The organism is Serratia sp. 22264, from assembly GCF_052045345.1.
GTDB lineage: Bacteria > Pseudomonadota > Gammaproteobacteria > Enterobacterales > Enterobacteriaceae > Serratia > Serratia plymuthica.
In genome coordinates, this window is the sequence record NZ_JBQEOY010000001.1 from 110,876 (window position 1) to 165,772 (window position 54,897).

The window sequence follows — 54,897 nt, forward strand, 5'->3', positions numbered from 1 at the left end:
CCGATCGGGTTGCAGGCGTGGGGTTGCTGCGGGTTGATAATCACCACGTCGCCGGCGCTGACCTGCCACTGCCTGCTACCGTTAATATAAATGCTGGTGCCGTCGGTGATGGTGCCGATGGAAAAGATTTCATGGCTGTGCAGGGCATAACAGACCTTGCGGCCATCCGCGATGGCGCGGGCCTCCACAAAGGGTAACTGCGGGTTGCGCCAGAACTGCGGTGCATTAGCGGTCATTGGTTTTCCTTTTGGGTGCGAGGAGGCTAGCTTGTTATAGCGTAAAACGCGTGAAGGAGGGAATGCGGATGATGATTTTTAATGTGTTTGGCCGCCTGATGGGCGTTAAAAGGGTGGGGGAAGAGTGGCTACTGTTCCGCGTGACGCTGCCGGAGCGCAAATATGTGCGCAGTTACGATATCGTACTGCCGGAGGCGTTGACCGAGGCCGATATTGCCGGCTATCTGGGGGATATTTATCATGAAGCGGCGACCGAAAGGTACCCCGACGTTTTCAAAATAGAATAAGGCCCCGGCAGAATGACCGGGGCGCAGATTAATCTTCTTCGTTGCGGGCCATCAGCTGGCGCTGGTGTTCTTCGCTGGCTGCCTGAATCTCTTCCAGTACTGAACCGACATCGGCGCGCTTGCTGCTTTCCACGAACTTCCCGGTCAGCACGCTTTCCGGCGTCAGATTGCCTTCCTTATACAGCGCCCAGATCTCTTTGGCATATTTACTGTTGAGCAGTTCCGGCGCGTATTGACCGTAAAAATTCGACATATTGTTGATATCGCGCTCGAACATGCTTTTTGCGTGATTGTTGGCGGCGGCGTCCACCACCTGCGGCAGATCGATAATCACCGGCCCATTTTTGTCCATCAGCACGTTGAACTCCGACAGATCGCCATGCACCAGCCCAGCGCACAGCATACGCACCGCGTAGTTCATCATCACCGCGTGATCGGCCAACGCTTGTTCCTGCGTCAGGCTCACATCGCTCAGGCGCGGCGCAACCAGGCCTTCTTCGTCGGTAATCAGCTCCATCAACAGCACGCCATCCAGGCAAATATCCGGCTGAGGCACGCGCACGCCCGCTTTGGCGAGCAGGTACAGTGCATCGACCTCGGTATTCTGCCAGGCTTCTTCCTGCTGCTGGCGGCCGAATTTGGAACCTTTGCTCATGGCGCGGGCATCGCGGCTGTTACGCACTTTACGGCCTTCCTGATAATTGACGGCCTGCTTGAAGTTACGTTTGTCTGCTTCTTTGTAGACTTTGGCGCAGCGGATCTCTTCGCCGCAACGCACGATAAAGACGTCGGCTTCTTTGCCACTCTTTAAACGGCGGATGACGTCGTCGATTAAACCATCATCTACCAATGGCTGGAGTCGTTTTGGAATTTTCATGCAGCCTTGTACCCTATTTAGGCTCCTGTGTGAATGGTTTGCTTAGGTGATACCGCAATTTAGACCTGAAAGGCAAAAATTAGTTTTGCCGCCGGGGTGACTCATCGCCGCGACGGCGGTTTTGCTACAGGTTTTCGGCCAGCACCCAGACGCTGACGCTGCCACCGTTTACCGGGAAAGTGGCGTTCCCCTGATCGTCGGTGGTGACTTCATCCTGACGGTTGCCGAGCAGGTCGCGCCAGGTTTTATGCGCCAACTCCGCGCCCAGAGAAACCGCTTTGCCGTTTTCGGCGCCATTGGTGAGCACCACTACGCAGCCGGGGGTATCAGCGGTGCCGCTGCGGCTGAAGGCCACACAGTTTCTATCGTTAAAATAATCGGTTTGCACGCCGTTGGCAAAGCGTTGACGCGCCTGGATCAATTTTTCCAGCTCGGGGATCACCGGCATATCAATCTGGTATTCATTGCCGTCGCCGCCTTTGTCTTTATAACTCGCACCGTACAGGTCAGGATAAAACACGCAGGGCACACCCTGTTCGCGCAGCAGGATCAGGGCGTAGGCCAGCGGTTTAAACCAAGGCTCGACCGGGGCTTCCAGCGACTGCAGCGGCTGAGTGTCGTGGTTGGCGACCAGCGTGACCGAGTGTGCCGGATCGGCGGCAGTCAGGGTGTCGGTAAAAATCTGCGCCATGTCGAATCCGTCGCCCTGTTTCGAGGCCTGATGAAACTTCAGGTGCAACGCCACGTCGAACAGCATCACTTTGCCGTCCACCAGGTCAATATACTGCCGTAACGCCGCCAAATCGTGTGACCAGTATTCCGCGACGATAAACAGGTCGCGCTGTGCGGCGTCGCGCACATGGTCCGCCCACTCCTTAAAGAACCAGGCTGGAATGTGTTTGGCGGCATCCAGCCTGAATCCGTCGCACGGCAGGGTTTCCATCAGCCAGCGCGCCCAGAACTTCAGCTCTTCCGCCACCGCCGTGTTGCGAAACTCCACGTCGGCGCCCATCAGATAATCGTAATTGCCTTTCTCGTCGCCGACCTGATCGTTCCAGCCATCGTCGCCGTAGTCATTGTCGATTTTGAACACGCCTTTTTCATCCGGCTGTTCAATGTAATCGACCCCGCCAAAACATTTATAATCCCAAATAAATTGGGAGTGGGTACCCTGGCGGCCGGGGAAAGTAAAACGCGTATAAGCCAGCGCGTCGAAGCCCTGATCGTTGATATTATTGCGGTTGTTGACGTCCGCCCGGTACACGCGGACCTGTTCTTTCTCGTCGGCGCCGAGCTTGTGGTTGAACACCACGTCGTAAATCACCCGCACACCGTTGTCGCGCAGCGTAGCGGCGGCATGGGTCAGCGCCTCTTTATCGCCGTATTTGGTTGCACGGCTGCCTTTTTGATCGAACTCGCCCAGATCGAACAGATCATAACTGTCGTAACCTACCGAATAACCGCCGGAAGCCCCCTTATAGGCGGGCGGCAGCCACAGATCGGTGATGCCCAGTCCGGCAATGTGCGGTGCGCGTTCCGCGGCTTCCTGCCATAGCTTACCCCCATCGGGGTAATACCAATGAAAAAATTGCAGCAGCGTGGTTTTTTTCGTCATGAACCAGCATCCCGGTTAGCCAGAAAGAGGTGAGGGATTGGCCTTGTTCCCGCCATATCCTCTTTTAGCATGGGCTATTTTGGGCAAAAGGGAAAATTCAATGCAGGCAGCCGCGTGGCGGTGGCAAGCGGCGTATTCCTGGCCTTAACAGACTGCTAAGGATTCACCGAGGGCAGCACCGGCAACGATTCATTATTTTTATTTGCTGGCCGCCTTTTTGAATATTAGCGTTTTTCCCCCTGACGCAGGGCTTCTTCACCGCCAATAAAGCAGTCTTCGTCCAGCGTCAGGCTGGCGATTTTATGCACCGGTCCGCGCATGCGGACGTGAAAATCCCCGCTGAAGCTAATCTGCAACTGGCCGCCCGGCATCTGAACGCTGACGTTGTCATCGACCCGATTCAACTTGCGCATGACGCTGGCGGCCGCGCAGCTGCTGCTGCCGGAGGCCAGGGTAAAACCGGCGCCACGTTCCCAAATGCCGATGCGCAGCGTCTGGCGATCTATCACTTCCACCAGTTGCACGTTGGTTCGTTTGGGAAACAGCGGGTGATTTTCTATCTGTGGCCCCAACCGGTGGACCTGCGCCAGATCAAGCCGAGTCACCGGTACCACGCAGTGCGGGTTACCCATGGATACCAGCGATACGCTGAGGGTTTCCTCCGCCAGCGCCAGCGGATAGTTGAGCGCCTCGGGTAAGTCGATAAGCGCCGGCAGCGCTGCCGGATTGAAATTGGCACGCCCCATATCCACGCGGACCCGGTGTTTATCTTCATCGACCTGGCACTGCACGTCGCCACCGGCGGTGTGTACCAGAAACGGCAGGTGGCCGACGCGGCCGATATCAAACAGGTAACGGGCATAAATGCGCAGGCCGTTACCGCTTTTTTCGGCCTCCGAACCGTCGGGGTTAATGATGCGCAGCGTGGGATTGATATTGTCGCCGCTGTCGATCAGCAAGCCGTCTGAACCTATGCCGTAATGGGGATGACACAGTATGCGGATTTGCTCGTTGCTCAGCCGCGCAGCGACCGAATGGTGGCACACCAGGTAATCATTACCCAGCCCGTGATATTTATGAAACAGCAGAGGAGTCATGGCGTTTGTCAGGTTAGCGGTAAGGGGAAACCACAGCTTACAACAGATTTTTGGCGGGGGAATAAAAACAAAAGGCGGCACAAGCCGCCTCTTTGCTCAACTGCTGATTCAGCAATTAATTGTAGATGATCGCAGTACCGTGCAGCTTGTTGTCGCCGGCGGTTGAGATGATCTGGAAGGATTTTGCGCCGGCTTCATCCGCTTTGGCAGCCAGTTTGTTTTCCAGGCTGGTCAGGTCGGAAGCCCCGCTGACGGTGATCACGCCGGTTTTTTGCAGGTCTGCCGGTTGAGTATTAACCAGTTCGGCGGCGAAGCTACCGAAAGAAACAGAAGCCAGTGCGATAGCGGCGAGGGTCATTTTCAGGTTTTTCATGGTCTTATTTCCTATCTCTATTCTGTGCGATGTTTGTTTAGTAAGGTCGTTAAATTAATTAACGATCGATAATTTAATGTTAGACGCCTGTTCGGCGTATTGCAAGTATTTTTTAACGCTCATTAATTAATTTGTTTTTTCATCGTTGTCCGCGAGAGAGGAAACGGCGGCCAGCGGCCCTGCGGATAACGATTAACTTATTGTTATTGATAGATTACTGCGGTGCCGTGCAATTGGTTATCGCCACCGGCGCCAATGATACGGAATGATTTCGCACCGGCTGCATCCGCTTTTTCCGCCAAACTGGCTTCCAGTGAGGTAATATCGGAAGCGCCGCTGACGGTGATCACACCGGATTTTTGCTGATCTGTCGGTTGGCTGTTAACCAGATCGGCAGCGAAGCTCCCGAAGGAAGCAGAAGCCAGAGCGAGAGCAGCAAGAGTAATTTTTAAGTTTTTCATAATATTAGTTCCTATCCGAGAAGCATGAATTGGGTTTTCAATGTCTGTCGTCAAGATTACTTAACGATCGATAACTAAATGTTAATCCCTTCTCGACGGGAGCGCAATATTTTTTTATAATGATCGTTAATTTAATTGTGAAGCCCTGCTGCGGGGCGGGATAAGAGAGGGTCTATGAGTATCAATGAAGAAGTCTGCGCCAAAAAAACGCGTGGCAGACCGAAGCAGTTTGATCGCGACCGTGCGTTGGAAAGCGCACTCGATCTGTTCTGGCGGCACGGTTATGAGTCAACGTCGCTGGCCGATCTGGTTGAGGTGACCGGTGCCAAGGCGCCAACGCTGTATGCCGAGTTCGGCAACAAGGAAGGGCTGTTCCGCGCTGCGGTGGAACGTTACCTGCAAAAATACACCACCTGCACCAACCAACTGTTGGAGCAGGACCTGCCGATTGCGGAAATCGTAGAAGCTTACGTCCGCTCTTCAGCGCAGGTGTTTACCGATCCGGACACGCCGTCCGGTTGCTTTATGGTGTGTGCGTCCGCCGCGCTGTCATCTTCTTCTGACGAAGTCGCCATGATGCTGCGTAAAAAACACCATTCGCAGGAAACCAGCCTGAAGGCCTGCTTCGACCGTAAAGTGCAGCAGGGCGAGTTGTTGGCAAAAACCGACACCGGGTTACTGGCGAAGTACATTATTTGCACCATTGAAGGCATGTCGGTGCAGGCGCGTGAAGGAGCAAGCCGCGAGGATTTGTTCCGTCTGCTTGATGCGCTGATGCTGGTTTGGCCGCGTCTCAGCCAGGTGGGGAATAAGGTCTAGGGAAGGCGTCAGGATAAGGCCGCATCGCTGCGGCCTTGATCTGAATTACTGGTTAACCGGGATCACCGCGCCTTTGTATTTTTCGCGGATAAAGTCCTGAATCTCCTTGGAGTGCAGCACTTTTACCAGCGCCACAATCTCCGGCTTGTTCACGTCGGCCTTATGCACGGTGATGATGTTGGCATACGGGTTATTTTCACCGCTTTCGATAGCGATCGGATCCTTCGTCGGGTTCAACCCGGCGTCAATGGCGTAGTTGGCGTTAATCACTACCGCGTCGCCCTCGTCATTGTTGTACATCTGCGGCAGCAGCGCGCCTTCAACGTTAGCCAGGAATTTCAGGTGTTTCGGGTTTTCCACCACGTCGGTGATGCGCGCATCCACCTTGCTCACGCCCGGCTTCAGCTTAATCACGCCTTCTTTCTCAAAGATGGACAGAATGCGGCCTTCTTCCGCCACCGCGTCACGCATGATGATTTTGCCGTTGTCCGGCAGGTCTTTCAGGCTTTTATACTTCTTGGAATAAATACCGATCGGTTCGATATGGATGGCGCCGGCGCTGACGAAGTCATAGGTCTTATCGCCGACATGATCCTTCAATACCGAATTCAGGTAGGGCACGTGCTGGAAATAGTTGGCGTCAATATCGTGGCTGGCCAGCGCCGTGTTCGGCAGAATGTAATCCTGGAAAGGCTTGATCACCAGATCGATGCCTTCCTTTGCCAGAATCGGTTTGGCCTGCTCGAGGATCTCGGCATGGGGGACGTTGGACGCGCCGACCACCAGCTTGGTTTCCGCCGCCGCACCAAAGGACGCCAACGCGGTCAGAGAGGCGAAGGCCAGCATCATTATTTGCTTTTTCATCATCATTATTCCTGAGTTATTTATCGTTTATCGAGCGTTGTTGTAATGGTGTCGCCAATGAACTGGATAACGAAAACGATCAATAAAATCGTCAGCGTCGCTACCAGCGTCACGTCACCGTGGTTGCGTTGAAACCCTTCCAGATAGGCCAGGTTACCCAGCCCGCCGGCACCTATCACCCCGGCCATCGCGGTGTAGCTCACCAGTGCGATCAGGGTGACGGTAATGCCGGAAACCAGCGCCGGAGAAGACTCCGGCAGCAGCACGCGGAAGATGATGGTGCCGGTTTTGGCGCCCATGGAGCGCGCCGCTTCGATCACGCCTTTGTCCACCTCGCGCAGGCCAATCTCTACCAACCGGGCATAGAAAGGCGCAGCGCCGACAATCAGCGCCGGCAGGGCGGCGTCGGCCCCCAAAATAGTGCCGATCAGCGCCTTGGTGAACGGGATCAGCAGCACAATCAGAATGATGAAGGGGATGGAGCGGAACACGTTGACCAGTACCGAAATCAGCGAATAGACCGCGCGGTTCTGCAACAGCTGGCCCCGGGAGGTCAGAAACAGGATCACTCCCAACAACATGCCGAGCACCAGCGTTGCCAGCCCGGCAATGCCGGTCATATACAGGGTTTCCCAGGTGGCGTTCAGCAACTGATCAATACGCAGGTGAGGGAACAGTGACTCAATCATGTTTGATGACCTCAACGGCGATATCTCGTTCTTTCAATAATTTCAGCATGTTGTCGATTTGCAGGTCGTTGCCTTCCGCATGGATATACAGCTCGCCGAACGACCCGTTCAGGGTGTGGCTGATTTTGCCGTGCAGGATGTTGATGGTCACCCGGTAGCGCTGGATCACATCGGAAATCACCGCCTGATGGGTTTGCATGCCGACAAAGGTCAGCTTGAAAATGGCCCCGGGCAGATGTTGAGCCAGCAACGGATTGAAGTTTTCTTCGGTTTCCTGATACTGCGAAACCTGTTTAACGAACTGCCGGGTAATCGGCTGCTGCGGCTGGGTAAAGACATCGATCACCGGGCCTTCCTCGACGATGCGGCCGTTTTCCATCACCGCCACGCGGTGGCAGATTTTGCGGACCACGTGCATTTCATGGGTGATCAGCACAATGGTCAGGTTCAGCTTACGGTTGATATCCAGCAGCAGATCGAGAATCGAATCGGTGGTCTGGGGATCGAGCGCCGAGGTGGCTTCATCGCACAACAGCACGCCAGGGTTATTGGCCAACGCGCGGGCAATGCCGACGCGCTGTTTCTGCCCGCCGCTGAGCTGCGAAGGATAGGCATCCTCGCGGCCCTGCAGGCCAACCAGCGCGACCAGTTCCGCCACCCGCTGCTTGATTTGCGCTTTGGGCACCCCGGCGATTTGCATGGAGAAGGCGATATTTTGGCTGACGGTGCGTGACCACAACAGGTTGAAGTGTTGAAACACCATGCTGATTTTCAACCGCGCCTGGCGCAGTTGGTTGCCTTTGGCGCGGGCGATATCGAAACCATCGACTTCAATACTGCCGCTGGTGGGGGTTTCCAACCCGTTAAGCAGGCGGATCAGGGTACTTTTGCCCGCACCGCTGTAACCGATGATGCCGTAGATTTGCCCGGCCTCCACGGCCAGGTTGACGTCATCAACCGCGACAACGCGGCCCTGCGCGCTGTCAAAAGTTTTGCAAACGTTCGAAAGAACGATCATAGAACAGCCAATCCTTATCAAAACATCACAGCATTCCGCCCGGAGCGAGTCACGCCGGAAAGGGGGCGGATTCTGGGGGTAAAAGGCAGGCGGAACCTCTGTTTCTGGTGAATACGGGGCCAATCCTACCGGGGGTTTATAGTGACAGGAAGAATGTAAAATCTATTAGTTATTCTGATTTGGTATATCAAATCATGAAAGGAAGTGATGACAAAAAATCGACCAAGGTAAACCTTGGTCGATTTGTTTTATTTAACGCTTGTCGAGCTTCATATGAAGCAGCGGGAAGGGATTGCCCTGGCCGTCGAGCGCCGAACGGCCGGTGATCTCAAAACCGTAATGGCGGTAAAATCCGCTGGCCTGCGGGTTTTGCTCATTGACGTCCAGCAACAGCTCATCGTGCAGCGTTTCGGCATGCGCCAGCAGCGCTCTGCCGACCCCTTTGCCGCGCTGTTCCGCGTCGATAAACAGCATTTCCACCTTGTTGCCGCTCAGCCCGATAAAGCCGCAAGGGTGACCGGGGCGATCTTCCGCCACCCAAACGTTGACCGTCGGCAGGTAATCGTTCAGCACCAGCGGGAACAGTTGGGTAATGTTATCTTCGGTCAGAAAGTGGTGGGTGGCGCGCACCGAACGCTGCCAAATATCTGCCAGTTGCGCGTTGTCTTCCGCCGCGCGTGCTCTAATGATAATCATCGAAGTCTCTGCTATCTAAGTTGAAGAAAAACAAAAATTAGATAGAGGTTTTGTGGGGTTAATGCCGAATTAACGTGGGTTAACGCCCTGCAAAAACGCCTCTGCAGTGAGTCGGACAGAAAATGTAATTCAGTGCGGTGTCCGTTTCAACCGCCGCATTGCGCATTTATGCGCGCCCCCACAGTCTGGCGACGGTCAGGGCGATAAAGGCTTCCAGCTTGGGCGATTGCCGCCGTTCGGGCAGATAGACCAGATGCATCGGCCGCGGCAGCGGCGAATAGTCCGGCAGCACGCGCACCAGTCGGCCGGCGGCGATATCTTCATCCAGCAGCATGGCGGCATGCAGAACAATGCCGAAACCGGCCAGCGCCGCACGGCGTACCCCTTCGCCGGAGTCCATGCGCAGCCTTGGCCTGACCGGCACGCTGATTTCCCCCTGCGCGCCTTGCAGCCGCCAAAAATGATTGCCGTCCCACTGACTAAAGCCAAAGCAACTGTGTTCGCTGAGCTGCTCCGGCCGTGTTGGGACGCCATGCTGCGTCAGATAACCGGGAGAGGCCGCCAGCGTCATGCGGTAATCGGGCAGGGCGCGTGCCACCAGGCCGTCATCCGCAACCGGCCCGATGCGAAACGCGGCTTCGTATCTTTCTTCAATCAAATCCACCTTGCGGTCCGACAGCACCACCTCCGCTTCTACGTCCGGGTGTTGTTGCAGAAACTCGGTGAGGATCGGCGTCAAAACGCGGTTACCGAAGGTGACCGGCGCGCTGATACGCAACAGCCCGCTGGGCGAGCTTAACAGCGCCCTTGCGCTGGCTTCGGCGGCGTCGGCATCGGCCAGCAGGCGGCGGCAGCGTTCATAGAAGACCCGACCGGCCTCGGTCAACCCTTGCCTGCGAGTGGTGCGGTTCAGCAACGGCGCGTTCAGCCGCTGTTCCAGATAGCGAATATGCTTGCCGACCATCGTGGGGGAAATCGCCATCTCGTCGGCGGCGGCGACAAAGCTGCCTTTTTCCACCACCCGCACAAACACCGCCATGCTGGTTAAACGATCCATTATAAACCTCGGGTGTTTTCTGAATGCCCTGTGGGCCACTTTTCGGCAGTATAGCGCTCTGGGATACTGGAGGGTAACGACCGTCAGTGCGTTATTGGCGAAAAATTCCCGGAGTAACACCATGCAGGCATTAACCTTTGAACGATTTGGCGGGCCAGATGTGCTCGAATACCTTGAGCTGCCGACGCCACCGGTACCGGCAGGCGCGGTGCAGGTACGGATGGGGGCCGCCGGGCTTAACTTCGCCGATATCTACCGCCGCAAGGGCAATTATGTGCTGCACGGCAAGCCGCCGCATATCGGCGGTTACGAAGGCGTCGGCACCATTATCGCCGTGGGCGAGGGCGTTGACGGTTGGCAGGTGGGAGAGCGGGTTGGCTTTGCCGACGTGCCTTTCTGCCATGCCACGCGCATCAACGTGCCGGTGGATCATGCGTTGCGGTTGCCGCAGGCGTTGAGCGACGTTGAGGCCGCCTCGATTTTGTTGCAGGGGCTGACGGCGCAGTACCTGATTAACGACAGCGTGCAGGTGCGTGCGGGCGATCGCGCGCTGGTGCATGCGGCGGCCGGCGGCGTCGGGCAAATATTGACCCGGATGCTGGTGGCGCGCGGCGCGCAGGTTTATGCGCTGGTGTCTTCGGCGCACAAACAGCAGATTGCACTGAAGAATGGGGCGACGGCGGCCTTTACCTACCAGCAGGACTGGGTGGAGCAAATCGCCGCGTTGACCGACGGCGGTGTCGAGTACGGTTTTGATTCGGTCGGCATCACGCTACAGCAAAGCATTGACGCGCTGCGCCCCGGCGGCCGGGTGGTGACTTTCGGTATGGCGGGGGGCGAGGCACCGGCGATCTCGGCTTATCACCTGATGATGGATTCCAAAGGCGTGGTGGGCGGCGATCTCTGGACCTACCTCAATAGCGGCGCCGCGCGCCGCGAGCGGGCAGAACGGCTGTTCGCCAGTTGGCAGAACGGCGAGTTTACGCTGCCGCATATCGAGACTTTCCCGCTGAGCGAAGGCGCGGCTGCCCACCGCCGGCTGGAGGATCGCAGCTTTGCCGGCAAGATTGTTTTGCTCAACGAGCAGGACTAAAACCGCCGCATGATACACTGGCCACCGGATAATAAAGGGGCCAGGCAGGATGGAAGCACTACGCGCAGCGATAGAAAAACAGGTGATCGGCCTGACCGGGCTGGCGCTCGGCGGCATAGATTTCGAAAACCCGGCGGGTGACCCCGGCCTGTTTGGCCCGCAGTCGGTCATTTGGCGGGTACACTGCGATTTCACCTCAATGCTGTGCGGCGGCGTCAGCGCCTTGCTGCTGCAAATGCTGCACCCGCTGGCGTTGGCCGGGGTGTGGGATCACTCCAATTTTCGCGAGGACATGCTTGGCCGCCTGCGCCGCACCAGCCAGTTTGTCTCCGTCACCACCTTTGGCCCCACCGCAGAAGCCGAACGGCTGATCGCCAAGGTGCGGGCCATTCATCTGCAAGTGACCGGCGTCAGCAACGACGGCAGGCCCTATGCCGCCAGCGACCCCGATTTGCTTACCTGGGTACACGTGGTGGAAAGCAGCTGCTTCCTGGCGAGCCACCTGCGTTACCGCAACCCGCATCTTTCTCACGAATTGCAAGATCGCTATTACCAGGAGACGGCGCGCGTTGCCGCCGCTCTGGGGGCACGCGATATTCCCACTTCCCGCGCGGCGGTGGCCGACTATCTGCAACGGATGCGGCCGCAACTGGTGTGCGATGAACGCACGCGCGAAGTGGCGCGCATTCTGCTGGCCGCCCCGGCGCCGAGCGCATTGGCACGGCCCTTGGGTTGGCTGGTGATGCAGGCGGGCATCGACCTGCTGCCCGACTGGGCGCAGCGGCAGTTTGATTTTTATCCCGGCACGCTGCGGCGGCGCCTGGTGAGAGTGGGCGTAGGCGGTGTCGGTAAGGTGCTGCGCGCCTCGATGCGCAACGGGTCCTATCAGCGCGCCGTACGGCGAATTAACAAACCGGCGTAAGCCCCGCGGCCATAAGCACTATAGTTATTACCAATAACCCAATGTTTTATCCCCGTTTATGGTCATTTTTGAGACTTTTACGGGTGATCCGGCCACGGATGCGCTTTACACTTGGGAAAAGCCGAATTCCAATTTATTAGTGCGCAGCATTATTCTGCGCCGTGACCCCATTGTTGAGGTGATATGAACGAGTCATACGTACTTGCTGAAGTCAGTAATGAGAATCAGACGCTGGTGGCGGTGGTTCAGCAAGATCACCGGGCAGCCTATTTTTACATTTACCCTGCGGAAGAAAACGGCGAGCGTTTTCAGGTGCGCGCCTGCTGGCTGCGTAATCTGGCGGCTGCGCCCTTGCAGGAAGATCGCGCCGCGCTTGAACGGGGCCAACCGCCCATGCTGGCGGCCGAGTTTTGCCGCAATCTGGAAGGGGAAGCGCCGCTGAACCCGGAAGGGCTGACGGTGGTCTGGAGCGAAAGCGACGACGGCGCGGCGCTGTGGTATTACGGCCAACTGCTGGCGGTGATCCCCGGCTGGAGCCTGTATATCGACCATTCGGTGTGCTATTCCGCCAGTTGCATCAAAGAGAGTCCGCTGGTTTATCCGCTCGGTTCGGCCTCCACCAACACCCAGTATGCGCTGGCGGAAAACACCCGCCAGTTCTGGCGCAGTTGGCAGCGCGAGGAGGGCAACCCGTGGCCCAAAATGCAGAGCGATTATCAGGCGCGTTATGAGCAGCATTTTGGCCCTTCGGTAAAATACTACGCCATCGATCAAGGCAAATGGCCGCCGATGGCGATTACCCAGCACGAACGCGACGGCATTTATTATTTTCTCACCATGGGCGTCAGCATTCGGCCGATGCCCTGGGTAGACATTCTGTTTAACGACGATGCCAGCCGTTATCGCCGCATGGAAATGGGCATCGCCATCGACGGCCAGTACATGACCGAAGAGAACGCGGTGCAGATGGCCAGCGCGCTGGCCGGGTTCGCGCACGTCCCTTGGGCGAAAATCACCTGGTTTGGCGAAGGGCATACGCTGGAGTCGGAGGTGGCGCCGCTGGGTTATGAAGGCTACGTACTGTCCTCGGCGTTTTATCCCTACAACGACCATCTGAGGCTGCCGGAGCAGTATGGCGATCCGGTGAACATTTTCTGGGCCAGCCCGGTATTTGAAGCCGAGCGTCTGCTGGCGCATGCCACGCCGAACGGCGGCCACGATCTGGTGAACAAGCTGCGCGAGCAGGGCGTTGATCATATCTTCCGCCCACGCCAACCGGTATGCTGAGAGGGAATTTTTCTCAGGGGATCCATCATGAAGTCAGCGTTGTTGATTATCGATGTGCAGAAAGGGTTGTTTACGCCACCGCCGGCGGATGCCGAAGCGACGCTTGGCCGGATTAACGCACTGAGCGATCGCGCCCGCCTGGCCGGCGTGCCGGTGATTTTTATCCAGCATCGCACGGCTGACGAAGAGCTGGCGCACGGCAGCGATGCCTGGCAGATTGACCCCGCATTGCAGGTGAAAGCCGGCGATCATCGGGTAGAAAAAACCACGCCGGATTCGTTCCTGCGCACCGGGTTGGGGCCGCTGTTGATCGCCAACGGCGTAACGCACCTGGTGATTTGCGGCTATTCCACCGAGTTCTGCGTGGACACCACCACCCGCCGCGCCGCCGGGCTTGGCTACCCGGTCACGCTGGCGGCGGATGCGCACACCAGCCACGACAAACCGCATGCGACGGGCCTGCAAATTCGTACCCATCACAACGCCACGTTATCGAATATCGAGAGTTTCGGCGTATTAATCGACGCGCTGCCGGCGGCGGAGATCTTCTTCTGATCGCCAGATAAAAACAGGCCCGGAATCTGCGTTCCGGGCCGTGCATTTTCTTTCACTCCCGCTTTATATACCGCCGCACCAGGATTTTTCAGCCGACCCGCGCGCCGCCGTTAATCGAGGTGATGGTGCCGGTGATAAATGAAGCCTGTTCCGAGGCGAGCCACAAGGCGGCGGCGGCAATATCTTCTACCCGGCCAGTGCGCGCCAGCGGCGTTTCTGCCGCAATGGCATCAATGCGATCCTGCGGCAGCCCGGCACCGAAGAAGCGTGTATCCGCGATAAAACCCGGCGCAATGGCATTAACGGTAATCCCCTGCGGGCCCAGCTCGCGCGCCAGATTGAGGGTAAAACCCTGCACGCCGGCTTTGGCGGCGGAATAGCCCAGCGCACCGGGGCTGCCGCTGCCGCATTGGGCGGCAATCGAACTCAGGTTAATGATGCGTCCGCCCGGTTTGCGCAGGTGCGGCAGCATCGCCAGGGTGAACAAAAAGGTACTTTTCAGGTTACCCTCGATCACCGCATCCCATTCGCGCTCGGCCTGTGCCAGCGGCGTGTCGGCCGCAATCACTCGGGTAAAACCGGCGTTGTTGACCAGCACATCCACCGTACCGAGATCTTCCGCCAGCCGTGCGACCACCTCTTCCACCTCACCGCGGCGGCTCAAGTCCGCCGCATAGTGCCGGGTGCCGGGGCCAATTTGCCGCGCGGCTTGCTGCAAACGCTGGGGGTCACGCGCCACGATGGCGATGCGGTAATCCTGTTGCGCCAACTGCTGGGCGATGGCCAGCCCAATGCCGCTGGAGCCGCCGGTGATAATTGCTGTACGTTGCGTCATACCCGATCCTCATTCACCGCCGCCCACCCCGGAATGACGTGGCCCGGCGGTCAGGAAAAGTATTGGCTTTTGGCATCGATACATCCAATACTCTATTTGTGCTTTCAAAATATGAAAAAGGTATCACGTGATTGAGCTACGCCAACTTAGGCAGTTTATTGCCGTGGCCGAAGAGATGAGCTTTCACCGCGCCGCCGAGCGCCTGCATATGGCGCAGCCGCCGCTGACCGCCGCCATCAGAAAAATTGAGCAGGAACTGGGCGTGCCGTTGCTGGAGCGCGGCAACCGCATCACGCGCATTACCGAAGCGGGGCAGGTGTTTTTGATCGAGGCGCGGCGTACCCTGGCGCAGTTCGAACGCACTCTGGGCAATACCCGGCGGGCGGCGCGTGGCCTGACTGAATCGCTGCGGCTGACCTTTGTCGACAGCACGGTGAACGCCCTGTTGCCGGGGATCCTGCGGCAGTTTCGCCTCGAGCATCCTCTGGCGGAGTTTCACCTGCAGGAAGCGACGACCGCCGAGCAACTGATCGCCCTGCGCGACGATCGCGCCGATATCGGCATGGTGGTGTTGCCGGTGGCACCGCAGGAGGGCCTGCAGATCCAGCCTTTCTTGTTTGATCGTATGGTGCTGGCGCTGCCGGATCACCACCCGTTGGCGGCACAACGGCAAGTGACGCTGCGCGATCTGGCCGATCAGCCGTGGTTGCTGTTTCCGGCGCATTACGGGCCGGGCATGCACGCGGCAATCCTGCAAGCCTGTGCGGTGGCGGGATTCAGCCCGCGTATCGTGCAAGAGGCGCGGCAGATGCAGACTATCGGTGGGTTGGTGGCCGGTGGCGTAGGGATTGCGCTAATGCCTGCGTTGTTTGCCGTGCTCAAGTCCCCCGGCGTGGTGTTTCGCGAATTGAGCGGCGTGGGCAGCCCGGTGCCTTATACGCTGGCGCTGGCATGGCAAACGCCCTCGCCACTGACCGACGCATTTTGCCGTATCGCCGCGGAACAGGCGGCGGCCTATCGGCGTGAGGTTGTGGGCACGATTGCCGGGAAATCATAAATATGTACGGTGGTGAGCGAGTGGCGATTGCCAATGCTTATGGCATTTCACTCAAGCTCTCATGGCTGCCTGCCAGGATTGTTCGTCTCTTGCGCTTAAGCGGGTTTCGCCGCATATGTTTAGGTATGCGGCGGCAAAAGGTCCGTTACTTTATCTTGATAGGCCGGTTTGCCCCTCTTCAGGGGTTAGCATAACGAACCAAACTCCATGCTCTCTGGTTCAATTATGTCCAAAAAGGCGTCACAGACAGCCTGCCCCTGCCAGGATGCGCAAATCGTTTCTGCATGCTGTCGGTCGTCGGCAAAGGCGAGATCGACAAATACCCCATTGCCCAGACTGACCAGATGCTGGCTTTTCCATCCAGGCTGAAGCGCAAGGTGATTTTCTACCATTCGATTATAAACGTTACGCATGTCACTCTCGCGAATACCCGGTTTCAAGCGAAATCTCCCTATTTCGATGCCATGACCTGTTTTCAACGACGGCGCTTGCTTCATCTGTCCGGCATAGTGCCCCATGCTGTGCAAACTTCTGACAGAAGATCTGAAACTGGAGAATTCAGGTTGATTGCCAACGGCTTTTGCTGCCGCCAGTGCTTCTTCAGCGCTGTTCCAGACGACGAGGTCAACGCGTTCGTCAGCCATATCCCTCCCTGAAAATGCTATCCAGTCGACAAATCCAGGAAAATGTTGCAGCAGGCTCTGCGCAAGCGCTCTAGCCGACTCCGCAGCTTGTGGGTTTTTCACCTTATAGGTGACTATTTCGTAACAAGGGGTCGTCATTATTAACTCCGTTATCAGGATGATATGAAGTCTTGATCCTATGACACCCCCCTGACAGTTTTTGTCAGGGTGATGTAAGCTCTTGTGATGAAAACTATTCGGCTCTTCACTTTACTCGAGCATCTTCGCTGTCGCGTACACCCGGTATCGGCTGAAGTATTGGCTCAGGCTTTAGATGTGTCTGTAAGAACTATCTACAGGGACATGGCAACGCTGCAGGCGATCGGGGCACCCGTGCGTGGCGAGTCGGGTTTGGGTTATTTGCTTGAAAAAGATTACTTTCTCCCGCCGCTTAATTTTGATCCCGACGAATTGGACGCGATTATGCTCGGAATGCGGCTTATAGGGGCGCGGGGCGATGATGTACTTTCCGCAGCGGCAGCCCGGGTTTCAGCAAAGATCGGTTCAGTCATCGATGTCAAAAAAATAGACATTTATAAGCGACTCCCTCTCAGAGCCGTCTCTCGGCCTACGGAGGAAAGTGAGAAAGCGATGAAGCACCTCGCGTTTCTCCGCCAGGCGATTCGTAAGAAACTTCAACTGAACATCAATTATGTCGATCTGCAAGGAAGAGAGAGCGACCGGATAGTCCGTCCGCTGGGTTTGACGGTATTCGACTCTGTGTGGTTATTGACGGTCTGGTGCGAAAAACGCTCCGATTTTCGTAATCTGCGGGTAGATAACATCACTTTGGTGGTGGGAACAGGCCAACATTTCAGGCCCGAGAGCGGGAAGCTATTTGAGGACTACCTCAAAACACTTTAAACGGGAGAAAAAGCCTGTCAGAAGGCGCTTTGCAATGCCGCCGGTAGCGGCGGCATTTTCAGGACGCAGGTCAGGCCGCGCTGTCGACAATCGGGTGTTTCACCACGAAGAGATAGGATAGCGCGCCGATGACGGTGAAGCAGGCGCAAAGAATAAGCGCCAGTTTAAAGGAGTGGGTGGTATCCAGGATAAAGCCGGTGATCACCGGGGCGAACGAGGCGAAAATAAAGCTGGCGAAGTTCTGGATGCTGCCGACCGAGGCGGTCATGCGCGAGGTTACCGCCACGTGGATCAAGCCCCAGCAGGAGGTGCCGGCAAAGTGGATGCAAAACAGCGCCATGCCGATCAGCACTACGGCGCTGTAGGTGGTGGTGGCCTGCGGCACAATGGCGGTGAAAGACGCGGACAGCAACATGCCGGCCACGATGCAGATTTTGCGGCTTTTCAGCGGCGCCATGCCACGGCGAACCAGGAAGTCGGTGACAAAGCCGTTCGACAGCATGCCGGCAGCGCCGAACAGGAACGGAATGGCGCTCATCAACCCGGTGCTTTTCAGATCCAGATGGTAGGTGGTTTGCAGGTAGCCCGGCAGCCAGGCCAGATACAGCCACGCGGTGTAGTTGATGCCGCTAAAGCCGATCATCATGCCCCACATGGTGCGATTTTTGAATAACGAGCGCCACTCGCGGAAGTTCATCGGTTCGCGCCGCGCGCTGACGCTGCCGGCATTCAGATAGGCCTGTTCCTGGGCGCTCAGGTCGATGTCCTGGCGGTTGCGATACAGCATATACCACCCGATCGACAGCGCGATCCCCAGCATGCCGATGGTGATGAACATCCCGCGCCAGCCGAAGGCCAGCATCATGGCGGTGAGGATCGGCGGGCTGATCGCCAGGCCAATGGTGGACGCCGAGTTGAAAACCCCCATCGGCATACCGCGATGTTTGATGTTGAACCAGTCGTTGATCACCTTCACGCCGCACGGGTTCATCGGCGCTTCGCCGATCCCCAACCCGATGCGTACCCAGATAAACTGGGTGAAATTGTGGATCATGCCGGACAGCGTCTGGAACACCGACCAGACGAACATTCCCACCCCCAGCATAATGCGCGGGCCTTTACGATCCAGCAGCAAGCCGCAGGGCAGTTGGGCGATGCCGTAAGCCAATGAAAACGCCGAAAGCAGCAGGCCGATTTCGGTACCGCTCAGGCCCATTTCCTCCCGGATGGTGGAATTCGCGACCGACAGCGAACTGCGGTCAAGGAAGTTGATGATGGCGGCGAAAAACAGCAACAGCATGGCGGTGGTCTGGATTTTTTTAATTCTCGCCGAACGTACCAGCATGCCGTTTGGCGGCATCGGAATGATGTGATCTGAATAAGGGTCAATCTGTTCTTTTCCGCTGTCAACGGTGGTGGTTCTTTCCATCTTTGCCTCCAGAATTTCGCATTAATAATATTTATTATTCCGGGTATTCCCCTGGGTGGTGCATGAGCAGGCGATCGGCAGTAAGCCTAGATGGGGGGATATTTTAGCGATGCGTTTTTGTCGCGGTTCCGTGCGGCAGTTACTATTTTGCTGCTCTTTATCGGTTTTAAATGCCGCTTTGGGCGTTTTTTATCGATAAAAAGCGATCAGGCGACGTCCTGATTGATGGAGCGGATCATCGATTGCTTGGCCGTGTCCAAGTGGCGATGCAGCGCGTTGATCGCTTCCTGGTCATTGCGGCAGATCAACGCGCTGAGGATGATCATATGTTCTTCGATGGCAATGATATTGCGCTGTTTCAGGTCGGTTTCATCCCACTGGTAGTGGAAGTGGAAAATCACCGAAATGATCTCCAGCGACTGATTGAAAAAAGGGTTGTTGGCGGCGGAGAGGATAAGCCCGTGGAAGTCGCGATCCAATTGGGAGAACAGGCGGTAGCTGTCGCTGATGCTTTCCCGCAGCTGGCGGTGGCGGCTCAACAGCTCCCTGGCCTGCAACCAGCGTTCGTCGTCGGCGGGCAAGTTGATAAAGCGTGACAGGGCGTGAGTTTCCAGCATCTGGCGCAGTTCAAACAGCTGCTCGGCATAGTTTTGATCAAACTTTTTCATGCGCCACTGGCCGCGCTTGACGGTTTCGATCAGGTTATAACGGCTAAAGTGCAACAGGAATTCCCGCACCACCAGCGGGCTGACGTTGGCGATGCGCGACAGTTGCAGCTCGCTGAAACTGTCTCCGGCGCGCAGCTGCTTCTGGTTAATCATCTGATAGAAGCTTTTCTTGAACTGCTTGTCCTGGTCTTCCAGCGAAGGGTTCACGCACTCGAAGCCGTCCTCCGCCTGCGGCGGCCGAACAATCACATAGTCATCACCGACCTTTTCCAATACTCCGCGCTGGTCGAGGTGGGCCAGCGTGTGGCGCACCGTGGTGCGGCTGATGTTATACATTTCGGCCAGCGCCGCCTGAGACGGCAGCGGCGAACGAAGATGGCCGCCGTGAATACCCTCAATCATCTGGTTAACCACGTTGTGCCGCAGGTTCTGGGTTCTGCTCATGGGTTGTCTCTGGTGTTTTTTATGCATTTAAAACCAATTTAAATCGGTTTATTTAGTGCTGCCTCACAGATCTGCTCGATGGCATAACCGGTCGCCGCGTTTTTATTGAATAACCTTCTCACCTGACTGGAGGAAAGACGATGACGACAATGAAAACATTAGTGTGCGAGCAGCCGACGAAATTGGTTTATCAACAGCGCCCGGTGCCTTTGCCCGCCGACCAGGAGGCGGTGATCAAAATAATCACCGTCGGCATTTGCGGAACGGATATTCACGCCTGGTCCGGTCATCAGCCTTTCTTTAGTTATCCCCGCGTATTGGGCCATGAAATATGCGGCGAGATTGTCAGCATCGGCAATAATGTCAGCGGCTGGCGGGTGGGCCAGCGCGTGACGGTAATGCCGTATCTTTCTTGCCGGCGCTGCGGTGCCTGCCAGAGCGGCAAAACCAACTGCTGCGAGAATATTTCGGTGATTGGCGTTCATCAGGATGGCGGTTTCTGCGAGTTCCTGAGCGTGCCGGTCGGCAACCTGCTGGCTGTGGACGGCCTGCCGCCGGAAACGGCGGCGCTGATTGAACCCTTCGCCATCAGCGCCCACGCGGTGCGCCGGGCGGCAATAGCACCGGACGATCACCTGCTGGTGGTGGGGGCCGGGCCGATCGGGTTGGGCGTGGCGGCGATAGCCTGCGCCGACGGCGCGCAGGTGGTGGTCGCCGATACCAGCGCCGAACGGCGGGCACATGTTGAAAAAGCCTTGGGGCTGCCGACGCTCAACCCGGCGGATGAGCAATTTGACGCGGCGCTGCGCGATCGGTTCAGCGGCATGCTGGCGGCCAAGGTGATTGACGCCACCGGCAACCCGCACGCGATGAATAATAGTCTGAACCTGATCCGCCACGGCGGCAGCATCGTCTTCGTCGGGTTGTTCAAGGGCGACATTCAGTTCTCCGATCCGGAGTTCCATAAAAAAGAAACCACCCTGATGGGCAGCCGCAATGCGACTCAGGAGGATTTCGCCAAGGTGGGCCGTTTGATGGCGGCAGGGAAAATTACCGCGCAGATGATGCTCTCGCACCATTTTGATTTCGACACCCTGGCGGAACATTACGAACAGCAGGTGATTAATAATAAGCAGCTGATCAAAGGCGTAATCCATTTCAATTAGCCCGACGCCGCTCCTCAATGCGTCATGTTGAGCGGGCGGCACACGTCACTTCCCAGCCATAAAACCATCATCCCGCTGTCATAAATTTATTCGTTAATAGGTGCCCATAATGATTAGCCACTGAAACCAGAGAAATCATATGGCTCAGGCACTGTTAAAACTTGCACCAACCGATTTTCCAGGGCAGCAACCGATCTCCTCACGTAAGGTGCTGTCGGTGAAAGGATTGGTCAAAGCCTATAAATCCCAGCAGCGCGTGTTGGACGACATCAACTTCGATCTGCACGCCGGCGAGTTCGTGGCGGTGATTGGGCGCTCGGGCGCAGGCAAATCCACCTTGCTGCATACCCTGAACGGCACCATTCCTTCGAGCTGCGGCGAGATGCTGCATTTTGAAGATGACGGCGTGGCGCAGGACATCGCCCAACTTTCCGCCCGCCAGATGCGCCAGTGGCGTTCCCGCTGCGGCATGATCTTCCAGGACTTCTGCCTGGTGCCGCGCCTGGACGTCATGACCAACGTACTGTTGGGCCGCCTGAGCCACACCTCTACCCTGAAGTCCTTCTTCAAACTGTTTGACGATGCCGACCGCGGGCGCGCCATCGAGCTGCTGCAATGGCTCAATATGCTGCCGCACGCCCTGCAGCGCGCCGAAAACCTGTCGGGTGGCCAAATGCAGCGAGTGGCGATCTGCCGTGCGCTGATGCAAAACCCTAAAATTCTGCTGGCCGACGAGCCGGTAGCGTCCCTCGATCCGAAAAACACCCGCCGCATTATGGATGCGCTGCAAAAAGTCAGCGAAAACGACATCGCGGTAATGGTGAACCTGCACTCGGTTGAACTGGTGAAAGAATATTGCACCCGGGTCATCGGCATCGCCCAGGGCAAAATCGTGTTTGACGGGCACCCGTCGCAACTGAACGAACGGATACTGCACCAGCTGTATGGCGAAGAAGCCAATCAAATCCATTGATTCACTTTTACCTTTACACACACAAGGCACCCGTAATGAAAAAAGTATTGAGTCTGACCACAGTGATGGCCGGCGCGATGATGGTATTTAATGCTGCCGCAGCGGACGCACCTAAAGAACTGAACCTGGGCATTCTCGGCGGCCAAAACGCCACCCAGCAGATCGGCGATAACCAGTGCGTGAAGCAGTTCCTGGACAAAGAGCTGAACGTGGACACCAAGCTGCGTAACTCTTCCGACTATTCCGGGGTAATCCAGGGCCTGCTGGGCGGCAAAATCGATCTGGTGCTGAGCATGTCGCCATCGTCGTTCGCCTCGGTGTACATCAAGGATCCGAAAGCGGTGGACATCGTCGGTATTGCGGTTGATGACGTTGACCAATCTCGCGGTTACCACTCTGTGGTGGTGGTCAAAGCCGGTAGCCCGTATAAAAAGCTGGAAGATCTTAAGGGCAAAGCTATCGGTTTCGCCGATCCTGATTCCACCTCCGGCTTCCTGATCCCGAACCAGGCGTTCAAAAAACTGTTCGGCGGCACGGTGGACAACAAATACAACAACGCCTTCTCCAGCGTCACCTTCTCCGGCGGCCATGAGCAGGACATTCTCGGCGTGCTGAACGGCCAGTTCGAAGGCGCGGTAACCTGGGCTTCGATGATCGGCGACTACAACACCGGCTACACCAGCGGTGCGTTCACCCGCATGATCCGCATGGATCACCCGGACCTGATGAAACAGATCCGCATTATCTGGCAGTCGCCGCTGATCCCGAATGGCCCAATCCTGGTGAGCAACTCGCTGCCGGGCGATTTCAAAGCCAAAGTCGTGACCGCCATCAAAAAGCTGGATAAGGACGATCACCAGTGCTTTATCAAGGCGATGGGCGGTAAACAGCACATCGGCGACACCACTCTGGCTGAATACCAGAACATCATCGATATGAAGCGTGAGCTGACCAAAGGCGACCGTTAATGCTGCCGGGGCTTGGCCAGGCTGAGCCCCGCTGATTTCCACTCGTCGGAAACCTATTTTGAATACAGATTTTGCGCACTACTACCAACAGATCCGCAGCAAGCAAAAGCGCGAGACGCTGTTCTGGTCGCTCGGTCTGGTGGCGCTCTACCTGGGCGCCGGCAACATCGCCGAGTTCAACCTGCATACCGTGTGGGTGTCCATTCCCCACTTCTTCGATTACCTGGCGGAAACCGTCCCGACGCTGCACTGGAAGCTGCTGTTCGCCGATGGCCATACCGAAGGTTCATTGGCCTACTGGGGTTATCGGCTCAACATTCAGCTGCCGCTGATCTGGGAAACGCTGCAACTGGCGCTGGCGGCGACCCTTCTTTCGGTGCTGGTGGCGGGGGGGCTGGCGTTTCTGGCGGCTAACAACACCCACAGCCCGGCGTCGCTGCGCCTGGCGATCCGCACGTTGGTGGCATTTTTGCGCACCATGCCCGAGCTGGCGTGGGCGGTGATGTTCGTGATGGCATTCGGCATTGGCGCCATCCCCGGCTTTTTGGCGCTGGCGCTGCACACCATCGGCAGCCTGACAAAACTGTTTTATGAGTCGATCGAAACCGCGTCCAACAAGCCGGTGCGCGGGCTGGCAGCCTGCGGCGCGACGCCGTTGCAACGCATGCGTTTCGGCCTGTGGCCCCAGGTGAAGCCGGTGTTTTTGTCGTACAGCTTTATGCGGCTGGAAATCAACTTCCGTCAGTCGACCATTCTTGGGCTGGTGGGGGCGGGCGGCATCGGCCAGGAGCTGATGACCAATATCAAGCTCGATCGCTACGATCAGGTCAGCATGACGCTGTTGCTGATTATCCTGGTGGTCTCGCTGCTGGATTACACCTCCGGCGAGCTGCGCAAACGGGTCGTGGAGGGGAAAAAATGATCACCGCACCAACGCTCTCGGCACAAGAGCTGCAAACGCTCAAACAGCAGCACCCGGAAATATTCTCGCAGCAGCGCCGCTATCTGCGCACCCTCGGTATTATCGCCGTGGCGATCGCGCTGTATTACCTGTTCTTCTTCCAGTTCTTCGGCATCTCCTGGCCGCAGTTCGTTAACGGTTGCCAGCAACTGGGCCGTTACTTTGTGCGCATGTTCGTCTGGCACGATTTCGTCAACTGGCCGTTTATGTATTACTTCCAGCAGATCTTCATCACCATCGGCATAGTGTTTGCCGGCACCATCACCGCTTCGCTTATCGCCTTGCCGCTGTCGTTCTTCGCCGCGCGCAACGTGATGTCGACGCCGCTGCTGCGGCCGATCTCGGTGGCAGTGCGGCGGTTGCTGGATATTTTACGCGGCATCGATATGGCGATCTGGGGGCTGATCTTCGTGCGCGCCGTCGGCATGGGGCCGTTGGCCGGGGTGCTGGCGATTGTGATGCAGGACGTCGGGCTGCTCGGCAAGCTGTATGCCGAAGGGCACGAAGCGGTGGATAAATCCCCCAGCCGCGGCTTGACGGCGGTGGGTGCCAACGGTTTGCAGAAGCACCGTTACGGTATTTTCACCCAGTCGTTTCCCACCTTCCTGGCGCTAAGCCTGTACCAGATTGAATCCAACACCCGCTCTGCGGCGGTGCTGGGCTTCGTCGGCGCCGGCGGCATCGGCCTGGTGTATGCGGAGAACATGCGGCTGTGGAACTGGGACGTGGTGATGTTCATCACCCTGATCCTGGTGGTGGTAGTGATGGCGATGGATAAGGTGTCGTCCCTCCTGCGCAACAAATACATTATTGGCGAAGACATCCCGCTGTATCGGCAAAAAAGCCAAATCGATTGAGAAACCCTTCACCGATCCCTATACTGCCGCACATATTCAAGGTGTGCGGCCATACCCGTCGTCTTTCAAGCCGCAGCGTTGTTACCCGCACTCGCGCACCCCGGTGACTTACCTGAGTAAGCGCCTGGGATGAGCGAGCCGGGTGCCTGGCTGCAACTTGAAAGCCAGGGGGTATATATCAAATGCGCACCTCCCCGGTTTACAAGCTAAAGGCAATTTAACTCCATGATCAACAACGATGTGCTGCGCAGCGTGCGCTACATGCTGAGTATTAACGACGCTAAAATGACCGAGATTATCAAGCTGGATAATTTCGACGTTGAGGTCTCTGCGATGCGCGCTTACGTCATCAAAGAAGGCGAGCCGGGTTTCGAAAACTGCCCGGACGAAGTGATGGCGCACTTCCTGAACGGCCTGGTGTTCCTCAAGCGCGGCAAGGACGACAAGTTCCCGGCACCGGAAGTGGAACTGCCGATCACCAACAATCTGGTGTTGAAAAAGCTGCGCGTGGCGTTCGAACTGAAAGACACCGACATGCACCAGATCTTCACCGCCGTGGAGTTCCGCATCTCCAAGCCGGAGCTGAGCGCGCTGTTCCGCAAAGAAGGCACCAAAAACTTCCGCCCGTGCGGCGATCAGATGCTGCGTTATTTCCTCAAAGGGTTGGCGCAACGTATTCGCGGTGAGTAATTAAGGTGTTCACGTAACTAGAGGCGTAATCGCAAGATTGCGCCTTTTTTCTTTCTGTCCCCGCAGCATACTGTTGTATGGGCCGCCAGCCATCCGCATCAGATGGTGGTCGTGTCAGTACACCCGTTTTAGTTCCACACACATTTTGAGATTTCCGGGGGCAGCCATCAGCCGATAACGGTATTTTCTCAGGTCGACGAGTCGGTTCTGCAGTTTTTGACGAGAATCGGCACCGCGTCGTGAAAACGAAGCATAGTTCTTGAAACACTGACTGAATGATACGGGTAATAAGTAATCCTGGTGATTACCCATGTTTCGCCCTAGTGGCGCGCTAAATTTATCCTTCAGAATGAAATGCCAGGCACTGAAATCGGTGGCGGCAATGATCTGATCATGCGACCAGGCAGGGGGGCCAGGATTTCGGATGCCCTTCAGACGTTGTTCCTGTTGCCAGTCCGAGTTCAGCTTGTCGATGTCCTGTGTTATTTTGTTGTAGAAATTTGTGCCTTGTTTACGGTTCCAGCAGTGTAAGGCCGGATTGTCTCACCACTTCTGCCCAAACCGGCGCGTGGCTTCCTAGTCTATACTGTTGCATAACGTGATAAAAGCCCAATCAGGCAACAGGATGAAGTGGAGTGAAGCACAGATAATGTGATGTGCGATAAACGATAATAGCCCTCACACCATGACTGGACACTGATTCACAGATAGCCAATAATGAATTCATAGGAAACAATCAGGGACTTATCATGAGTAACGACTTGTATGCATGGAAGAAATTCATCAAGATTGGCTTAATCGGCATATTACCATTAATACTAATATTTGTTTTTTTCAAGGCTGTGCCAGAGAGTCCAGCTTTGTATTATTTCCTGGAACTGACTAAAAACATCAGTACCAATATCTCATCAACCAATCTGGCACTTACAAAACCATTGGGTATGTATTGCAAACTGGCACCCTTGTTCTCGATCTATTTTGCAGTAAAGTACTTAAAATATGTCAAATCAAACCCTAAAACCGAAGACAAGGCATCATTGATATTTTATTTATTTGGGTTTTTGGCGGTTTATGCAGTGATTTTTTATATATTTGTGATAAGTGCATTCGACATAAATAACGGAAATAGGTTGTTGAAGGCGACTGCCTCCAATGATTTTTATATCTTGTTCTATTATTTTGTAGTGTTCTCTGGATTGTACGCATTGACCTTTTTACTCGCCATGTTGGTTAAATTTATCTATTTATGGCTTATTAAAGAAAAATAACATAAATAGAGCCTCAGACAGAGGCTCTTAAAATCTCTCTCATCCTAATACGACCAGGATAAAATGATGGGGTTAATTGGTTGGGCGAACAACCTCGTTATTAAACCGTTCGGCAAGAGCCGCATCAATATAAGAGGTCGCATAGGCAATCAAGGCGGCAGCAGCAATCGTTATTGCTGCTGTGAAGAGCGCAGACAATGCAAGCAGAGACAAAATCCCAGTGACCAACCCTAATGCCACAGCGCCTACGATACCGCTAAGTACCATCGCCTCAATCTCATATGCCAAGGGTGCCCAGTTACCTGTATTATATCCCTCAATAGCCTTATCACGGATCTTGTCAGCCTTGATGGCGAGGTCTGCTGCCTTGAAGAATTTTCCAAAGTGACCAAACCGACTTGCCAAATCACTAGCCTTAACGCTTTTCATCGCGCTAATAAGTGCTTGTTTGTCACCTTGCTTTACCTTCATCGAGGGGTTTGACATGATATTATTCAATGAGGCTAAGGCATCGTTATAATTTCTTATCGTCTTCCCCTGGAAATTACGAAGGTTATTCGCAATTTCTCCAGCATATCGCTTATACTGACCACTGATATGATTACTGATTTTCTCACCCGCATCAGCGATAATACCGCTGGCTTCCATGAGCACATTTTTCTCATCATTCAGATAATTCCTTACCTGCTCCCGAGCCACACTTTTTCGGTATTCTTCACCTTTTGCCCATGATGTGCGGGTATCACTCTCATTCGTCTTTGGTCTTGAGACTTGAAACGTTCCTTTTTCATTACCGTTTCGGTCAATACTCACTGAATAAACAAAATTTTCTGTGCGAGAATAGTACAGATGTTTATCCCTGTTATCACCCGTGAGTTGTCCGCCATCGACAACGTTAGGGTGTCCAGGTATGGACCTAAGAGCATTCCTGCCAGAGGCACCACTCTTCGACCCGCCATTGTTGCCCTTGCCTGAGTCACCACCGCCCCATTGAATGCCGCTGCCAGAATCAATAGCATGAACCCCCTCAAAGGTCATCGTCACACCGTTGATCGTGTCTGTTAGCGTACCACCGTGGCCGACATTAGGCCCGCCACCAAGACCAGTTGATCCCCCATTCACGCCACCGGTTGGGCCACGAGAATCTTTCCCATCTCCACCACTCATATTCTCTCTCCTTGATAAGAAATACTATATTTAACTGTGTTTATATACAGTATTTTAACTCTATCGAGCAAACATGTTGGTGTCAATAGATGATAATTATTCTCATTTTGTGTTGTGTATGGCACAACATCAATTCACTGGGTATTGTGCATTCACGAGGGCGTGAATTATTTTTTCGTGTAATGCACTATTTTATAGGTATCGTGATCTCAACCAAAGAACAGGAATTGATAGTGATTGGCGCAGCAGAGGCGCGCCGCTGGCGTAGAGCTCCCGGCGCCAGCGGTAAATTTGAGCGAGCATGATGTGACAATATTATTCTGCGTTTCCAAGCGGCGATCGCTGCTTTCTCCCATTTTTTGCACCTTTTTTGTCCGACGATTGCGCGCCGCTGGTGCAGGTTTTTTACTCTCCCGTCATAAGTTTTAATTATAATTTATTGAAATCAGTGTATTAAAAATTGGCACGCCGGTTGCTCTATTGAATCCCATCTTGTGTACTAGATGGAATTCAGACGATGACCCAGCCAGTTAAACAACGCGGTTTCACCCTCAGTGAATGGCAGCACCATTATCACACCAGGCCGGCCGGCGAGCGCATGGCCTGCGTGCGCGCCACGCTGGAGACGCTGACGTCGGGCCTGAGCCTGGACGACAACGCCTGGCTTTACCTTGCCACCGCCGCGCAGCTGGAAGTGCAGTACCGACAGCTGGCACAGCAACTGGATGCGGTCGCCGGGGATATCAGCCGCCTGCCGCTGTTCGGCGTGCCCTTTGCGGTTAAAGACAATATCGACGTCGGCGGTTGGCCGACCAGCGCCGCCTGCCCGGAATTCACCTACCAGGCCGCAGAGGATGCCAGGGTCGTCGCCAATCTGCGCGCCGCCGGCGCCATCGTTATCGGTAAAACCAACCTCGATCAGTTCGCCACCGGCCTGGTCGGCACCCGCTCACCGCACGGTGCGGTGGTCAACAGCTTTGACAGCCGCTACGTCAGCGGCGGTTCCAGTTCCGGTTCGGCCTCGGTGGTGGCGCGCGGCCTGACGCCGTTCTCGCTAGGGACCGATACCGCAGGTTCAGGGCGCGTTCCGGCGGGGTTCAACAATATCGTCGGTCTGAAACCGACCAAAGGATGGCTGTCGAATTGTGGCGTGGTGCCCGCGTGCCGCCTGAACGACAGCGTTTCGGTATTTGCCCTGACGGTGGCGGATGCCGCTCTGGTGGCCGAGATGGCCGGCGGTTATGACGCGGCCGATGCCTATTCGCGCATCAACCCGCGTACCGCTCCGGCGGATTTGCCCGCAGCGCCGCGTTTTGCGGTCCCCGCGCAGCCCGAGTTTTTCGGCGACACGCAGGCCGAGCAGGCGTTTCAACGGGCGCTGGCGCAGTTGCAAGGCTGCGGTGTCGCGCTTGAACCCATAGATTTCACCCCCTTTCACCAACTGGCCGAGCAGCTCTATTACGGCCCCTGGGTCGCGGAGCGTACCGTGGCGGTCGAGGCGATGCTGAACAGCAATCCTCAGGCCATCAACCCGGTGGTACGCGGCATCCTCAATAACGGCCTTAAGTACAGCGCCTGCGACGCCTACAAGGCGGAATACCTGCGTGCCGAGCTGGCGCGGGAAATTGGCCAACAACTGGCGCAGTACGACGCGCTGGTGGTGCCGACTTCACCGACGCTGCGCACCTTGGCGGAAATGGAGCAGGAGCCGGTGTTGTTCAATTCGCAATTCGGTACCTACACCAACTTTACCAACCTGGCCGATCTGAGTGCGCTGGCCTTGCCTGCGCCGATGCGCGACGACGGCCTGCCTGCCGGCATCACGCTGATTGCGCCGGCCTGGCACGATCGTGCGTTGGCGGCCTTCGGCCTGCGCTGGCAACAGACTCAGAACCTGCCGCTCGGCGCCACCGGCCGCACCTTGCCGCCGCCGGCGCCGCTGACGCCATCGGTGGAACATGTGCGGGTGGCGGTGGTGGGCGCTCACCTCAGCGGTATGCCGCTGAATGCCCAGCTTACCCAGCGCGACGCGGTATGGGTGGAGCAAACCGCCACCGCGCCGTGCTACCGGCTCTACGCCCTGGCCAATACTCAGCCGCCCAAACCGGGGCTGGTCAAAACCGGGCAGGGGGCCGCCATCAGCGTTGAGCTGTGGGACATCCCGCTGGCGCGTTTCGGCGAATTTGTCGCGGAGATCCCGGCACCGCTGGGCATCGGCACGCTGCTGTTGGCGGATGGCCGCCGGGTAAAAGGTTTTATCTGCGAACCCTGGGCGCTGGAAGGCGCATTGGACATCACTGAGTTTGGCGGCTGGCGCAACTATACCCGTCATCTTTCCGACCCTGGCGTTGTTGGCAGCGTTGACTCACCCCAGTCACTTACCTGAGTGATGTGCCTGCTTGCCGCCTGGCCACAGCCTGAAAGCTATTGGGTATCGTTCTATGAGGATTGCATATGTTTACCACTGTATTAATCGCTAACCGCGGCGAAATTGCCTGCCGCGCGATCCGTACCCTGAAACGCCTGGGTGTGACCAGCGTGGCGGTCTATTCCGATGCCGACCGCAATGCGCCACATGTCACCGAGGCCGATCTGGCGGTGGCGCTCGGCGGCGAAAAGGCCGCCGACAGCTACCTGTGCATTGATAAAATCCTCGCTGCCGCAGTGGAAACCGGCGCGCAGGCGATCTATCCCGGCTACGGTTTTCTCTCCGAGAGCGCCGAATTCGCCGATGCTTGCGAAGCGGCGGGCATCGCCTTTATCGGGCCGACGGCGGCGCAGATCCGTGAATTCGGCCTGAAGCACCGGGCGCGCGAATTGGCGGCGGTGGCGCAGGTGCCGATGACGCCGGGCACCGGCCTGCTGGACAGCATCGAGGACGCGGTCACTGCCGCCGCGCGGATTGGCTACCCGGTCATGTTGAAAAGTACCGCCGGCGGTGGCGGCATTGGCCTGACGCGCTGTGACGACGAAGCGGCGCTGCGCGAAGCTTACGACAGCGTAAAGCGGCTGGGCGAGCAGTTCTTCCGCGACTCCGGGGCCTTTATCGAACGCTTTGTCGATCAGGCGCGCCATGTGGAAGTGCAAATCTTTGGCGACGGCCAGGGCCGGGTGGCGGCGCTCGGCGAGCGTGATTGTTCGTTGCAGCGCCGTAACCAGAAAGTGGTGGAAGAAACCCCGGCGCCGAACCTGCCGGCGGCGACCCGTCAGGCGCTGCATCAGGCGGCGGTAGCGCTGGGTGAATCGGTGAATTACCGCAGCGCCGGCACCGTGGAATTTATCTACGACGGCACGCGCGACGAGTTCTATTTCCTCGAGGTAAACACCCGCTTGCAGGTGGAACATCCGGTGACCGAAATGGTGACCGGGCTGGATCTGATCGAATGCATGTTGCAGGTGGCGGCGGGCGATGCGCTGGACTGGGCGGCGCTGCAACGCGCACCGCAAGGGGCCTCGATCGAGGTGCGCATCTATGCCGAAGATCCGCTGAAGAATTTCCAGCCCAGCCCCGGCGTACTGACCGAGGTGCATTTCCCGGAAAACGTGCGCGTCGACGGCTGGGTGGCGACCGGCAGTGAAGTGTCGGCATTTTACGACCCGATGATCGCCAAACTGATCGTCCACGGCGAAGATCGCCAACAGGCGCTGGCGAAAATGCGCGCGGTGCTCGGCGCTACCCGTTTGCACGGCATCGCCACCAACCTCGATTACCTGCGTCAGGTGATCGCTACGGCGCAATTCCAGAGCGGTAAAGTCTGGACCCGCATGCTGGACAACTTCCGTTTCCAACCCAGCAGCATTGAAGTGCTGCAACCGGGCACCTACAGCAGCGTGCAGGATTATCCGGGCCGTCTTGGCTATTGGGATATCGGCGTGCCGCCTTCCGGGCCGATGGACGATTTCGCTTTCCGGCTGGCCAACCGCATTGTCGGCAACCACCCGAGCGCCGCCGGGCTGGAGTTTACTTTGCAGGGGCCGACCTTGCGCTTCCACTGCGATGCGATCATCGCCCTGACCGGCGCCGACTGCCCGGCGAACCTGGATGGGGAAGCGGTAGCCTACTGGCAGCCGGTTGAGGTTCGCGCCGGGCAGGTCCTGAGCTTGGGCCGCGCCGCGCACGGTTGCCGCACTTATCTGGCGGTGCGTAATGGGCTCGACGTGCCGGTGTATCTGGGCAGCCGTTCGACCTTCGCCCTCGGGCAGTTTGGCGGCCACGCCGGGCGCACCCTGCGGGTCGCCGATATGCTGGCGGTATCCCAGCCTGCGCTGGCAGCCAGCACCACCCCGGCCCCCATCGCGGCGCCGCAGGCGATGGACGACAGCCTGATCCCGCAATACGGCAGCCTGTGGAACATCGGCGTGCTCTATGGCCCGCACGGCGCGCCGGACTTCTTTACCCCGGAGTCGATCGACACCTTCTTCGCCGCCGAATGGCAGGTGCACTACAACTCCAACCGGTTGGGCGTGCGCCTGTCGGGGCCGAAACCCGGCTGGGCGCGGCAGGACGGCGGGGAGGCCGGGCTGCACCCTTCTAACGTACATGACTGCGAGTACGCCATCGGATCGATTAATTTCACCGGCGATTTCCCGGTGATCCTCACCCGCGACGGGCCGAGTCTCGGCGGTTTTGTCTGCCCGGTGACCATCGCCAAAGCCGAACTGTGGAAGGTGGGCCAGGTGAAGCCGGGCGACCGCATCCGCTTCCATCCTATCGGTTTCAAACAGGCGCAGTCGCTGGAGCAGGCACAGCTTGGCAGCATCGAAGCGCTGGCGGCGGTGAAGGCGATAACCCTGCCGACGCCGGATTTGACGCCGGGCGCCACGGCTTCTGCGGCTATCGTCGCCGCATTGCCGGCCGGGGAGGGCCGCCCCTCGGTCGTCTATCGCCAGGCCGGGGACGGTTACATTTTGCTGGAGTACGGCGACAACGTACTTGATCTGGCGTTGCGGCTGCGTATTCATCTGCTGATGCAATCGCTCAAACAGGACGCGATCCCCGGCGTTGAGGAACTGGCACCTGGCGTGCGATCGCTGCAGATCCGTTACGACAGCCGCACTATCGGCCAGGCCGATTTGCTCCAGCGCCTGCTGGCACGTGAACAGGCGCTGGGCGACGTCAGCCGCCTGAAGGTGCCGACGCGCACGGTTTATCTGCCGATGGCGTTTGAAGATTCCGCCACCCTGGGCGCGGTGGAGCGTTACAGCCAGACGGTACGCAGTTCTGCGCCCTGGCTGCCGAACAACGTCGATTTTATCCAGCGCATCAATGGCCTCAGCCACCGCGAACAGGTACGCGACATTATCTTCGACGCCAGTTATTTGATCCTCGGGCTGGGCGATGTCTATCTCGGTGCGCCCTGCGCGGTGCCGATTGATCCGCGCCACCGGTTGCTCAGCTCCAAATACAACCCGGCGCGCACCCACACCGCCGAAGGCACGGTCGGTATCGGCGGCATGTACATGTGCATTTATGGCATGGACTCGCCGGGTGGCTATCAGTTGGTCGGGCGCACGCTGCCGATCTGGAACAAATTCCTCAAAAACCCGCAGTTCAACGCCGGTGAGCCCTGGTTGCTGCACTTCTTCGATCAGGTGCGTTTCTACCCGGTCAGCGAGCAGGAGCTGGATGAGCAGCGCGAGGCGTTCCGTGAAGGGCGTGCGCAGGTCCGCATCGAAAACAGCGAATTCGACTTTGCCGAGTACACCCGTTTTCTGGCAGACAACGCCGAAGACATCGCCGCATTCCAGCAGCGCCAGCAGCAGGCATTCAACCATGAAGTGACGCTCTGGCAGGCGCAAGAGAGCGAGGCTGAGGCGCAATTGCTGCCGCCGCAGAGCGATGAGGAAGAGGTCGACGGCTATCTGGTCAGCGCGGATCTGAACGGCAACGTGTGGAAGATCCTGGTGGAACCGGGGCAGACGGTAGAAGCCGGCCAGCCGCTGGTTGTGGTTGAGGCGATGAAAATGGAACTGGCGGTCACCGCGCCGCGTGCCGGGATCATCAAACGCATCGGTTGCCAACAAGGGCGGCCGGTGGGGCCAGGCGATGCTTTGCTGTGGCTGGAACACGCCGGCTGAGCATCGTGGCTTCAACCTGATTCAGGATTTTACGCAGGGGGCGCCGTATGCTGCGCCCGGCAAGAGGAAAACTATGCAAATCACCAATAACCGCAGCAAGGCGCGGCCGGAGGGGCTGGCGGAGCGTATCTACCTCCAGCTCAAGGATGACATCTTTGATTTTCATCTGCTGCCGGGCGATCGCTTCAGCGAAAACGAAGTGGCGTTGCGCATGGACGTCAGCCGTACGCCGGTGCGTCAGGCGCTGTTCTGGCTGGAGCGCGAGGGCTACGTCGAAGTGCATTTTCGCAGCGGCTGGCAGGTGCGCCCCTTCGATTTCGACTACTTCGAGCAACTCTACGATCTGCGCATCGTGCTGGAGTGCGAAGCGGTTAAACGGCTGTGCGCGCGCCCGGCGGGAGAGGTGCCGCCGCCACTGGCGGCGCTCAACGGCTTCTGGATCGACGAGCCGCGGCTGGAGGACGGCAAAACCGTCTCGCTGCACGACGAACAGTTCCATATGACGCTGGTGGAGGCGGCGGGTAATGGGGAAATGGCGCGCATTCATCGCGACCTGACCGAGAAGATCCGCATCATTCGCCGGTTGGACTTCACCCAGGGAACCCGGGTCGAGGCCACCTACGACGAACACGCCGCCATTCTGCGGGCGATCTTGCAACACCAGACCGAGGAGGCGCAAACGCTGCTCAGTAACCACATTGCCGTCAGTAAGGCGGAAGTACGGAAAATAACCCTGCATATGTTGCACCAGGCGCGTCTTCATACCCCGGACAGTCCTGCGTGAATTTTTCTGAACCTGTTTTCCAACACACATCAGGAGTTTTAATTATGCAACGTCGTCACTTTATAAAAGCTTTTGCGTTGTCTGCCACCGTGATCGGCATGGGCATGGCCTGGAGCGCGCAGGCGGCCGATACCATTAAAGTCGGCATTCTGAGCTCGCTGTCGGGCACCATGGCCATCTCTGAAACGCCGCTGAAAGACGTGGCGCTGATGACCATCGATGACATCAACGCCAAGGGCGGCGTGCTGGGCAAAAAACTCGAGCCGGTGGTGGTGGACCCCGCTTCCAACTGGCCGCTGTTCGCCGAAAAGGCGCGCCAGTTGCTGACCCAGGACAAAGTGGCGGCGGTGTTCGGTTGCTGGACGTCGGTCTCGCGCAAATCGGTGTTGCCGGTGTTTGAGGAACTGAACGGGTTGCTGTTCTACCCGGTGCAATACGAAGGGGAAGAGATGTCGCCAAACGTGTTCTACACCGGCGCCGCCCCTAACCAGCAGGCGATCCCGGCGGTGGAATACCTGCTGAGCGAAGACGGCGGCTCGGCCAAGCGCTTCTTCCTGCTGGGTACCGACTATGTGTATCCGCGCACTACCAACAAGATCCTGCGCGCCTTCCTGCACACCAAAGGGATCCAGGACAAGGACATCGAAGAGGTCTATACGCCGTTCGGCTACAGCGATTATCAGACCATCGTCGCCAACATCAAGAAATTCTCCGCCGGCGGCAAAACCGCAGTGATCTCCACCATCAACGGCGACTCCAACGTGCCGTTCTACAAAGAGCTGGCCAATCAGGGCATCAAGGCGACCGACGTGCCGGTGATCGCCTTCTCGGTGGGTGAAGAAGAACTGCGCGGTATCGACACCAAACCGCTGGTGGGCAACCTGGCGGCCTGGAACTACTTCGAGTCGGTGGATAACCCAACCAACAAGCAGTTCGTCAGCGAATGGAAAGCCTACGCCAAGGCGCACAACCTGCCGAACTACGCCACTGCCGTAACCAACGACCCGATGGAAGCCACCTATGTCGGCATCCATATGTGGGCACAGGCGGTGGAGAAAGCCGGCACTACCGACGTCGACAAGGTACGTGCGGCGATGGCAGGGCAGACCTTTGCCGCACCGTCGGGCTTCACCCTGACCATGGACGCCACCAACCACCACCTGCACAAACCGGTGATGATCGGTGAGATTGAAGGCAACGGCCAGTTCAACGTGGTGTGGCAGACCGACGCCCCGGTGCGCGCGCAGCCGTGGAGCCCGTTCATCGCCGGCAACGACAAAAAACCGGATCACCCGGTAAAAGGCGGCAAGTAACCGTCGCATTCCCGTAGGGGCGCCGCAGGCTGCGCCCGTCGTAACGGTAGGGGCCGGGCATACCCGGCCCCTACAGAGGAGGCCGCTGATGCAATCCCCATTCTTGTTCCATTTCCGCTCCTGGTTTTGGTTGCTGTGCTGCCTGCCGATGTTCGCGCAGGCGGGGCCGGCCGATGACTTTGCCGCGGCCAACCGCACCCAGCAGGCCAAGTTGTTGCAGGCGTGGGCGACCGCGCCGGACGCTGCGCGCCTGCCGTTATTGCAGGGGCTGAAGCAGGAAAACGTGGTGATCGACGAGGCCAAACATGCCTTTATCCAGCAGGGCGAAGCTTATCGCCCGCTGGATGGCGTTGCCCCGCCGGTCGGCACACCGAAAAAAGTGTGGTTGAACAACCGGCTGCGCATTCTGATCGCCAACGCACTGTCGGCGCATCGGCTGGTTAGCGACGATCCTGCGGTGCGTTTACAGGCGGCGCAGGCCCTGCAACGCGAGGCGCAAAGCGATCAACTGCCGCTGCTGGCCCAGCGGCTGGCGCAGGAAAAAAACACCCAGGTGCATGATGCGTTGAGCATTGCGCTGGCGAATCTGCAATTGGCCGACGCCAACCCGCAGGTGCGCCTCAACGCCTTGCGGCTGCTGGGCAGCTCGGGCTCGCCTGAGACGCAGCCAAGGTTACAGGCATTGACCGACGCCGCCCACGAACCGGACGCCGCAGTGCGTGCCGAAGCCTTGAAAAGCCTGACCAGCGTGAAACATCGGCTGCTGATTGGCGATCTGATCGGCCAGGCGTTTACCGGCCTTTCGCTCGGTTCGATCCTGCTGCTGGCGGCGCTCGGGTTGGCGATTACCTATGGGCTGCTGGGGGTGATTAACATGGCGCACGGCGAAATGCTGATGCTGGGCGCCTACTCGGCCTACCTGGTTCAGGGGCTGTTTCAACAGTTTGCGCCGCAGTGGCTGGCGCTGTATCCGCTGGTGGCGCTGCCGGTGGCGTTCGCCATTACCGCCTGCATCGGCATGGCGCTGGAGCGTACGGTGATCCGTCACCTGTACGGCCGGCCGCTGGAAACCCTGCTGGCGACCTGGGGCATCAGCCTGGTGCTGATCCAGGGGGTGAGGGTGCTGTTCGGCGCACAAAACCTGGAGGTTGCCAACCCGGCCTGGCTGTCGGGCGGCATTCAACTGCTGCCTAACCTGGTGCTGCCGTGGAACCGCATCGCGGTGATCGTGTTTGTGGTGCTGGTGCTGGCGCTCACCTGGTTGCTGCTGAACAAAACCCGGCTTGGCATGAACGTGCGCGCCGTGACGCAGAACCGTGCGATGGCCGCCTGTTGCGGCGTGCCCACCGGGCGTGTTGACATGCTGGCGTTCGGTCTGGGATCCGGCATCGCCGGGCTGGGCGGGGTGGCGCTGTCGCAACTGGGCAATGTGGGGCCGGAGCTGGGCCAGGGCTATATCATCGACTCGTTCCTGGTGGTGGTGCTCGGCGGCGTGGGGCAACTGGCCGGCACCGTGGTGGCGGCCTTTGGCCTCGGCATCGTCAACAAAATTCTTGAACCGCAGATTGGCGCCGTGCTGGGTAAAATTCTGATCCTGGCGCTGATTGTTCTGTTTATTCAAAAACGTCCTCAGGGGCTGTTCGCCTTCAAGGGCAGGGTGATCGACTGATGAGCCAACCATTAACTCTCACCGGCGTGCAGAAGGCACCCCGACTGGCGCTGGGCATCGGCGGGCTGGCGTTGCTGGCGCTGTTAATCATGCCGTTTCTCGCACTGTTGCCGGCGGACCACCCGTTGGCGATCTCTACCTATACCCTGACGCTGGTGGGCAAAATCCTGTGCTACGCCGTGGTGGCGGTGGCGCTCGATTTGGTGTGGGGCTATGCCGGGTTGTTGTCGCTGGGGCACGGGCTGTTTTTCGCTCTCGGCGGCTATGCGATGGGCATGTATCTGATGCGCCAGGCGGCGGGAGACGGCCTGCCGGCGTTCATGTCATTTCTGTCGTGGAGCGAGCTGCCCTGGTTCTGGAGCGGCACCCAGTATTTCGCCTGGGCGCTGTGCCTGATGATATTGGTGCCCGGCGTGCTGGCCTTTGTCTTTGGCTACTTCGCCTTCCGTTCAAAAATCAAGGGCGTCTATTTCTCGATCATGACCCAGGCGCTGACCTACGCCGGCATGCTGCTGTTCTTCCGTAACGAAACCGGCTTTGGCGGCAATAACGGCTTCACCGGTTTCACCACGCTCCTGGGGTTCCCGATTACCGCCACCGGCACGCGGGTGGCGCTGTTTCTGGCGACGGTGCTGCTGCTGGCCGCCAGCCTGGCTATCGGCTTCGCCCTGGCGCGCAGCAAATTCGGCCGGGTGCTGACCGCCGTGCGCGATGCGGAAAACCGCCTGACGTTCTGCGGTTACGATCCCAAAGGCTTCAAACTGTTTGTCTGGACGCTGTCGGCGGTGCTGTGCGGGCTGGCCGGGGCGCTGTATGTGCCGCAGGTGGGCATTATCAACCCGGGCGAGATGTCGCCGACCAACTCGATCGAGGCCGCTATCTGGGTGGCGCTGGGCGGCCGCGGCACGCTGGTGGGCCCGCTGCTCGGCGCCGGTATCGTCAACGGCGCCAAGAGCTGGTTCACCGTGGCGATCCCGGAATACTGGCAATTCTTCCTTGGCCTGATGTTTATCATCGTCACGCTGTTCCTGCCGAAAGGGGTTATCGGCCTGTTGCGCAAGGGGAAACCGCAATGAATTCGCTGCAAATGACCGACGATCTGTTTACCCAGCCGCTGCCTGCCGACAAGCACCGCCAACAAACCGACCCGGTGCTGGTGCTCGATAACATTAACGTCAGCTTCGACGGCTTTCGCGCGCTGAGCGATCTTTCACTGCAGATCGGCGTGGGTGAGCTGCGCTGCGTGATCGGGCCCAATGGCGCGGGCAAAACCACCTTGATGGATGTGATCACCGGCAAAACCCGGCCGGACAGCGGCCGCGTGTTTTACGATCAAACCGTCGATCTGACCGCGCTGGATCCGATGCAGATAGCCCAGGCCGGCATTGGCCGCAAGTTCCAGAAACCGACGGTGTTCGAAGCGCTGACGGTGTTCGAGAACCTGGAGATCGCGCAGAAAACCCAGAAGTCGGTGTGGGCCTGCCTGCGCGCCAGGCTGAGCAGCGAACAGCGCGATCGTATCGATGAAATGTTGCAAACCCTGCGGCTGAGCCACGAACGGCACCGGTCTGCCGGGCTGCTGTCCCACGGGCAGAAGCAGTTTCTCGAGATCGGCATGCTGCTGGTGCAGGAGCCGCATTTGCTGCTGCTCGACGAGCCGGCGGCGGGCATGACCGATGCGGAAACCGAGTACACCGCCGAGCTGTTTCGCTCGCTGGCGGGCAAGCATTCTCTGATGGTGGTGGAGCACGACATGGGGTTTGTCGAAACCATCGCCGACCACGTCACCGTGCTGCATCAGGGCCAGGTGCTGGCGGAAGGTTCACTGGCGCAGGTGCAGGCCAATGAGCAGGTGATCGACGTGTATCTGGGACGCTGAGGAGTCGCTATGTTGCAAGTAAACGAACTGAATCAATACTACGGCGGCAGCCACATTCTGCGCGGCCTGTCGTTTGAGGCCAATATCGGCGAAGTGACCTGCCTGCTGGGGCGCAACGGCGTGGGCAAGACCACGCTGCTGAAATGCCTGATGGGGCTGATCCCGGCCAAGAGCGGCACCATCCATTGGCAGGGCAGCGTGATCAACGGCAAAAAACCGCATCAGCGGGTGCAGGCGGGCATGGCCTATGTGCCGCAGGGGCGGGAGATCTTTCCACGCCTGACGGTGGAGGAGAATCTGCTGATGGGATTGGCGCGCTTTTCCGGCGCCGAAGCACGCAGCGTGCCGGAGAACATCTATGAGCTGTTCCCGGTGTTGCGGCAGATGAAGGATCGGCGCGGCGGCGATCTCTCCGGCGGGCAGCAACAGCAATTGGCGATTGGCCGCGCATTGGCCTGCCGGCCGCAGCTGTTGATCCTCGATGAGCCGACGGAGGGGATCCAGCCTTCGGTGATCAAAGAGATTGGCGCGGTGATCAAACAGCTGGCGGCGCGCGGCGATATGGCGATCCTGCTGGTGGAGCAATTCTACGACTTCGCCGCCGAGCTGGCGGACAGCTATCTGGTGATGTCGCGCGGCAGCATCGTGCAGCGCGGGGCCGGTAGCGCGATGGAGCAGAACGGGGTGCGCGGGCTGGTGGCGATCTAAATAATGGGCTGTGATGGTTTTAGCAAGGAGGGGAGTTCTCCCCATTCCGATATTGTGGCCTAAGGTAAGATGGGTTCTTAATATACCCTTTGAAAAGGAGATCTAAGGATAATTATGAACGAAATCACGGTGTCACGCCTGTCTTGTATCGTCCTGTCGCTGTTCCCGGCCCTGTGGGGCATCTTCAGCCTGCTGAACAATACGGCGGATTTTGCCGGAACCGCCCGCCATGCCGTAGCGCCGCTGCTCAGTATGCAGGATACCTATCAGGTGCCTGGGCTGATGTGGCGCGCCATTACCGCACCCTGGGCCGGGGTGGTCGGGTTGGCGCTGATTACCCTGCTGGAATCCCTGGCCGGCATCACGGCAGCCTTTGGCATGGTATTGATGGTGAAACACCTGGGCCACCCTTATGCAGCGTTTGCCAAAGGCAAGGCCTGGGCGATGCTGGGTGCGCTTTGCGCGATCGCGGTGTGGGGCCTCGGTTTTATGGTGGTGGCCGGCGACTGGTTTATGGCCTGGCAGGCCAGGGACAACCCGCTGGCGGTGCAGTTGGGCGCCTTGCTGTATATGCTGCCCAACGCGCTGGCGTTGATGCTGCTGATGGTGCAACGGGACGCACGCTGAGCCGGCAGCCAGGCGGGCGAGTGATTAAACTGCGGCAATCCTCGCGAAATTGTTGCCAAATGCTAACCTGCCGCCCACTGTCACATTTCATTCATAACTGTGCCCTAGCATAATGTCTCTTAAATAAATTTATAACAAATCAACAGGTTAAAATTTTAGAGGGAAGGCACATGAGCGATAAACCGCATAACGATCTGCCGCCGGCTGCGGGCGACAACGAGCAACAACCCGCTAACCCGGCGCGCCGCCGTTTTCTGGCGGGGGCGACGGCGTTGAGCGTCGGCGCCACCCTTGCGCCGCTGGCCAATGCTGCCGGTGAAGGCAATAAGAAACTGCTGTTGAGCGGCCTGCCGGAAGGTGCGCAAAACCCGCTGCTGCGCCGCCATGTGAAAAACGTTGTGGTGATCTATGCCGAGAACCGCAGCTTCAATAACCTGTTCGCCAATTTCCCCGGCGTGGAAAAACCGCTGTCGGCGCTCAAGCCCGAAGAGTACCAGCAGCGTGACCGCGACGATCGGCTGCTGGATACGCTGCCGCCAATCTGGAAAGGGTTGGTACCGAAGGCGCAGGAAGTCGGGCACGTTAATTACAGCATTGGCGAGGATGCGGTATTCACCAATCAGTTGCCGAATCAGCCGTTTGTCTTGACCGGGCCGCAAGGGGAGAACCTGCCGCACGGCGTGGTGACGCGTGATCTGTGGCACGTGTTCTATCAAAACCAGATGCAGATCAACGGCGGCAAAAACGACAAGTTTGTCGCCTGGGCGGATTCCGGCGCGCTGACCATGGGCTACTACGGTGACGGCGCCTATAACCTGCGGCTGTGGACGCTGGCGCAGGAATTTACCCTGTGCGACAACTTTTTCCAGGGTGCCTTTGGCGGCTCCTTTCTCAATCATCAGTATCTGATCTGCGCCCGCCCGCCGTTTTACCCCGACGTACAAAACTCCATCGCCAAAGAGGGCATTGCCCAGCTTGAAAGCGATGACGCGGCCGACCCGCGCCTGAAGCCGCTGGGCGATTCGCCGGTCAGCGCGTCGTTCGGCATCCCGCTGTTTGGCAAGAGCCTGCTGACGCCGGACGGCTATGCGGTAAACACCATGGCGCCGCCGTATTGGCCGTCGTGGACCCGGGATGAAAAAGACCCTACGCTGGCGGATGCCGCCCAGCCCAATGTGTTGCCGCCGCAAAAGCACCTGCACATCGGCGACTTGCTCAATCAGAAGGGCGTCGACTGGGCGTGGTACGCCGGCGGTTGGCAGTATGCGCTGGACAACCGAAAGGATCAGGGCGATTTCCCCGGCGCACCGGACTTCCAGTATCACCATCAGCCGTTCAATTACTTCGAAAATCTGGGGCCGGGCAACCCACAGGCCCGCGAAGCTCACTTGCGCGACGGCGGCATTGGCGACTCACCGGCCACCAACGCCTTTTTGGCGGCGGTAGAGGCAGGCACGCTGCCGCCGGTAACTTTCTACAAGCCGCAAGGCAACCTCAATATGCATGCCGGCTATTCCGATGTGGAAGCCGGCGATCGTCATATCGCCCACATCATCAACAGCCTGCGTAACGGCCCGCAGTGGAACAACAGCGTGGTGGTGATCACCTTCGACGAAAACGGTGGCTGGTGGGATCACGTTGCGCCGCCGCAGGGCGATCGTTGGGGGCCGGGATCGCGTATTCCGGCGTTGATCGTCTCGCCGTTCGCCCGTAAAGGCTATGTCGATCACAAGGTATACGATACCGGCTCGATCCTGCGCTTGATCAGCCGGGTATTCGATCTGCCTACGCTGGAAGGATTGGTTGAACGCGATAAAGCGATGGCGGCACGCGGCCAAAAACCGCTGGGGGATTTGACAGACGCGCTGGAGTTTCCGGCCTGATAGGGCGGGGCAAGCGCTGTGTTTACAGCGCTTTGTTCATATACCAGATGCCGATGGAACCTTGCGCGCTGGTGTAGCAGGTCTCGCCGCAAAGGCTCAACCCCTGGCGCTGATAAAAACGCTGGGCGCTGGTATTGCGTTGCAACACCTCCAGCCACAGCATGGGTTGTTGCCTTTCTACAGCCCGTTGCTGTACCTGCTCAAAGAAAAGTTGGCCGTAACCCCGGCCGGCGTATTCCGGCAGAAAATAGATTTTCTGCAGCTCTGCCCCGGTGGTTTGCGTCGGTGCCAGCAGGCTGTTGAAATTCAGCCGCGCATAGCCCACCAGATCCTCGCCTTCATAACCCAGCAGCCAGCAAACTTCCGCATCCTGCAGCGTTTTTTCTAACGCCTCAACCGCAAAGTCTTTCGCCAAAAAGGCGTCCAGTTCCTCTTGATACTGCCAAAGCTTGCCAAAATGTGCCTGATAGGTACGGGTGCCGATGTCGCGAACCAGCAACAAATCACCGATCAAAGCCTGACGGACAGTGAACATGCATTAGCCTCATGCGAAGTGGAGAGCGATAAGTATAGCGCGTTAGTTTTCAAGATGCTTCGGCGTTTCCCGGCGGAACCCCAGCCCGATAATACGGCCGAACAGGTGCGGCAGCCAGCGGCTGTTGCCGACGCGGATCATCAGGCTGGAACTGCCGCTGGTGCGGCGTTTTTTCGGCCTGCGTTGGCTCATCTTGATCTGCAGGAATTGGGTGGCTTTGGTGGGGAAATTGCGCCGGCGCTGTACCTGCTGCAGGTGTTTCAGTTGCAGGCTGTGGCTGCGCAGCGGAGGAATGATGCTGTTGGCGGTGGCGACCGCATCCTGAATCGCCAGATTCACCCCGACACCGCCAATCGGCGACATGGCGTGTGCGGCGTCACCGATGCACAGCACGCCGGGTTTGGCCCAGCTATCGAGTCTGTCGATACGAATGCTCAATAGCTTTACCTGTTGCCAGCTCTGGATGTCCTGCAGGCGATCGTCCTGAAACGGCGCCACTTCGGCGATGTGCAGCAAAAACCTCTCCAGGCCGTCTTGCTGAATTGCCTCGAAGCTGCCTTTATCGATGGAATATCCGCACTGCCAATATTCGCCCCGGTCGATCATGATGAAGTTCTGCTTCGGGCCGGTGTGGCCCATGGACCAGGCCGGGTCGCCGGGCTTTTTATCGAGCTTCAGCCACAGTACATCGCGCGGCGAGCCAAACGCGCGGCTGCCGAGCGCCGCCTGTTCGCGCACCACCGAGTTGCGCCCGTCGGTACCGACCACCAACTGGCAGCGCACGCGGATCGGGCCTTCGGGCGTATCCGCCAGCACGCCGCATACCTGACCGCGATCGTACAGCAACTGGTGCGCCTGCGCCGATTTGATCAGCGTGAATTCAGGAAAGGCCGCCGCCTTTTCCGCCAGAAAATTGAGAAACTCCCACTGCGGCATGAACGCGATAAATTTGCAGCGCGTCGGCAGCCGGGTAAAGTTTGCCAGCGTGATATCGCGCCCGGCGATCTCGGCCTGCAGCGTCTCCGCGCGTTGGTGCGGCAACGCCAGCAGCTCATGGAGTAGGCCAAGCTGATGCATGATTTCCAGCGTGGAAGGGTGAAGGGTATCGCCGCGAAAATCTCGCAGGAAATCGGCGTGTTTTTCCAGCACCGTTACGTTAATCCCCGCCCGCGCCAGCAGGTAGCCGAGCATCAGCCCGGCGGGGCCACCGCCGACAATGCAGCAAGAGGTGGCGTAAGGTGTGATAGGCGACTGTGACATAGCGGTTGGCCCTGACGATCCGCATCCTGCGGATCCTGATTGAATGACTTTATTTGATAATGATTATCAATATCAAGTCTGGCTGTCAACCCGCGGTACTGTGTGGTCAAAGGGGGCGGAAAGGTGGCCAACCCGGTAGCATTGGGTGCCGGGTTCCGGCGCCAGCGGCAGTTCCCGCCACAGATGCAGCCGCACCAGCTGCCAGGTGGCGGGATCAAACGCCACTATACTGGCCAGGGCGGCGGGATCGGCCTGCTGCTGGCGGCGCAACGCAGCCAGATCGTTGTAAGGCGCAATCGGCAGCGTTTGACGCGTGGCGCAGGTGGCTTCGGCGAGCCTTTGGCGGTCAAAATGCGTCAGCCACGGCAACCAATGGGTCACCTGCGGCCAGCCAAAGGCCTGGCTTACGCCCCTGAAGCCGTCGCCGGTCAGAAAATCGCTCATGCCGGCGCTGCTGTTCCACAGATAAAACGGCGCATAGAGATTTTCGCCGCTGTGCTCGCCTTTCTGCGCATAGAGATAGGCTTTAATCAATAACTGCGGGCAGTTATCGAGCAGGTGACCAAAACGGGCGATGCGGTCGCGGATCATCGCCATATCGTAATCGGCGGGCAGAGCGAAGTTGTATTGCATGGCAAGCATGATGATTCTCCTGAAAGGCATTGACCCGACGAGCATGACACGCCATCTTTATCAGTAAAATCGGCATTATTTTGATTAATGGTTCTTGAAAACGGGATGGTCAGTATGGGGCGAGTCACCTTCGATCTCGACGATCTGCGCAGTTACGTTACCGGCATTGAGTTGGGCAGCTTCGCCAGGGCGGCGGAACGGTTGGGGCGATCGACCTCGGCGGTCAGCGCGCACCTGAAAAAACTGGAGCAGCAGATCGGCGCGCCGATCTTGCGTAAATCCGGGCGGGGTATGGTAATGACCGAGGCCGGCGAAACGCTGCTGGGCTATGCCCGCCGGCTGCTGGAACTGAACGACGAGGCTGCCGCTGCGGTGCGCGGGCTGGATTTGCAAGGAACCGTGCGGCTTGGGCTGCAGGAAGATTTCGGTGAAACCTTTTTGCCCCAGGTGTTGGGCAGTTTTACCCGCGCCCATCCGAAGGTGCGCATAGAGGCGCGTATTGCCCGCAACGCCGAATTGATTGACTGGGTGCTGAAAGGGCAACTGGATTTGTCGCTGGCGTGGGACGGCGGCATCAGCACGCCGTTTCAGCAGGATTTGGGCCAGCGCAAGATGCACTGGATCGCCTCGCCGAACTTTGATCTGAGCCAGTGGCAGGGCGGTGACGAACCTCTGCCGCTGGTGATGTTCGACGCCCCCTGCCTGATGCGCAGTGCGGCGACCAACGCGCTGGATCGTGCCGGTATCGCGTGGCGCATCGCCTTCACCAGCCGCAGCCTGAACGGCGTCTGGGCGGCGGTCAGCGCCGGGCTGGGGGTCACGGTACGTACCGACGCCGGGCTGCCTTCGGGATTACTCCGTCTGGCACCCGGCGCTTTGCCGGCGCTCAGTCACATCGGCGTGGTATTGCACCGCGCCGAAGAAAACCCCTCTGCGGCGATTGGACGGCTGGCGCAGATCGTGGTCGAACGGATCGACGGTTAGTCCTGTTCGATCGGTTGGTTGCCGCTCAGCGCACCCCATTCGGTCCAGGCGCCGTCATACAGCTTCACCTGTGGCGCATCGAGCGACAGCAGGCCAAACGCCAGCACCGCGGCGGTGACGCCGGAGCCGCAACTGGTGACGATCGGTCCGTTGATGTCCACCCCTTTATCGCTGAAGGTTTTCTTCAGCGCTTCCAGCGATTTGAAGCGGCCGTTTTCCAGCAGCTCGCCATAAGGAATATTGATGCTGCCGGGGATATGGCCGCGATGCAGTCCTGGGCGCGGTTCTGGTGCCTGGGCGTAAAAACGCGGCGCGGCGCGGGCGTCCAAAATCTGTACTTCCGTGTTCAGCGCCTGCTCCACCTGTTGCATATTCACGACGGCGCCGGCGTTGAAGCGGGCGTTAAAGGTTTGAGGTTCAGGCCGTGCCGGGCCGGTTTCCAGCGCCTGGCCCAATGCGCTCCAGCCGTTCAGGCCTTCGTCCAGCACGTAAACCTGCTGTGCGCCAAAGTTACGGAAGGTCCACCAGCCGCGCGGTGCGGAAAACTGATTGCCCTCGTCATAAAACACGATGGTGTGCTTATCGTTGATGCCCAGCTTGCCTGCCGCCGCGCTGAATGCTTCCGCCGTCGGCAACATGTGCGGCAGGGCGGTGTTTTTGTCGGCTACGTCGTCGATATCGAAATACACCGCACCCGGTATATGGCCGCGTTCAAACTCGGCGATCATATCCTTTTTCGGCACCAGGCCGACCGGGGACATCCTGACATCAACCACCACCAGATCTTCATCGTTGATATGCTGCGCAAGCCATTGTGGAGTAACCAGAAACGGAGAGTTCATCGCTATTGTTCGCCTGTTGTGAAAACGGATTTTCACTATACACCAGCGGGCAGGAGGATGAGGTAAGATGATTGGCAAACGGGGCGGATAATCATGAGGCCTAATGGACAACGACAGCTTCGGCGGCGCCAAAATCGCGCTGCTGTGCGGCGATAGCCTGCTGACCTATCGGCGTGACGACAAAACCGGTATCCCCTGGCCCGGCTGCTGGGATCTGCCCGGCGGCGGGCGTGAGGGCGATGAAACGCCGCTGCAATGCGTGCAACGCGAAACCTTCGAGGAATTTGGCCTGCGCATTGACGCTCGGCAGGTGAGGCGGCAACAGCGCTATGAGGGTATTCTGGCCGGCTATCCGCCCACCTGGTTTATGGTGGGCGAAATCACGCCGGCGCAAATTGCCGCCATTCGCTTTGGCGATGAGGGACAATGCTGGCAGATGATGGCCATCGACCGCTTTATCGAGCATCCGCAGGGCATTTCGCACCTGCAGCAGCGGCTGGCGGCGTATCTGCGCCGCTAGCTCTGTTCCACCGCCTCAACCCGGGCGATCAGCGCCGCGAGCTGGCGATCGGAAAACACTTCAATGCCATGCCGGCGCAGCAACTCGGCGGTAACGCCGCTGCCGGGTTTGGTCTGGCCGCTGAAAGACCCGTCGTAGATAAACTGGCTGCCGCAGGACGGGCTGCCGTCGGTGAGCAGCGCAAAGCGACAGCCGTGCCGCCGCGCGGTTTCCAGCGCCAGATGGGCACCAAGCAGATAGCTGTCGGTGACGTCGCCGCCGCCGGCCTCCATCACTCGCGCCTGCTGGGCGAGCACGGTGGCGCCATTGGCGGCCGGGGTAATTTCTGCGTTGGGGCGCGGGGTGGAAAAACCGGCGGCCAACTCCGGGCAGCAAACCACCAGGCGGCCTTCGCGCTGCCAGCGTTGCAGGATCGCGTTGACCAGCGGTTTGTCGGAGCCGTTATAGCGAACTTTAAAACCGGCCAGGCAGGCGCTGAATAAAATCTTTGACGGCATGAGCTCTGTCTTCTGTCACAGGGGCGAAAGCGCGGGCAAACAGCCCGCACGCGCGGCTTTAACATAGCAGAATCATACTGCCGATGGCAGCGCCAACCGGTTAATCTCTGCCGGTTCGATGATTGGCAGCGGCGTCGTATGCCTCGCAACCGCCAGCATCGCCAGCCCGATCCTTTCGGTCGTGGTGACCTGATTGGGGAACAGCCGCAAGGCACCCAGCCACAGCGGTTTAAACAGCGTATACAGCAAATGGTAAGCACGGGTTTTGGAACGGATGCCGTGTAACGGAATGATAGCGCCGGGGCGGAACATCACCGCATGGAACGGCAGCGCCAGCAGGGCGTTTTCGGTCGCCCCCTTGACCCTGGCCCACATGCTGCGGCCCTGTTCGCTGCTGTCGGTTCCAGCGCCGGAAACGTAGATAAAAGTCATGGCCGGGTTCAGCCGCGCCAGTGGACGGGCGGCGGCCAGCGTCAGATCGTAGGTCACCGCGCGATAGTCGGCTTCGCTTATGCCGAAGGACGAGACGCCGAGGCAAAACAAACAGGCGTCATAGCCGGCGAACTGCGGTTCCAGCGCCGACAGGTCGTTGAGGGCGGGCGTCGTCAACTGCCGGAGTTTGGCGTGGCTTTGCGCCAGCGGGCTGCGGCCGACGCTGAGCACTTCTGTGACCTGCGGGTCGAGCAGGCATTCGCGCAACGCACCCTGGCCGACCATACCGCTGGCACCGAAAATTATCACTCTCATCATCTGTTCTCCTGACGGGCGCTCACGCGCCGGCTGCGCCAACGGTTAGGCGTTTGCGATTCCCACTGCATAAAGGCGCGGCTGAACGAATTCAACTCTTCAAATCCCAGCACGAAGGCAATCTCGCCCGGCTCCAGATCGGTGTCTGACAGCAGGTGGCAGGCGGTGCGGTGGCGGGTTTTGTCCAGCAATTGCTGATAGCTGTAGCCCTGTTGTTGCAGCCGTCGTTGCAGGGTGCGCGGGCTGATGTACAGTTCGGCGGCCACGCTGTTCACGCTGGGCCGTTGCCCACGCATGCTGCGGGCGAGGATCGCCATCACCTGTGCGGGCAGGCTGTCATCCTGCTGCGCCCTGGCAAGCTCGGCTTCCAGGCCAGGCAGCAAAACGGCCAGACTGTCCTGGTTATAGGTAATAAACGGCTGCTTCATCAGCGCGCGGTCGAACACCAGCACGTCCAGCGGCGCGTTGAAATGGATCGGGCAGGAAAAATAGCGCAGCAGCGGGGACGCGGGATCCTGGCGGCGCGTCAGCTCGATCGCCCGGGGCTGGATCGCCATGCCGGTACCACGGCGGCACAGGGTAGTGATGTAGGCAAACATGGTGTCAATCAGCAGATCGGGGGCGTGGCCTTCGGCCATAAGCCAGCGGGTATGCAGCCGTACGCCGTGGCCGTGTTCCGTCAGCACCAGCTCCTCCGGGCACACCAGCCGCTTATAGCGGGCCACCTTCTGCAAGGCTTCCCCCAAGGTGGCGGAATGCAGCGCCGCGACCGAGGCGATATCGTAGTGCTCCGGGGCCACGTCGCCGCCGAGGCGTAAACCGAATGCGGCATCATTGGTCAGTTTGGCGAGCGCGCGCCAGATTTCAAAATACTGGTGGGTGGAAAGCCTGGCTTTTTCGCGTCCGTCGCTGAGCAACCCGCCGGGAAGGCCGGCCAATTGGCTAACCTGTTCAATATCCACCCCCAGCGCCGCGAAGCGAACCGCCAGCGCGCCGGAAACCGGAATTTGATCGCTGCTCATGATGATTCCTTTGGCTGCCTGTTGAGAAAGGTTCCAGTGTAAAAGGTTAGGGCAGGCACGGATAATCCGATTGCGACAAGCTTTAATCCCGCAGCGCCTGGGCGCTTTCGATGTCGGCTACCGGCGCCAACAGTAGCCTTTGGATGGTCTTGCCGACCCGGCTAACCGCCTGTTCAATCTCTGGCGTCAGTTTCGGGGCGTAGTTGATGCGCAGGCAGTTACGGTATTTGCCGGAGGCGGAAAAAATGCTGCCGACGGCAATCTGCACGCCCTGTTGCTCCAGATAGCGGTTCAGCCGCAGGGTATCAAATTCGTCGTCCAGTTCAATCCACAGCATAAAACCGCCGCGCGGCTGGCTGACGCGGGTGCCGGGCGGGAAATATTTCATGATCCAACCGGTCATCCGATCGCGGTTTTGCTGATAGCGGGTACGCATGCGCCGCAGATGCTGCAGGTAATGGCCGTGGCGGATAAAGTCGGCAATCGCCAACTGCGGTTGAGTGGCGGTGGAGCCGGTGCCGATATATTTCATGTGCAGCACGCGCTCCAGATAACGGCCGGGGGCAATCCAGCCGATACGCAGGCCGGGCGCCAGCGTTTTGGAAAAGGAACTGCACAACAGCACGCGGCCATCGTCGTCGAAGGACTTGATGGTGCGCGGCCGCGGATACTGATAAGCGATGTCGCCGTAGACGTCATCTTCGATGATCGCCACATCATGGCGCTGCGCCAGCGTCAGCAACCGTTGCTTGCGCGCCTCGGGCATGATGTAGCCCAGCGGGTTGTTGCAGTTGGGCGTCAGCAGAATTGCCTTGATCGGCCACTGGTCCAGCGCCATTTCCAACGCTTCCAGGCTGATGCCGGTCAGCGGATCGGTAGGGACTTCCAGCGCTTTCATGCCCAGCCCTTTCAGCGTTTGCATGGTGCCGTGAAAACAAGGGGAGTCCACCGCCACAATGTCCCCCGGCTGGCACACGGCGCGCAGCCCGGCGGACAGCGCCTCATGGCAACCTGTGGTGATCACCAACTGATCTGCGCTTATCTGGCAGCCGGAATCCAGCAGCAGGCGGGCGATTTGCTCACGCAATCCCATCACGCCCTGAATATTGTCGTAATACAGGCTGCGCAGATCGCCGTGGCGGCCCATATGCCCCAGCACCTTCACCAGCGGTTTCAGCGTCGGTTCGCTGATATCCGGCATGCCCCGCCCCAGCTGTACCAAGTCTTCACGTGGCTTGGTGCGGATCAGTTCCAGCACCTGTTCCCACTGCGAAATGTCCACCGGCCGCTGCACCGGGCGGGTGACGGCAGGCAGTTCGGCTAAGGTGTGCAAGCCCCGCACGAAGTAGCCCGATTTCGGCCGCGCTTCCACCAGTTGGCTCTCTTCCAACAGGCGATAAGCCTGCTGCACCGTGCTGATGCTGACGCCGTGTTCCTGGCTCAGCGTACGTACCGACGGCAGGCGATCGCCGGCCGGATAAAGCCCCTGTTCGATGCGTTGGCTGAGGATGGCGGCCAGCGTGGCATAGCGTGTCATACAGATACCCAAAATGAGAGTGAATGAGAAAAATACCGGCACAGATGGGATTAAATTAGACCATTCAGATACGCAGAGACAGCTTTTGTATGGAAAAAATACCACCGTCTTGAATCTGTACCGCTTTACCCCCGCGTCGCATCATTAACGTCGAGGCTAAACCGAAGGAGAACGTAATGATGACCCTGTTTGCAGATGGCGCGCCGGCGCGGAGCCGGTTACTCTTTTTCCGTTGGCGTTTGTACCTGCAACGCCACCGTACGCGTAAATCGCTGTTGCTGCTGGACGATGCGCAGTTGGCGGATGTCGGTCTGACGCGCGCCGATGCGCGGCGGGAAGGGCGTAAACCTTTTTGGCTGGAATAATAAGGAAACGGCATGCTGAAGTTATTGGGTAAGGCGTCATCGATTAACGTGCGCAAGGTGCTGTGGACCTGCCATGAACTGGAGGTGGCATTACAGCGGGAAGATTGGGGCAGCGGTTTTCGCTCCACCCAGGAACCGGCGTTTTTGGCGTTGAATCCCAACGGGCTGGTGCCGGTACTGATCGACGGCGAGCGGGTGTTGTGGGAATCCAATACGATTTGCCGCTACCTGGTGGGCCGCGAAGGGCGCCAGGATCTGCTGCCGTTGGAGCCGGGTGCGCGTGCCGGGGTCGAGATGTGGATGGACTGGCAGGCTACCGATCTGAACAACGCCTGGCGCTATGTGTTCATGTCGCGGGTGCGCCAGGATGCCGCTTATCAGGATCAGGCCCGATTGGCGGACGCCGAAAGGGAGTGGAACCGGCTGATGGGCATACTGGAGCAGCACCTGACACAGGGCCAGGCTTATATGGCCGGTGCGGCTTTTAGCCTGGCGGACGTGGTGATCGGGCTGTCGTTGAACCGTTGGTTGATGACGCCGTTCTCGCGCCCGGATTACCCGGGGCTGAATGCGTATCTGCAACGGCTTAAGCAACGGCCGGGGTTCTTGCTGTATGGCGCCAACGGTTTACCGTGATATGAAATAAAATATCCATTTTATTCGTGCGTTCTTCACTGCCGGGTGCAGCGTATCGCGATCGTCGCGCCGTTGCATCATGGCCTGCAGGGTTTCATGAACGGCATCACGGATATGAGTTTTATTTTTCTCCTGACTTGTTATTGAAATTTATATTCCATATAACCTTGTATCAGATGGCGCGTTTCATTAAACGGCGCGTCGGTCATATTATGGATATCGGCAGGGGAGAAGGTGATGAAACAGGTACGCGTTGGGTTAATCGGCACCGGCTACATTGGGCGGTGCCACGCCATTGCTTATGCGCAGGCGGCCACGGTATTTCCACTGAAAGGCGAACTGGTGCTGGAAATGCTGGCGGAAGTGACGCCGGAGTTGGCGCAACAGCGCGCCGCCGAATTTGGTTTCTCACGCTCTACCGGCGACTGGCGGCAGTTGGTGGCGGATCCTGCCATTGATGTGGTGGATATCTGCGCGCCAAACTTCCTGCACAAGGAGATGGCGCTGGAGGCGATCCGCCACGGCAAGCATGTTTATTCCGAAAAACCGCTGGCGCTGGACGCCAATGATGCCGCCGAAATGGTGCAGGCCGCCCGCGCCAAAGGGGTTAAAACGCTGGTGGGTTTCAACTACATGAAGAACCCGACCAGCCAACTGGCGCGCGAAATTATCGCCAACGGCGAGATTGGCGAGGTGGTGCATTTCTACGGCACCCACAATGAGGACTATCTCGCCGATCCGCGCACCCCGATAGACTGGCACTGCCGCAAGGCCAGCGCCGGATTGGGCGCGCTGGGGGATCTGGCGGCGCACATCGTCAACATGGCGCATTACCTGGTGGGCGATATCGTGGCGGTCTCCGGCGACATGCAGACCATCATCAAACGGCGGCCGGATGCCAAAGACCCGACGGTGATGCACGACGTGGAAAACGAAGATCAGGCCAGTGCGCTGGTGCGTTTTGCCGGCGGTGCCATGGGCACTATCGAAACCTCGCGCATTGCCTGCGGGCGCAAGATGGGGCTGACCTACGTGGTGACCGGCACCAAAGGCACGCTCAGCTACACCCAGGAGCGGATGGCGGAACTGAAGCTGTATCGTCATGACGAACCGGCAGAGCGGCAGGGCTTCAAAACGCTGCTGGTGGGGCCGAAGCACCCGGACTACGCGGCGTTTTGCATCAGCGCCGGGCACGGCATCGGTTTTAACGATCAGAAAACCGTGGAGATCCGCGATCTGGTCAACGGCATTGCCGCCGGCGATCGCATGTGGCCGGATTTCGAGGAAGGCTGGAAAGTGTCCTGCGTGCTGGATGCGATAGCCGCCTCCGCCGAGCAGCGCCGCTGGCTCGATATCAATCGCGACTAGGCGGCGGGTTATGGCGCATTCAGGCTGAAAGCGCCATAGCTTAGGATGTTAATCAGCTACCAACTTTATCAGCTACTAACTTAATAAGCTGTTAAGTTGGTAGCTTGATATGATTGAAACGCCGGGCATGAACAACCGAACGCGCCCCAAGCCGCCGACGGCGTAACCCCCCCTCAATGCCAATCCGGGCTAATGCCCATTCGCTGCTCTCCTGCCGGACGGCCTAGTGGCGGATAAGCCATTGATGAAAGACGCGGGTCACGATCGGCATCCAGAGGAAAACCACCAGGGCGACCACGGTAGCGTCATTGAGAAAATGGCCGGGCAGCGTGCCGACCAATTGCGGCAGCAGCTTGCCCCAGAACCAGGGCACCAGATTGGTGGAGGGGAAGATCACCAGCAGGGTGATCAAAAACTGTTTCCACTTGGCGGGTGGCCGGGTCGTGGCGCTCGGCGGCGTGAACCAGAATTCCGCGCCGGGGCGAATATCTACGTGGTCGTCTTCCAGCAACAGCGGCGCCACTTCTTCGATGTATTTCTTGCGCAGCGGCGAGTTGTTCCACTGGTTCAAATTGTCGATGCTGTCGAAACGCACCAATATCGTATAGACCTGCTCGCTGCCGGTCGGGCGGATCACGTTAACGCCCAGGTGGCCGGCGAAGCCGGCGGCTTCCGGCATGATGCGTTTCAGCCAAGCCTCGTAGGCCTTCTCTTGACCCGGTGCCAGACGATGAGTGATCACTAACGTGACGTGCTGCTGATGAACCATTAAGTCGACTCCAAAAAAGACCCCGGCGCGGCCGGGGCGGGCAATTATTTCATCACTCGCAGCGGTGCAAGGGGCGTCAGAGAGGCTGCGTCGTCAACGCCCATGTCGTAAGTGCCGCCGTGCTCACGCACCAGCGCCATCACCGCGTCGTAGGTTTCTTTGTGCGCCCAGTTACGTTGATATTCCAACAGTACCTGCTGCCAGGTTACCGGGGTGGCACCGGCCTGGACCATGGGATCGATAGCGCGATCATGCACATTGACCG

56 protein-coding genes (2 of these 56 only partly in view) are annotated in these 54,897 nt (G+C 58.4%); 30 read left to right on the forward strand and 26 right to left on the reverse strand.

What is annotated here, in order from left to right; genetic code table 11:
- Window positions 1-236, reverse strand: the 5' end (the start) of a protein-coding gene (locus ACTJJ1_RS00570) for an AraC family transcriptional regulator (protein ID WP_208904763.1). The gene continues 580 nt to the left of window position 1, outside the view; only the first 236 of its 816 coding nucleotides appear in the window; it begins with the start codon at window positions 234-236; its stop codon lies beyond the left edge, outside the window.
- A 68-nt stretch (window positions 237-304) separates the two neighbouring features.
- Here ACTJJ1_RS00570 and ACTJJ1_RS00575 point away from each other — a divergent pair, with 68 nt between their 5' ends.
- A complete protein-coding gene (locus ACTJJ1_RS00575) occupies window positions 305-523 on the forward strand; it encodes a DUF7661 family protein (protein WP_004942052.1) in 219 nt (72 codons plus the stop codon).
- Window positions 524-551: 28 nt separating this feature from the next.
- Here the strand turns inward: ACTJJ1_RS00575 and ACTJJ1_RS00580 are convergent, their stop codons facing one another.
- The 5 genes from ACTJJ1_RS00580 to bhsA (ACTJJ1_RS00600) all read right to left on the reverse strand — a co-directional run bounded on the left by ACTJJ1_RS00580 (window position 552) and on the right by bhsA (ACTJJ1_RS00600) (window position 4,946).
- Complete coding sequence (locus ACTJJ1_RS00580) at window positions 552-1,400, reverse strand: PA4780 family RIO1-like protein kinase (protein ID WP_440831972.1); 849 nt, start codon at window positions 1,398-1,400, stop codon at window positions 552-554.
- A gap of 124 nt (window positions 1,401-1,524) precedes the next feature.
- Window positions 1,525-3,015: an alpha-amylase gene (amyA, locus tag ACTJJ1_RS00585; protein ID WP_440831974.1), complete on the reverse strand. Its 1,491-nt coding sequence runs from the start codon at window positions 3,013-3,015 to the stop codon at window positions 1,525-1,527.
- 224 nt (window positions 3,016-3,239) lie between these two features.
- A complete protein-coding gene (gene dapF / locus ACTJJ1_RS00590; RefSeq protein WP_041416825.1) occupies window positions 3,240-4,112 on the reverse strand; it encodes a diaminopimelate epimerase in 873 nt (290 codons plus the stop codon).
- A gap of 115 nt (window positions 4,113-4,227) precedes the next feature.
- Window positions 4,228-4,485: a multiple stress resistance protein BhsA gene (bhsA, locus tag ACTJJ1_RS00595; protein ID WP_004942060.1), complete on the reverse strand. Its 258-nt coding sequence runs from the start codon at window positions 4,483-4,485 to the stop codon at window positions 4,228-4,230.
- A 203-nt stretch (window positions 4,486-4,688) separates the two neighbouring features.
- A complete protein-coding gene (bhsA, locus tag ACTJJ1_RS00600) occupies window positions 4,689-4,946 on the reverse strand; it encodes a multiple stress resistance protein BhsA (RefSeq protein WP_004942062.1) in 258 nt (85 codons plus the stop codon).
- A 174-nt stretch (window positions 4,947-5,120) separates the two neighbouring features.
- Between bhsA (ACTJJ1_RS00600) and ACTJJ1_RS00605 the strand changes: the two genes are divergently transcribed.
- Window positions 5,121-5,765, forward strand: a complete 645-nt coding sequence (locus ACTJJ1_RS00605; RefSeq protein WP_004942064.1) for a TetR/AcrR family transcriptional regulator — start codon at window positions 5,121-5,123, stop codon at window positions 5,763-5,765.
- Between the two features lie 45 nt (window positions 5,766-5,810).
- Here ACTJJ1_RS00605 and ACTJJ1_RS00610 read toward each other — a convergent pair whose 3' ends face one another.
- From ACTJJ1_RS00610 to ACTJJ1_RS00630, 5 genes are all read right to left on the reverse strand, one after another.
- Window positions 5,811-6,632, reverse strand: a complete 822-nt coding sequence (locus tag ACTJJ1_RS00610; RefSeq protein ID WP_440831977.1) for a MetQ/NlpA family ABC transporter substrate-binding protein — start codon at window positions 6,630-6,632, stop codon at window positions 5,811-5,813.
- Window positions 6,633-6,649: 17 nt separating this feature from the next.
- Complete coding sequence (locus ACTJJ1_RS00615) at window positions 6,650-7,318, reverse strand: methionine ABC transporter permease (protein ID WP_004942070.1); 669 nt, start codon at window positions 7,316-7,318, stop codon at window positions 6,650-6,652.
- A complete protein-coding gene (locus ACTJJ1_RS00620) occupies window positions 7,311-8,336 on the reverse strand; it encodes a methionine ABC transporter ATP-binding protein (protein WP_004942072.1) in 1,026 nt (341 codons plus the stop codon). The genes ACTJJ1_RS00615 and ACTJJ1_RS00620 overlap by 8 nt, the downstream gene beginning before the upstream one ends.
- Before the next feature lie 252 nt (window positions 8,337-8,588).
- Window positions 8,589-9,032, reverse strand: coding sequence for an acetyltransferase (locus ACTJJ1_RS00625; RefSeq protein ID WP_004942073.1), 444 nt, complete (start codon window positions 9,030-9,032; stop codon window positions 8,589-8,591).
- A 166-nt stretch (window positions 9,033-9,198) separates the two neighbouring features.
- Window positions 9,199-10,089, reverse strand: a complete 891-nt coding sequence (locus ACTJJ1_RS00630) for a LysR family transcriptional regulator (protein ID WP_440831980.1) — start codon at window positions 10,087-10,089, stop codon at window positions 9,199-9,201.
- A 121-nt stretch (window positions 10,090-10,210) separates the two neighbouring features.
- Here ACTJJ1_RS00630 and ACTJJ1_RS00635 point away from each other — a divergent pair, with 121 nt between their 5' ends.
- The 4 genes from ACTJJ1_RS00635 to ACTJJ1_RS00650 all read left to right on the forward strand — a co-directional run bounded on the left by ACTJJ1_RS00635 (window position 10,211) and on the right by ACTJJ1_RS00650 (window position 13,946).
- Complete coding sequence (locus ACTJJ1_RS00635; RefSeq protein ID WP_440831982.1) at window positions 10,211-11,182, forward strand: quinone oxidoreductase family protein; 972 nt, start codon at window positions 10,211-10,213, stop codon at window positions 11,180-11,182.
- A 49-nt stretch (window positions 11,183-11,231) separates the two neighbouring features.
- Window positions 11,232-12,104: an oxygenase MpaB family protein gene (locus ACTJJ1_RS00640; RefSeq protein WP_004942079.1), complete on the forward strand. Its 873-nt coding sequence runs from the start codon at window positions 11,232-11,234 to the stop codon at window positions 12,102-12,104.
- Window positions 12,105-12,287: 183 nt separating this feature from the next.
- Window positions 12,288-13,391 carry a suppressor of fused domain protein gene (locus tag ACTJJ1_RS00645; RefSeq protein WP_004942081.1) on the forward strand — a complete coding sequence of 368 codons (1,104 nt, stop codon included), beginning with the start codon at window positions 12,288-12,290 and terminating at the stop codon, window positions 13,389-13,391.
- Window positions 13,392-13,418: 27 nt separating this feature from the next.
- Window positions 13,419-13,946: a cysteine hydrolase family protein gene (locus tag ACTJJ1_RS00650; protein ID WP_421415786.1), complete on the forward strand. Its 528-nt coding sequence runs from the start codon at window positions 13,419-13,421 to the stop codon at window positions 13,944-13,946.
- Between the two features lie 88 nt (window positions 13,947-14,034).
- Here the strand turns inward: ACTJJ1_RS00650 and ACTJJ1_RS00655 are convergent, their stop codons facing one another.
- The gene (locus ACTJJ1_RS00655; RefSeq protein WP_004942084.1) at window positions 14,035-14,781 is read right to left on the reverse strand and encodes an SDR family NAD(P)-dependent oxidoreductase; all 747 of its coding nucleotides are present in this window, start codon (window positions 14,779-14,781) and stop codon (window positions 14,035-14,037) included.
- 127 nt (window positions 14,782-14,908) lie between these two features.
- Between ACTJJ1_RS00655 and ACTJJ1_RS00660 the strand changes: the two genes are divergently transcribed.
- Window positions 14,909-15,838 carry a LysR family transcriptional regulator gene (locus tag ACTJJ1_RS00660; protein ID WP_440831985.1) on the forward strand — a complete coding sequence of 310 codons (930 nt, stop codon included), beginning with the start codon at window positions 14,909-14,911 and terminating at the stop codon, window positions 15,836-15,838.
- A 185-nt stretch (window positions 15,839-16,023) separates the two neighbouring features.
- Here the strand turns inward: ACTJJ1_RS00660 and ACTJJ1_RS00665 are convergent, their stop codons facing one another.
- Window positions 16,024-16,620 (reverse strand): hypothetical protein, encoded by a 597-nt coding sequence (locus ACTJJ1_RS00665; protein ID WP_440831987.1) that lies wholly within the window; start codon window positions 16,618-16,620, stop codon window positions 16,024-16,026.
- Between the two features lie 87 nt (window positions 16,621-16,707).
- Between ACTJJ1_RS00665 and ACTJJ1_RS00670 the strand changes: the two genes are divergently transcribed.
- Window positions 16,708-17,385, forward strand: a complete 678-nt coding sequence (locus tag ACTJJ1_RS00670) for a helix-turn-helix transcriptional regulator (RefSeq protein ID WP_440833577.1) — start codon at window positions 16,708-16,710, stop codon at window positions 17,383-17,385.
- A 70-nt stretch (window positions 17,386-17,455) separates the two neighbouring features.
- Here the strand turns inward: ACTJJ1_RS00670 and ACTJJ1_RS00675 are convergent, their stop codons facing one another.
- Window positions 17,456-18,814, reverse strand: a complete 1,359-nt coding sequence (locus ACTJJ1_RS00675) for an MFS transporter (protein WP_440831989.1) — start codon at window positions 18,812-18,814, stop codon at window positions 17,456-17,458.
- 206 nt (window positions 18,815-19,020) lie between these two features.
- A complete protein-coding gene (locus ACTJJ1_RS00680; RefSeq protein ID WP_062791701.1) occupies window positions 19,021-19,926 on the reverse strand; it encodes a GntR family transcriptional regulator in 906 nt (301 codons plus the stop codon).
- Window positions 19,927-20,066: 140 nt separating this feature from the next.
- On the opposite strand from ACTJJ1_RS00680, the gene ACTJJ1_RS00685 reads away from it, so the two are divergent.
- The 7 genes from ACTJJ1_RS00685 (at window position 20,067) to cui (ending at window position 26,809) form a co-directional block, all read left to right on the forward strand.
- Window positions 20,067-21,092, forward strand: a complete 1,026-nt coding sequence (locus ACTJJ1_RS00685) for a zinc-binding alcohol dehydrogenase family protein (RefSeq protein WP_122289085.1) — start codon at window positions 20,067-20,069, stop codon at window positions 21,090-21,092.
- Between the two features lie 139 nt (window positions 21,093-21,231).
- Window positions 21,232-22,065: a phosphonate ABC transporter ATP-binding protein gene (gene phnC, locus ACTJJ1_RS00690; protein WP_440831991.1), complete on the forward strand. Its 834-nt coding sequence runs from the start codon at window positions 21,232-21,234 to the stop codon at window positions 22,063-22,065.
- A 35-nt stretch (window positions 22,066-22,100) separates the two neighbouring features.
- The gene (gene phnD, locus ACTJJ1_RS00695; protein ID WP_020453752.1) at window positions 22,101-23,033 is read left to right on the forward strand and encodes a phosphonate ABC transporter substrate-binding protein; all 933 of its coding nucleotides are present in this window, start codon (window positions 22,101-22,103) and stop codon (window positions 23,031-23,033) included.
- A gap of 58 nt (window positions 23,034-23,091) precedes the next feature.
- Window positions 23,092-23,955, forward strand: coding sequence for a phosphonate ABC transporter, permease protein PhnE (phnE, locus tag ACTJJ1_RS00700; protein WP_004942102.1), 864 nt, complete (start codon window positions 23,092-23,094; stop codon window positions 23,953-23,955).
- Window positions 23,952-24,851 (forward strand): phosphonate ABC transporter, permease protein PhnE, encoded by a 900-nt coding sequence (gene phnE, locus ACTJJ1_RS00705; RefSeq protein WP_062791698.1) that lies wholly within the window; start codon window positions 23,952-23,954, stop codon window positions 24,849-24,851. Before phnE (ACTJJ1_RS00700) ends, phnE (ACTJJ1_RS00705) begins: the two co-directional genes overlap by 4 nt.
- A 225-nt stretch (window positions 24,852-25,076) precedes the next feature.
- Window positions 25,077-25,541 (forward strand): DUF1456 family protein, encoded by a 465-nt coding sequence (locus ACTJJ1_RS00710; protein WP_004942106.1) that lies wholly within the window; start codon window positions 25,077-25,079, stop codon window positions 25,539-25,541.
- A 749-nt stretch (window positions 25,542-26,290) separates the two neighbouring features.
- A complete protein-coding gene (cui, locus tag ACTJJ1_RS00715; protein ID WP_062791697.1) occupies window positions 26,291-26,809 on the forward strand; it encodes a colicin immunity protein Cui in 519 nt (172 codons plus the stop codon).
- A 72-nt stretch (window positions 26,810-26,881) separates the two neighbouring features.
- Here the strand turns inward: cui and ACTJJ1_RS00720 are convergent, their stop codons facing one another.
- The gene (locus ACTJJ1_RS00720) at window positions 26,882-27,976 is read right to left on the reverse strand and encodes a colicin-like pore-forming protein (RefSeq protein ID WP_440831995.1); all 1,095 of its coding nucleotides are present in this window, start codon (window positions 27,974-27,976) and stop codon (window positions 26,882-26,884) included.
- Between the two features lie 517 nt (window positions 27,977-28,493).
- Here ACTJJ1_RS00720 and atzF point away from each other — a divergent pair.
- The 10 genes from atzF (at window position 28,494) to acpA (ending at window position 42,917) form a co-directional block, all read left to right on the forward strand.
- The gene (atzF, locus tag ACTJJ1_RS00725) at window positions 28,494-30,362 is read left to right on the forward strand and encodes an allophanate hydrolase (RefSeq protein WP_440831997.1); all 1,869 of its coding nucleotides are present in this window, start codon (window positions 28,494-28,496) and stop codon (window positions 30,360-30,362) included.
- 68 nt (window positions 30,363-30,430) lie between these two features.
- On the forward strand, window positions 30,431-34,054 hold the full coding sequence (gene uca / locus ACTJJ1_RS00730) for an urea carboxylase (protein ID WP_440831999.1): 3,624 nt from the start codon (window positions 30,431-30,433) through the stop codon (window positions 34,052-34,054).
- Window positions 34,055-34,127: 73 nt separating this feature from the next.
- The gene (locus tag ACTJJ1_RS00735; protein ID WP_004942110.1) at window positions 34,128-34,838 is read left to right on the forward strand and encodes a GntR family transcriptional regulator; all 711 of its coding nucleotides are present in this window, start codon (window positions 34,128-34,130) and stop codon (window positions 34,836-34,838) included.
- 44 nt (window positions 34,839-34,882) lie between these two features.
- Window positions 34,883-36,151: an urea ABC transporter substrate-binding protein gene (gene urtA / locus ACTJJ1_RS00740; RefSeq protein ID WP_004942111.1), complete on the forward strand. Its 1,269-nt coding sequence runs from the start codon at window positions 34,883-34,885 to the stop codon at window positions 36,149-36,151.
- Window positions 36,152-36,239: 88 nt separating this feature from the next.
- On the forward strand, window positions 36,240-37,820 hold the full coding sequence (gene urtB / locus ACTJJ1_RS00745) for an urea ABC transporter permease subunit UrtB (protein ID WP_440832001.1): 1,581 nt from the start codon (window positions 36,240-36,242) through the stop codon (window positions 37,818-37,820).
- Window positions 37,820-38,896, forward strand: a complete 1,077-nt coding sequence (urtC, locus tag ACTJJ1_RS00750; protein WP_421415804.1) for an urea ABC transporter permease subunit UrtC — start codon at window positions 37,820-37,822, stop codon at window positions 38,894-38,896. The genes urtB and urtC overlap by 1 nt, the downstream gene beginning before the upstream one ends.
- Window positions 38,893-39,699 carry an urea ABC transporter ATP-binding protein UrtD gene (gene urtD, locus ACTJJ1_RS00755; protein ID WP_421415807.1) on the forward strand — a complete coding sequence of 269 codons (807 nt, stop codon included), beginning with the start codon at window positions 38,893-38,895 and terminating at the stop codon, window positions 39,697-39,699. Before urtC ends, urtD begins: the two co-directional genes overlap by 4 nt.
- A 9-nt stretch (window positions 39,700-39,708) precedes the next feature.
- Complete coding sequence (urtE, locus tag ACTJJ1_RS00760; protein WP_004942115.1) at window positions 39,709-40,407, forward strand: urea ABC transporter ATP-binding subunit UrtE; 699 nt, start codon at window positions 39,709-39,711, stop codon at window positions 40,405-40,407.
- A gap of 114 nt (window positions 40,408-40,521) precedes the next feature.
- Window positions 40,522-41,034: a DUF2165 family protein gene (locus ACTJJ1_RS00765; RefSeq protein WP_004942116.1), complete on the forward strand. Its 513-nt coding sequence runs from the start codon at window positions 40,522-40,524 to the stop codon at window positions 41,032-41,034.
- Between the two features lie 170 nt (window positions 41,035-41,204).
- A complete protein-coding gene (gene acpA, locus ACTJJ1_RS00770; protein WP_122288686.1) occupies window positions 41,205-42,917 on the forward strand; it encodes an acid phosphatase in 1,713 nt (570 codons plus the stop codon).
- A gap of 22 nt (window positions 42,918-42,939) precedes the next feature.
- Here the strand turns inward: acpA and ACTJJ1_RS00775 are convergent, their stop codons facing one another.
- The 3 genes from ACTJJ1_RS00775 to ACTJJ1_RS00785 form a co-directional block, all read right to left on the reverse strand.
- A complete protein-coding gene (locus ACTJJ1_RS00775; RefSeq protein ID WP_122288687.1) occupies window positions 42,940-43,452 on the reverse strand; it encodes a GNAT family N-acetyltransferase in 513 nt (170 codons plus the stop codon).
- A gap of 42 nt (window positions 43,453-43,494) precedes the next feature.
- Window positions 43,495-44,712, reverse strand: a complete 1,218-nt coding sequence (locus ACTJJ1_RS00780) for an FAD-dependent oxidoreductase (protein ID WP_440832005.1) — start codon at window positions 44,710-44,712, stop codon at window positions 43,495-43,497.
- 72 nt (window positions 44,713-44,784) lie between these two features.
- Window positions 44,785-45,354: a DUF4865 family protein gene (locus ACTJJ1_RS00785; protein WP_440832007.1), complete on the reverse strand. Its 570-nt coding sequence runs from the start codon at window positions 45,352-45,354 to the stop codon at window positions 44,785-44,787.
- A 105-nt stretch (window positions 45,355-45,459) separates the two neighbouring features.
- On the opposite strand from ACTJJ1_RS00785, the gene ACTJJ1_RS00790 reads away from it, so the two are divergent.
- Window positions 45,460-46,329 carry a LysR substrate-binding domain-containing protein gene (locus ACTJJ1_RS00790; RefSeq protein ID WP_004942125.1) on the forward strand — a complete coding sequence of 290 codons (870 nt, stop codon included), beginning with the start codon at window positions 45,460-45,462 and terminating at the stop codon, window positions 46,327-46,329.
- Here the strand turns inward: ACTJJ1_RS00790 and sseA are convergent.
- Window positions 46,326-47,171 carry a 3-mercaptopyruvate sulfurtransferase gene (sseA, locus tag ACTJJ1_RS00795; RefSeq protein WP_440832009.1) on the reverse strand — a complete coding sequence of 282 codons (846 nt, stop codon included), beginning with the start codon at window positions 47,169-47,171 and terminating at the stop codon, window positions 46,326-46,328. The genes ACTJJ1_RS00790 and sseA overlap by 4 nt on opposite strands.
- A 103-nt stretch (window positions 47,172-47,274) precedes the next feature.
- Here sseA and ACTJJ1_RS00800 point away from each other — a divergent pair, with 103 nt between their 5' ends.
- On the forward strand, window positions 47,275-47,691 hold the full coding sequence (locus ACTJJ1_RS00800) for an NUDIX hydrolase (protein WP_004942129.1): 417 nt from the start codon (window positions 47,275-47,277) through the stop codon (window positions 47,689-47,691).
- Here the strand turns inward: ACTJJ1_RS00800 and ACTJJ1_RS00805 are convergent.
- The 4 genes from ACTJJ1_RS00805 to ACTJJ1_RS00820 form a co-directional block, all read right to left on the reverse strand.
- Window positions 47,688-48,188, reverse strand: coding sequence for a DUF523 domain-containing protein (locus ACTJJ1_RS00805; RefSeq protein WP_122288691.1), 501 nt, complete (start codon window positions 48,186-48,188; stop codon window positions 47,688-47,690). The genes ACTJJ1_RS00800 and ACTJJ1_RS00805 overlap by 4 nt on opposite strands.
- 72 nt (window positions 48,189-48,260) lie before the next feature.
- A complete protein-coding gene (locus ACTJJ1_RS00810; RefSeq protein ID WP_440833579.1) occupies window positions 48,261-48,935 on the reverse strand; it encodes an epimerase in 675 nt (224 codons plus the stop codon).
- Window positions 48,935-49,957 (reverse strand): AraC family transcriptional regulator, encoded by a 1,023-nt coding sequence (locus ACTJJ1_RS00815; protein ID WP_004942135.1) that lies wholly within the window; start codon window positions 49,955-49,957, stop codon window positions 48,935-48,937. Before ACTJJ1_RS00815 ends, ACTJJ1_RS00810 begins: the two co-directional genes overlap by 1 nt.
- Window positions 49,958-50,039: 82 nt before the next feature.
- Window positions 50,040-51,494, reverse strand: a complete 1,455-nt coding sequence (locus tag ACTJJ1_RS00820) for an aminotransferase-like domain-containing protein (RefSeq protein ID WP_037432478.1) — start codon at window positions 51,492-51,494, stop codon at window positions 50,040-50,042.
- Window positions 51,495-51,670: 176 nt separating this feature from the next.
- On the opposite strand from ACTJJ1_RS00820, the gene ACTJJ1_RS00825 reads away from it, so the two are divergent.
- The 3 genes from ACTJJ1_RS00825 (at window position 51,671) to ACTJJ1_RS00835 (ending at window position 53,863) form a co-directional block, all read left to right on the forward strand.
- A complete protein-coding gene (locus tag ACTJJ1_RS00825) occupies window positions 51,671-51,859 on the forward strand; it encodes a DUF1127 domain-containing protein (protein WP_006324292.1) in 189 nt (62 codons plus the stop codon).
- A 12-nt stretch (window positions 51,860-51,871) separates the two neighbouring features.
- Window positions 51,872-52,495: a glutathione S-transferase family protein gene (locus tag ACTJJ1_RS00830; RefSeq protein ID WP_006324293.1), complete on the forward strand. Its 624-nt coding sequence runs from the start codon at window positions 51,872-51,874 to the stop codon at window positions 52,493-52,495.
- Between the two features lie 237 nt (window positions 52,496-52,732).
- A complete protein-coding gene (locus tag ACTJJ1_RS00835) occupies window positions 52,733-53,863 on the forward strand; it encodes a Gfo/Idh/MocA family protein (RefSeq protein ID WP_004942141.1) in 1,131 nt (376 codons plus the stop codon).
- 223 nt (window positions 53,864-54,086) lie between these two features.
- Here the strand turns inward: ACTJJ1_RS00835 and ACTJJ1_RS00840 are convergent, their stop codons facing one another.
- Window positions 54,087-54,632: an antibiotic biosynthesis monooxygenase gene (locus tag ACTJJ1_RS00840; protein ID WP_197912876.1), complete on the reverse strand. Its 546-nt coding sequence runs from the start codon at window positions 54,630-54,632 to the stop codon at window positions 54,087-54,089.
- A gap of 44 nt (window positions 54,633-54,676) precedes the next feature.
- Window positions 54,677-54,897 carry the end of an isochorismatase family protein gene (locus ACTJJ1_RS00845; protein ID WP_004942145.1) on the reverse strand. Its footprint extends 424 nt past the window's final position, so the window shows 221 of its 645 coding nt (coding positions 425-645); its start codon lies off the right edge, out of view — the gene reads right to left on this strand; its stop codon occupies window positions 54,677-54,679.

Bases quoted from the DNA above. Each gene is read 5' to 3' on its own strand.
- ACTJJ1_RS00675 (WP_440831989.1), bottom strand. From the start codon at position 18,814: ATGGAAAGAACCACCACCGTTGACAGCGGAAAAGAACAGATTGACCCT.
- cui (WP_062791697.1), top strand. From the start codon at position 26,291: ATGAGTAACGACTTGTATGCATGGAAGAAATTCATCAAGATTGGCTTA.
- bhsA (WP_004942060.1), bottom strand. From the start codon at position 4,485: ATGAAAAACCTGAAAATGACCCTCGCCGCTATCGCACTGGCTTCTGTT.
- ACTJJ1_RS00645 (WP_004942081.1), top strand. From the start codon at position 12,288: ATGAACGAGTCATACGTACTTGCTGAAGTCAGTAATGAGAATCAGACG.
- ACTJJ1_RS00650 (WP_421415786.1), top strand. From the start codon at position 13,419: ATGAAGTCAGCGTTGTTGATTATCGATGTGCAGAAAGGGTTGTTTACG.
- ACTJJ1_RS00810 (WP_440833579.1), bottom strand. From the start codon at position 48,935: ATGAGAGTGATAATTTTCGGTGCCAGCGGTATGGTCGGCCAGGGTGCG.
- ACTJJ1_RS00635 (WP_440831982.1), top strand. From the start codon at position 10,211: ATGCAGGCATTAACCTTTGAACGATTTGGCGGGCCAGATGTGCTCGAA.
- ACTJJ1_RS00655 (WP_004942084.1), bottom strand. From the start codon at position 14,781: ATGACGCAACGTACAGCAATTATCACCGGCGGCTCCAGCGGCATTGGG.
- ACTJJ1_RS00830 (WP_006324293.1), top strand. From the start codon at position 51,872: ATGCTGAAGTTATTGGGTAAGGCGTCATCGATTAACGTGCGCAAGGTG.
- ACTJJ1_RS00840 (WP_197912876.1), bottom strand. From the start codon at position 54,632: ATGGTTCATCAGCAGCACGTCACGTTAGTGATCACTCATCGTCTGGCA.
- ACTJJ1_RS00605 (WP_004942064.1), top strand. From the start codon at position 5,121: ATGAGTATCAATGAAGAAGTCTGCGCCAAAAAAACGCGTGGCAGACCG.
- sseA (WP_440832009.1), bottom strand. From the start codon at position 47,171: ATGAACTCTCCGTTTCTGGTTACTCCACAATGGCTTGCGCAGCATATC.
- phnC (WP_440831991.1), top strand. From the start codon at position 21,232: ATGGCTCAGGCACTGTTAAAACTTGCACCAACCGATTTTCCAGGGCAG.
- ACTJJ1_RS00790 (WP_004942125.1), top strand. From the start codon at position 45,460: ATGGGGCGAGTCACCTTCGATCTCGACGATCTGCGCAGTTACGTTACC.
- ACTJJ1_RS00815 (WP_004942135.1), bottom strand. From the start codon at position 49,957: ATGAGCAGCGATCAAATTCCGGTTTCCGGCGCGCTGGCGGTTCGCTTC.
- ACTJJ1_RS00785 (WP_440832007.1), bottom strand. From the start codon at position 45,354: ATGCTTGCCATGCAATACAACTTCGCTCTGCCCGCCGATTACGATATG.
- ACTJJ1_RS00720 (WP_440831995.1), bottom strand. From the start codon at position 27,976: ATGAGTGGTGGAGATGGGAAAGATTCTCGTGGCCCAACCGGTGGCGTG.
- ACTJJ1_RS00800 (WP_004942129.1), top strand. From the start codon at position 47,275: ATGGACAACGACAGCTTCGGCGGCGCCAAAATCGCGCTGCTGTGCGGC.
- phnE (WP_062791698.1), top strand. From the start codon at position 23,952: ATGATCACCGCACCAACGCTCTCGGCACAAGAGCTGCAAACGCTCAAA.
- ACTJJ1_RS00835 (WP_004942141.1), top strand. From the start codon at position 52,733: ATGAAACAGGTACGCGTTGGGTTAATCGGCACCGGCTACATTGGGCGG.
- ACTJJ1_RS00640 (WP_004942079.1), top strand. From the start codon at position 11,232: ATGGAAGCACTACGCGCAGCGATAGAAAAACAGGTGATCGGCCTGACC.
- ACTJJ1_RS00665 (WP_440831987.1), bottom strand. From the start codon at position 16,620: ATGACGACCCCTTGTTACGAAATAGTCACCTATAAGGTGAAAAACCCA.
- ACTJJ1_RS00625 (WP_004942073.1), bottom strand. From the start codon at position 9,032: ATGATTATCATTAGAGCACGCGCGGCGGAAGACAACGCGCAACTGGCA.
- ACTJJ1_RS00680 (WP_062791701.1), bottom strand. From the start codon at position 19,926: ATGAGCAGAACCCAGAACCTGCGGCACAACGTGGTTAACCAGATGATT.
- urtD (WP_421415807.1), top strand. From the start codon at position 38,893: ATGAATTCGCTGCAAATGACCGACGATCTGTTTACCCAGCCGCTGCCT.
- urtB (WP_440832001.1), top strand. From the start codon at position 36,240: ATGCAATCCCCATTCTTGTTCCATTTCCGCTCCTGGTTTTGGTTGCTG.
- acpA (WP_122288686.1), top strand. From the start codon at position 41,205: ATGAGCGATAAACCGCATAACGATCTGCCGCCGGCTGCGGGCGACAAC.
- ACTJJ1_RS00620 (WP_004942072.1), bottom strand. From the start codon at position 8,336: ATGATCGTTCTTTCGAACGTTTGCAAAACTTTTGACAGCGCGCAGGGC.
- ACTJJ1_RS00775 (WP_122288687.1), bottom strand. From the start codon at position 43,452: ATGTTCACTGTCCGTCAGGCTTTGATCGGTGATTTGTTGCTGGTTCGC.
- ACTJJ1_RS00735 (WP_004942110.1), top strand. From the start codon at position 34,128: ATGCAAATCACCAATAACCGCAGCAAGGCGCGGCCGGAGGGGCTGGCG.
- ACTJJ1_RS00670 (WP_440833577.1), top strand. From the start codon at position 16,708: ATGAAAACTATTCGGCTCTTCACTTTACTCGAGCATCTTCGCTGTCGC.
- ACTJJ1_RS00615 (WP_004942070.1), bottom strand. From the start codon at position 7,318: ATGATTGAGTCACTGTTCCCTCACCTGCGTATTGATCAGTTGCTGAAC.
- phnD (WP_020453752.1), top strand. From the start codon at position 22,101: ATGAAAAAAGTATTGAGTCTGACCACAGTGATGGCCGGCGCGATGATG.
- uca (WP_440831999.1), top strand. From the start codon at position 30,431: ATGTTTACCACTGTATTAATCGCTAACCGCGGCGAAATTGCCTGCCGC.
- urtA (WP_004942111.1), top strand. From the start codon at position 34,883: ATGCAACGTCGTCACTTTATAAAAGCTTTTGCGTTGTCTGCCACCGTG.
- ACTJJ1_RS00580 (WP_440831972.1), bottom strand. From the start codon at position 1,400: ATGAAAATTCCAAAACGACTCCAGCCATTGGTAGATGATGGTTTAATC.
- ACTJJ1_RS00575 (WP_004942052.1), top strand. From the start codon at position 305: ATGATGATTTTTAATGTGTTTGGCCGCCTGATGGGCGTTAAAAGGGTG.
- ACTJJ1_RS00825 (WP_006324292.1), top strand. From the start codon at position 51,671: ATGATGACCCTGTTTGCAGATGGCGCGCCGGCGCGGAGCCGGTTACTC.
- amyA (WP_440831974.1), bottom strand. From the start codon at position 3,015: ATGACGAAAAAAACCACGCTGCTGCAATTTTTTCATTGGTATTACCCC.
- atzF (WP_440831997.1), top strand. From the start codon at position 28,494: ATGACCCAGCCAGTTAAACAACGCGGTTTCACCCTCAGTGAATGGCAG.
- ACTJJ1_RS00610 (WP_440831977.1), bottom strand. From the start codon at position 6,632: ATGATGAAAAAGCAAATAATGATGCTGGCCTTCGCCTCTCTGACCGCG.
- urtE (WP_004942115.1), top strand. From the start codon at position 39,709: ATGTTGCAAGTAAACGAACTGAATCAATACTACGGCGGCAGCCACATT.
- dapF (WP_041416825.1), bottom strand. From the start codon at position 4,112: ATGACTCCTCTGCTGTTTCATAAATATCACGGGCTGGGTAATGATTAC.
- ACTJJ1_RS00630 (WP_440831980.1), bottom strand. From the start codon at position 10,089: ATGGATCGTTTAACCAGCATGGCGGTGTTTGTGCGGGTGGTGGAAAAA.
- ACTJJ1_RS00685 (WP_122289085.1), top strand. From the start codon at position 20,067: ATGACGACAATGAAAACATTAGTGTGCGAGCAGCCGACGAAATTGGTT.
- ACTJJ1_RS00710 (WP_004942106.1), top strand. From the start codon at position 25,077: ATGATCAACAACGATGTGCTGCGCAGCGTGCGCTACATGCTGAGTATT.
- ACTJJ1_RS00765 (WP_004942116.1), top strand. From the start codon at position 40,522: ATGAACGAAATCACGGTGTCACGCCTGTCTTGTATCGTCCTGTCGCTG.
- ACTJJ1_RS00780 (WP_440832005.1), bottom strand. From the start codon at position 44,712: ATGTCACAGTCGCCTATCACACCTTACGCCACCTCTTGCTGCATTGTC.
- ACTJJ1_RS00820 (WP_037432478.1), bottom strand. From the start codon at position 51,494: ATGACACGCTATGCCACGCTGGCCGCCATCCTCAGCCAACGCATCGAA.
- bhsA (WP_004942062.1), bottom strand. From the start codon at position 4,946: ATGAAAAACTTAAAAATTACTCTTGCTGCTCTCGCTCTGGCTTCTGCT.
- ACTJJ1_RS00805 (WP_122288691.1), bottom strand. From the start codon at position 48,188: ATGCCGTCAAAGATTTTATTCAGCGCCTGCCTGGCCGGTTTTAAAGTT.
- urtC (WP_421415804.1), top strand. From the start codon at position 37,820: ATGAGCCAACCATTAACTCTCACCGGCGTGCAGAAGGCACCCCGACTG.